Source organism: Paraburkholderia sp. HP33-1, assembly GCF_021390595.1.
Taxonomy (GTDB): Bacteria; Pseudomonadota; Gammaproteobacteria; order Burkholderiales; family Burkholderiaceae; genus Paraburkholderia.
Genome location: NZ_JAJEJR010000003.1, coordinates 633,117 through 690,787, shown reverse-complemented (window position 1 = coordinate 690,787; position 57,671 = coordinate 633,117). Strand labels below are relative to the sequence as shown.

48 protein-coding genes (2 of these 48 cut by a window edge) are annotated in these 57,671 nt (G+C 63.1%); 10 read left to right on the top strand and 38 right to left on the bottom strand.

Features of this window, described 5'->3' with window-relative positions:
* The 4 genes in view from L0U81_RS30095 to L0U81_RS30080 are tightly spaced (at most 33 nt apart) and all read right to left on the bottom strand, a layout consistent with a single transcriptional unit that may run on beyond the window.
* Window positions 1-426 carry the 5' end (the start) of an NAD(P)/FAD-dependent oxidoreductase gene (locus tag L0U81_RS30095; protein WP_233809285.1) on the bottom strand. The gene continues 711 nt to the left of window position 1, outside the view, so the window shows 426 of its 1,137 coding nt (coding positions 1-426); its start codon is at window positions 424-426; its stop codon lies off the left edge, out of view.
* A 33-nt stretch (window positions 427-459) separates the two neighbouring features.
* Window positions 460-1,413: a fumarylacetoacetate hydrolase family protein gene (locus tag L0U81_RS30090; protein WP_233809283.1), complete on the bottom strand. Its 954-nt coding sequence runs from the start codon at window positions 1,411-1,413 to the stop codon at window positions 460-462.
* A 22-nt stretch (window positions 1,414-1,435) separates the two neighbouring features.
* A complete protein-coding gene (locus L0U81_RS30085; protein WP_233809281.1) occupies window positions 1,436-2,518 on the bottom strand; it encodes a VOC family protein in 1,083 nt (360 codons plus the stop codon).
* On the bottom strand, window positions 2,515-3,114 hold the full coding sequence (locus L0U81_RS30080) for a TetR/AcrR family transcriptional regulator (RefSeq protein ID WP_233809279.1): 600 nt from the start codon (window positions 3,112-3,114) through the stop codon (window positions 2,515-2,517). The genes L0U81_RS30085 and L0U81_RS30080 overlap by 4 nt, the downstream gene beginning before the upstream one ends.
* Before the next feature lie 119 nt (window positions 3,115-3,233).
* Here L0U81_RS30080 and L0U81_RS30075 point away from each other — a divergent pair, with 119 nt between their 5' ends.
* The 6 genes from L0U81_RS30075 to L0U81_RS30050 all read left to right on the top strand — a co-directional run bounded on the left by L0U81_RS30075 (window position 3,234) and on the right by L0U81_RS30050 (window position 10,751).
* The gene (locus L0U81_RS30075) at window positions 3,234-4,847 is read left to right on the top strand and encodes a bifunctional 3-(3-hydroxy-phenyl)propionate/3-hydroxycinnamic acid hydroxylase (RefSeq protein WP_233809277.1); all 1,614 of its coding nucleotides are present in this window, start codon (window positions 3,234-3,236) and stop codon (window positions 4,845-4,847) included.
* The gene (locus L0U81_RS30070; RefSeq protein WP_233809275.1) at window positions 4,844-6,490 is read left to right on the top strand and encodes an FAD-dependent monooxygenase; all 1,647 of its coding nucleotides are present in this window, start codon (window positions 4,844-4,846) and stop codon (window positions 6,488-6,490) included. The genes L0U81_RS30075 and L0U81_RS30070 overlap by 4 nt, the downstream gene beginning before the upstream one ends.
* Before the next feature lie 2 nt (window positions 6,491-6,492).
* A complete protein-coding gene (locus L0U81_RS30065; protein WP_233809273.1) occupies window positions 6,493-6,900 on the top strand; it encodes a hypothetical protein in 408 nt (135 codons plus the stop codon).
* Between the two features lie 14 nt (window positions 6,901-6,914).
* On the top strand, window positions 6,915-7,982 hold the full coding sequence (locus L0U81_RS30060; RefSeq protein WP_233809271.1) for an amidohydrolase family protein: 1,068 nt from the start codon (window positions 6,915-6,917) through the stop codon (window positions 7,980-7,982).
* A gap of 92 nt (window positions 7,983-8,074) precedes the next feature.
* Complete coding sequence (locus L0U81_RS30055) at window positions 8,075-8,800, top strand: OmpW/AlkL family protein (RefSeq protein WP_233809269.1); 726 nt, start codon at window positions 8,075-8,077, stop codon at window positions 8,798-8,800.
* A gap of 31 nt (window positions 8,801-8,831) precedes the next feature.
* Entirely contained in the window at window positions 8,832-10,751 is a 1,920-nt protein-coding gene (locus L0U81_RS30050; RefSeq protein WP_233809267.1) for an acyl-CoA synthetase, read from the top strand.
* Between the two features lie 879 nt (window positions 10,752-11,630).
* On the opposite strand, the gene mcrC is transcribed toward L0U81_RS30050, so the two are convergent.
* Both mcrC and L0U81_RS30040 read right to left on the bottom strand, forming a co-directional pair.
* A complete protein-coding gene (gene mcrC / locus L0U81_RS30045; protein WP_233809265.1) occupies window positions 11,631-12,770 on the bottom strand; it encodes a 5-methylcytosine-specific restriction endonuclease system specificity protein McrC in 1,140 nt (379 codons plus the stop codon).
* Window positions 12,771-12,775: 5 nt separating this feature from the next.
* Window positions 12,776-14,971, bottom strand: coding sequence for an AAA family ATPase (locus tag L0U81_RS30040; RefSeq protein ID WP_233809263.1), 2,196 nt, complete (start codon window positions 14,969-14,971; stop codon window positions 12,776-12,778).
* A gap of 641 nt (window positions 14,972-15,612) precedes the next feature.
* On the opposite strand from L0U81_RS30040, the gene L0U81_RS30035 reads away from it, so the two are divergent.
* Both L0U81_RS30035 and L0U81_RS30030 read left to right on the top strand, forming a co-directional pair.
* Window positions 15,613-15,966, top strand: a complete 354-nt coding sequence (locus L0U81_RS30035; protein WP_233805612.1) for a DUF1428 domain-containing protein — start codon at window positions 15,613-15,615, stop codon at window positions 15,964-15,966.
* A gap of 365 nt (window positions 15,967-16,331) precedes the next feature.
* On the top strand, window positions 16,332-17,798 hold the full coding sequence (locus L0U81_RS30030; protein WP_233809261.1) for an MmgE/PrpD family protein: 1,467 nt from the start codon (window positions 16,332-16,334) through the stop codon (window positions 17,796-17,798).
* Window positions 17,799-18,118: 320 nt separating this feature from the next.
* On the opposite strand, the gene L0U81_RS30025 is transcribed toward L0U81_RS30030, so the two are convergent.
* The 6 genes from L0U81_RS30025 to L0U81_RS30000 form a co-directional block, all read right to left on the bottom strand.
* Window positions 18,119-19,021 (bottom strand): SphA family protein, encoded by a 903-nt coding sequence (locus L0U81_RS30025; protein ID WP_233809259.1) that lies wholly within the window; start codon window positions 19,019-19,021, stop codon window positions 18,119-18,121.
* A 181-nt stretch (window positions 19,022-19,202) separates the two neighbouring features.
* The gene (locus L0U81_RS30020) at window positions 19,203-19,979 is read right to left on the bottom strand and encodes a cyclase family protein (RefSeq protein WP_233809257.1); all 777 of its coding nucleotides are present in this window, start codon (window positions 19,977-19,979) and stop codon (window positions 19,203-19,205) included.
* Window positions 19,976-21,151 carry an alpha/beta hydrolase family protein gene (locus L0U81_RS30015; RefSeq protein ID WP_233809255.1) on the bottom strand — a complete coding sequence of 392 codons (1,176 nt, stop codon included), beginning with the start codon at window positions 21,149-21,151 and terminating at the stop codon, window positions 19,976-19,978. Before L0U81_RS30015 ends, L0U81_RS30020 begins: the two co-directional genes overlap by 4 nt.
* 68 nt (window positions 21,152-21,219) lie before the next feature.
* The gene (locus tag L0U81_RS30010) at window positions 21,220-22,146 is read right to left on the bottom strand and encodes a 3-keto-5-aminohexanoate cleavage protein (RefSeq protein WP_233809253.1); all 927 of its coding nucleotides are present in this window, start codon (window positions 22,144-22,146) and stop codon (window positions 21,220-21,222) included.
* 15 nt (window positions 22,147-22,161) lie between these two features.
* A complete protein-coding gene (locus L0U81_RS30005; RefSeq protein ID WP_233809251.1) occupies window positions 22,162-23,301 on the bottom strand; it encodes an FAD-dependent oxidoreductase in 1,140 nt (379 codons plus the stop codon).
* A 54-nt stretch (window positions 23,302-23,355) separates the two neighbouring features.
* On the bottom strand, window positions 23,356-24,345 hold the full coding sequence (locus L0U81_RS30000; RefSeq protein WP_233809249.1) for a VOC family protein: 990 nt from the start codon (window positions 24,343-24,345) through the stop codon (window positions 23,356-23,358).
* Window positions 24,346-24,612: 267 nt separating this feature from the next.
* On the opposite strand from L0U81_RS30000, the gene L0U81_RS29995 reads away from it, so the two are divergent.
* Window positions 24,613-25,539 carry a LysR family transcriptional regulator gene (locus tag L0U81_RS29995; protein ID WP_233809248.1) on the top strand — a complete coding sequence of 309 codons (927 nt, stop codon included), beginning with the start codon at window positions 24,613-24,615 and terminating at the stop codon, window positions 25,537-25,539.
* 401 nt (window positions 25,540-25,940) lie between these two features.
* Here L0U81_RS29995 and L0U81_RS29990 read toward each other — a convergent pair whose 3' ends face one another.
* Both L0U81_RS29990 and L0U81_RS29985 read right to left on the bottom strand, forming a co-directional pair.
* Window positions 25,941-26,411 (bottom strand): ribonuclease, encoded by a 471-nt coding sequence (locus L0U81_RS29990; RefSeq protein WP_233809246.1) that lies wholly within the window; start codon window positions 26,409-26,411, stop codon window positions 25,941-25,943.
* A gap of 75 nt (window positions 26,412-26,486) precedes the next feature.
* On the bottom strand, window positions 26,487-27,395 hold the full coding sequence (locus L0U81_RS29985; RefSeq protein WP_233809244.1) for a LysR family transcriptional regulator: 909 nt from the start codon (window positions 27,393-27,395) through the stop codon (window positions 26,487-26,489).
* Between the two features lie 138 nt (window positions 27,396-27,533).
* Between L0U81_RS29985 and L0U81_RS29980 the strand changes: the two genes are divergently transcribed.
* The gene (locus tag L0U81_RS29980) at window positions 27,534-28,298 is read left to right on the top strand and encodes an SDR family oxidoreductase (RefSeq protein WP_233809242.1); all 765 of its coding nucleotides are present in this window, start codon (window positions 27,534-27,536) and stop codon (window positions 28,296-28,298) included.
* Window positions 28,299-28,308: 10 nt separating this feature from the next.
* Here the strand turns inward: L0U81_RS29980 and L0U81_RS29975 are convergent, their stop codons facing one another.
* The 24 genes from L0U81_RS29975 to L0U81_RS29860 form a co-directional block, all read right to left on the bottom strand.
* Complete coding sequence (locus L0U81_RS29975) at window positions 28,309-29,361, bottom strand: hypothetical protein (RefSeq protein ID WP_233809240.1); 1,053 nt, start codon at window positions 29,359-29,361, stop codon at window positions 28,309-28,311.
* 68 nt (window positions 29,362-29,429) lie between these two features.
* Window positions 29,430-32,477, bottom strand: a complete 3,048-nt coding sequence (locus L0U81_RS29970) for an nSTAND1 domain-containing NTPase (protein ID WP_233809238.1) — start codon at window positions 32,475-32,477, stop codon at window positions 29,430-29,432.
* A gap of 3 nt (window positions 32,478-32,480) precedes the next feature.
* Window positions 32,481-33,614, bottom strand: a complete 1,134-nt coding sequence (locus L0U81_RS29965) for a hypothetical protein (protein WP_233809236.1) — start codon at window positions 33,612-33,614, stop codon at window positions 32,481-32,483.
* A gap of 275 nt (window positions 33,615-33,889) precedes the next feature.
* Window positions 33,890-34,498 carry a hypothetical protein gene (locus tag L0U81_RS29960; protein WP_233809234.1) on the bottom strand — a complete coding sequence of 203 codons (609 nt, stop codon included), beginning with the start codon at window positions 34,496-34,498 and terminating at the stop codon, window positions 33,890-33,892.
* Window positions 34,499-34,603: 105 nt separating this feature from the next.
* Window positions 34,604-36,064 (bottom strand): hypothetical protein, encoded by a 1,461-nt coding sequence (locus tag L0U81_RS29955; RefSeq protein WP_233809232.1) that lies wholly within the window; start codon window positions 36,062-36,064, stop codon window positions 34,604-34,606.
* A gap of 14 nt (window positions 36,065-36,078) precedes the next feature.
* Window positions 36,079-37,521 (bottom strand): DUF6519 domain-containing protein, encoded by a 1,443-nt coding sequence (locus tag L0U81_RS29950; RefSeq protein WP_233809230.1) that lies wholly within the window; start codon window positions 37,519-37,521, stop codon window positions 36,079-36,081.
* 38 nt (window positions 37,522-37,559) lie between these two features.
* Window positions 37,560-39,719: a hypothetical protein gene (locus L0U81_RS29945; RefSeq protein ID WP_233809228.1), complete on the bottom strand. Its 2,160-nt coding sequence runs from the start codon at window positions 39,717-39,719 to the stop codon at window positions 37,560-37,562.
* Window positions 39,716-42,685, bottom strand: a complete 2,970-nt coding sequence (locus L0U81_RS29940; RefSeq protein ID WP_233809226.1) for a putative baseplate assembly protein — start codon at window positions 42,683-42,685, stop codon at window positions 39,716-39,718. The genes L0U81_RS29945 and L0U81_RS29940 overlap by 4 nt, the downstream gene beginning before the upstream one ends.
* Entirely contained in the window at window positions 42,682-45,477 is a 2,796-nt protein-coding gene (locus L0U81_RS29935) for a putative baseplate assembly protein (protein WP_233809224.1), read from the bottom strand. Before L0U81_RS29935 ends, L0U81_RS29940 begins: the two co-directional genes overlap by 4 nt.
* 1 nt (window position 45,478) lies before the next feature.
* Entirely contained in the window at window positions 45,479-45,835 is a 357-nt protein-coding gene (locus L0U81_RS29930) for a GPW/gp25 family protein (RefSeq protein WP_233809222.1), read from the bottom strand.
* A gap of 3 nt (window positions 45,836-45,838) precedes the next feature.
* Entirely contained in the window at window positions 45,839-46,162 is a 324-nt protein-coding gene (locus L0U81_RS29925) for a hypothetical protein (RefSeq protein ID WP_233809220.1), read from the bottom strand.
* A 44-nt stretch (window positions 46,163-46,206) separates the two neighbouring features.
* Entirely contained in the window at window positions 46,207-46,734 is a 528-nt protein-coding gene (locus tag L0U81_RS29920; protein ID WP_233809218.1) for a phage baseplate assembly protein V, read from the bottom strand.
* Entirely contained in the window at window positions 46,731-47,888 is a 1,158-nt protein-coding gene (locus tag L0U81_RS29915; protein ID WP_233809216.1) for a hypothetical protein, read from the bottom strand. Before L0U81_RS29915 ends, L0U81_RS29920 begins: the two co-directional genes overlap by 4 nt.
* Window positions 47,889-47,891: 3 nt before the next feature.
* Window positions 47,892-48,197, bottom strand: a complete 306-nt coding sequence (locus L0U81_RS29910; RefSeq protein ID WP_233809214.1) for a LysM domain-containing protein — start codon at window positions 48,195-48,197, stop codon at window positions 47,892-47,894.
* Window positions 48,198-48,208: 11 nt separating this feature from the next.
* Window positions 48,209-48,871, bottom strand: coding sequence for a hypothetical protein (locus L0U81_RS29905; protein ID WP_233809212.1), 663 nt, complete (start codon window positions 48,869-48,871; stop codon window positions 48,209-48,211).
* Window positions 48,868-49,158, bottom strand: coding sequence for a hypothetical protein (locus tag L0U81_RS29900; RefSeq protein ID WP_233809210.1), 291 nt, complete (start codon window positions 49,156-49,158; stop codon window positions 48,868-48,870). The genes L0U81_RS29905 and L0U81_RS29900 overlap by 4 nt, the downstream gene beginning before the upstream one ends.
* A complete protein-coding gene (locus L0U81_RS29895; protein WP_233809208.1) occupies window positions 49,155-51,218 on the bottom strand; it encodes an AAA family ATPase in 2,064 nt (687 codons plus the stop codon). The genes L0U81_RS29900 and L0U81_RS29895 overlap by 4 nt, the downstream gene beginning before the upstream one ends.
* Entirely contained in the window at window positions 51,215-52,450 is a 1,236-nt protein-coding gene (locus tag L0U81_RS29890; RefSeq protein ID WP_233809206.1) for a DUF4255 domain-containing protein, read from the bottom strand. The genes L0U81_RS29895 and L0U81_RS29890 overlap by 4 nt, the downstream gene beginning before the upstream one ends.
* Complete coding sequence (locus tag L0U81_RS29885) at window positions 52,447-53,526, bottom strand: hypothetical protein (protein ID WP_233809204.1); 1,080 nt, start codon at window positions 53,524-53,526, stop codon at window positions 52,447-52,449. Before L0U81_RS29885 ends, L0U81_RS29890 begins: the two co-directional genes overlap by 4 nt.
* Window positions 53,523-54,263 carry a hypothetical protein gene (locus L0U81_RS29880; protein WP_233809202.1) on the bottom strand — a complete coding sequence of 247 codons (741 nt, stop codon included), beginning with the start codon at window positions 54,261-54,263 and terminating at the stop codon, window positions 53,523-53,525. The genes L0U81_RS29885 and L0U81_RS29880 overlap by 4 nt, the downstream gene beginning before the upstream one ends.
* A gap of 11 nt (window positions 54,264-54,274) precedes the next feature.
* Complete coding sequence (locus L0U81_RS29875) at window positions 54,275-54,802, bottom strand: phage tail protein (RefSeq protein WP_233809200.1); 528 nt, start codon at window positions 54,800-54,802, stop codon at window positions 54,275-54,277.
* Window positions 54,803-54,825: 23 nt separating this feature from the next.
* On the bottom strand, window positions 54,826-56,571 hold the full coding sequence (locus tag L0U81_RS29870) for a phage tail sheath family protein (RefSeq protein ID WP_233809198.1): 1,746 nt from the start codon (window positions 56,569-56,571) through the stop codon (window positions 54,826-54,828).
* A gap of 96 nt (window positions 56,572-56,667) precedes the next feature.
* Window positions 56,668-56,898: a hypothetical protein gene (locus tag L0U81_RS29865; protein ID WP_233809196.1), complete on the bottom strand. Its 231-nt coding sequence runs from the start codon at window positions 56,896-56,898 to the stop codon at window positions 56,668-56,670.
* A 277-nt stretch (window positions 56,899-57,175) separates the two neighbouring features.
* Window positions 57,176-57,671, bottom strand: the 3' portion of a protein-coding gene (locus tag L0U81_RS29860) for a sigma 54-interacting transcriptional regulator (RefSeq protein WP_233809194.1). The gene runs 461 nt beyond the window's last position; the window shows 496 of its 957 coding nt (coding positions 462-957); its start codon lies off the right edge, out of view — the gene reads right to left on this strand; the stop codon is at window positions 57,176-57,178.

Here is a 57,671-nt window from a genome sequence, read left to right as displayed (position 1 = left end):
GTTGCGAGCGGCGTCGATACGCTCGCTGTATCGGGCGTAGAAGGCTTTTCTACCCGCTTCTGCCCCCTCCGTTCCTCGCATCAGGTTGTTGGCAAAGTGGCTGCCGGTTGCTAGCACCGTCACCTCGGCTTTCAACAGGAGTTCCTCGCCGGACACAGTTGCGATTCTCCCGCCGCGAGGCGACAACTCAACGAGTTTGCCGTGGATGTGGCGGACCTTGGGCAGCGCTTCGGCGAAGGGAACGATCGACCGTTCAGCGAAGTCCGGCTTCACGAGATTGCGCGGTGCGGCCATGGGCACTTCGAAATAGTCCAATGGGTCAACCAGGGTGACGTCGGTGATCGACGACAACGACTTGGCGAGGATAGCGCCCGCCATGCCGCCGCCATAGACGACAACGCGTTTCGACAGAATGCTCGGCTTCATATCGGTTCAATTTGAATGGAGAAGAGTTCAGTCTCAAGCCGCGGCTCGCACGCGATTGCGCTGCACGCCGAGATCGATCGTGCCATCACCGCTGACGATGCGCGCTTCGATGGCATCTCCGGGCTTGAGATACTGCTTGCGCTTCTGCTGAATCTCGCTGAACAGCCGCCACTTGCGCGGCTCCGGCAGTAGCGCGGCCAGCCGCTGCTTGAGCGGTGAGGGGACCGATAGGGCGCAGCCAGCGGGCGTGCCCGTCGCGACGAGGTCGCCGGCGAAAACATCGTGCATGCCGAACAGCTCGGTGAGCGTCTCCGCCGGGCCGTACACGAGATTGGCGGTGCTGTCCTGCTGACGGACTTCCCCATTCACCTTCAGTGTCAGGCGCAGATCGTGCAACTTCGCGAAGTCGTCCGGCTCCAGCAGGCACAGTACCGGGCCCACGGGCCCGAACGTCCGGTAGCTCTTGCCCTTATAGAACTGCATCTGCGGAATCTGGACATCGCGGGCGGAGATGTCGTCGACGATCACGATCCCGGCAATGACTTCATGCAGCTCGCGCGTCGTGACTTTGCGCGGCGCCGTGACGTCGCAGCGTAGAACGATGCCCAGCTCGACCTCGTAGTCGAGAAAGCGCACGTGGCTCGGCCGCACGACGTCGCTGTCTGCCGCGACGATGCAGCTCGACGCCTTCGTGAAGAACATATTGAACGACTTGACGTCCGGATCCATGCCGGACTCGATCATGTGCTGCCGATAGTTGGCGCCCTGGCAGAGGAACTGCTGGTTGCGCGTCACTGGAGACAGGAGGTGGACCGAGTCGAGATCGATCGCAGGTCCCTGTAGCACGCGCAGTGAGGATACCGAATTGTCACGGATGAAATCTCCGGTCGATTTCCAGGTTTTTTCGAGCGGCACGATGCTCCGTCCGCGAAGCACGCCCCAGCGCGCGCGATTCTCTTGTTCGAAATGCACTACGTTGACTGACATGGATATGTTCCTGGAGTGCTGGTCAGGCGAAAAGCCTGGCGAGGACGATGAGCTTGCCGAGCGTCAAATCGGGTACGCGCGCAACGTTGGCGATCATGGTTGTAATCGCGCGCGGGCTGAGCGTGGGGCGGGAGAAACTTGCCGGCATCACCGGCCCCCATTGAGACATCGCTTCGCGCGCTGCCGCGTGCACGCCCATTGGGTGATCGGCGGTGAACAGATCGCCGTCCGTGTAGTGCTCGTGTTTGTGTCCCCACGGATCGGACCAGTAGTCGAATATCTGACTCCCGAGAATATGCCGGCCGATGCCCCACGCGTGCCGATGCCCTCGTGTGCGCAACACGCGCTGGCCCATCGCCACGGCGTCCGTGTCGATGACTTCGTAAGCGCTGTGGCTATATTGCGCGACCGGTGCCTGGGCCAGTGCAAGCGTGTGATGGTCGGCCGGCTGGTCGCCGAGATCGACGCGCATGAACACCACGGCCGGCGAGCCGTCGGGCAACACCTGCACGTCGCTGGGAATGAAGCCGAAATGGCGCGTGTACCACTCGCACGTGGCCTGAAAGCGGGCCACTTCGAGTACCACGTGGCCGAGCCGGATGATCTCGGGCGGCTCCGCAGGCGGCCGTTGTGTCGCATTGATGCGCGGCGGCTGCGCATCGCCGCAATTCATGGGTAGCGGTGGACGATGCGCGAGCGGTTCGACGGCGGCCTGACCGAACACCGCGTGCACGGTGAAGCCGGAAGGATCGGTGAGACGCACCACCTGGCCGCCGCCCGGAAACGACGCGTCCAGCGGCTCGACCGCCGACGCACCGTCGAGCAGGCTCAGCTCGTGCAGCGCATCGAGCGATGCGACCTGCAATCCGAATCCGACGAAGCGTGCCCGCTTGCCGCGCGTGGCCATCCAGCAGAACGGCGCGGCGCCGGTGCCACGCATGAAGAGGCGGTCCTTGGTCCGGCTTGCGGTCGCGAGACCGAAGTCTTGCAAAAAAGCCTCGGCCTTCGCCAGGTCCGGGCGCTCGAACATCAGATACAGCAAGCCGGTCGCATGCACGGTCGGCTGTGCGTGACGCGCCGGTTGCGGCGTTGTCAGGGTAGTCATGTCTCCTTCCTTGCTGATATGGGCGGCAACAATTGCGGCAACTCTGCGGTTGCGAGCTCGCGCGCTTCGTCCGGCGCGACACCGAACGCGCGCAATACGAGTTCGGCCGTGTCGGAGCCCGCTTCGCGCCAGGACTTGTGGCCCTCCAGCACGACGAACATGGCGCCGAGCACCGAGCCGGCCAACATTCCGACCGACGACGGCAGTTGTTCCCGCCGCAAGCTATACAGCCCGGCTTCAATGCCGGCGACGAGATCACGCACGGGCGGCCCGCTCCACATGCCTTGCAGCGACTCCTGGCTAAACGCAAAGCGCACGATGAAGCGGCCCCACTGTGGCTCTTCGTGCGCGCGCCGCACGAAAAAGCGAATCCCTTCGGCGAGCCTCAACGTCGGCGCGCTGTCCGCACCGTAGCTAGCCGAAACGCGCTCGTGCATTTCCGCAGCCAGCGCGCTCGCCACACTTTCGAACAGGGACTGCGGCGACGACAGATGCGCGTACACCGTGCCGCGCGCCACACCGGCCGCCGTAGCCAGGTCGCTTACGCTGACTTCGCTCGCGCCGCGCTCGGCGAAAAGCCGCAGCGCGGCATCCATGATCCGGTCGTATGAAGAATTCCTGCCTGCCACTCGTGGCCTCTTTTAGATTCACTTGACCGATATTGAACAGTAGTGTTCAATACAAGTCAAGAATGTTGATAAAGGAGACAGCATAAGTGAAACCGGAGACTTTGAATTGCGACGTGGTCATCGTCGGCCTCGGACCGAGCGGAGCGATGCTGGCCAACCTGCTCGGGCCGCGCGGGTGGTCAGTGGTGGCGATCGAGCGCGATGAGGACATCTACTACGCGCCGCGCGCCGTGCATTTCGACGATGAGGCGATGCGCATCTTCCAGGCTGCCGGCCTTGCCGACGAAATCGGCGGCACCAGTGAAGCGTTTACCGACATGGAGTTCCGCCTGAACATCGGCAGCCGCCCGGTGATGCGCACAAAGATCGGCTCGCAGGACGGTCGCTACGGTCATGCCGGCGCGTGGTGGTTTCATCAGCCGACCCTTGAGAAACATTTGCGCGACGGCGTCGCGCGCTACGCCAGCATCACCACGCTGTACGGCGCGACCGTGCGTTCGCTGAGCGAAGACGCGAGCGGCGTGAGCGTCGAAGTCGCATCGAACGACGGCGGCTCATGCACGGTCCGGGGCCGCTATCTGATCGGTTGCGATGGCGGGCGCAGCTTCGTGCGCAAGGCGGCGGGCCTCACACTCGACAGCGCGAAATTCGACGAGGCATGGGTCGTCGTCGATACGAAAACCCGCTCCGGCCAAAAAGATCCGCGTCTGCCACCCAATCACATTCAGGTATGCGACTGCACGCAGCCGGTCACTTATGTACCGATGGCCGGCCCTTACTATGAATGGCAGTTCATGGTGACGGGCGGCAAAACCGAGCGCGAAGCAACGGATCCGCAACTCGTGCGGCAACAACTCCGCCCGTATGTCGATCTCGACACGGTCGACATCACGCGCATCGCGCACTACCGTTTCCACGCGCTGTGGGCGCGCAAGTGGCGCACACGTCGTGTGATCCTCGCGGGCGATTCAGCGCATCAAATGCCGCCGTTCCTCGGCCAGGGCATGTGTTCCGGCATTCGCGATGCCAACAGTCTCGCGTGGCGGCTCGATCTCGTCCTTTCAGGCGCGCCCGAAACCCTGCTGAACGACTACGAGACGGAACGCGATGCGCACGTGCGCGCGATTATTCATGGCGCGATGTTCCTCGGGCGCCTGATCCAGACGCGGCGGTTTCTGATTGCGCTTCTTCGCAACAACGTCTTGTTCAGGCCTGCGAATCGTATTCCGTTGCTGAACCGTCTCATCTATCAGACGGCCAATCGGAAGCGGCCGTTGAGCGGCGGCTTCATTGGCCGCCATCGACGACGCATTGCCGGCCATCTCGCGCCGCAACCCACTGTGCGGTTGCAGGACGGAAAGGCGGTATTGCTCGACGAAGTGCTCGGCCACGATTTCGCGCTGCTGTTCCGGCGCGACGCGATCAGCAATCTTCATCCCGCCGTCAAACGAGCGCGTGAGCGCTTCAGATTGAAGCTGGTGTCGTTCGACGCGAACGCGTCGTCCGGATCGGTCGGCGATGCGCAAGGCAAGCTCGACGAGTGGTTCACACGCAACCGGATCGACTTCGTGCTGATACGGCCGGACCGTTATGTATTCGACGGTGGCCGCATAGAGCAACTGGAAGCGGTCATGGCTCCGCTGCTGAAAACACTTTCAGGGCCCACTTCAACTCAACTCGAACTCGCGGCGGCCGCATGATTCACACACCTGTTCTGATTGTCGGCGGCGGCCCGGTCGGCTTGACGCTTGCTTTGGCGCTGAGCCGGCAAGGCGTGAAGTCAGTGCTCGTCAACGATCGCAAGGCAACCACCACGCACCCGAAGCTCGACGTGGTCAATTGCCGATCGATGGAAGTGTTCCGTCAACTCGGCCTTGCCGCGAAGATCCGCGCGGCCGGCAATCCGCTCGCGTCAAACCAGTATTCGGCAATGGCGGCCTCCGCGAGTGGTCCTTTTTATGCGGTGATGAAAGACCGTCACCTGATCTATCAACCCGCTCAACGCGCGGCCGAATCGATTCGTGCATGCACGGACGGGTCATTGCCGCTCGAATCGATGCAACGTATCGCGCAGATGAATCTGGAACCGGTACTGCTGAACGAAGCCAGCGCCGACCCGAACATTGAACTGCGTTTTGGCTGGCGCCTGTACGGTTTCGAACAGGACGATGCCGGTGTGACCGCGCTGATTCACGAGGTCGACAGCAACGAGGGACGCCAGGTTCGCAGCCAGTATCTGATTGGCTGTGACGGACCGAATAGCCGCGTGCGCAACTTTCTGAACATCGACTACGACGGCACGCGCGATCTGCTCGGCGAGCTGTTCATCATTCATCTGCGCTCGAACGAGATCAGCCGTCTTTTTCCGAATCACGAGCCCTACTGGCATACGTGGATCACGCGTCCCGGTTTCACTGGCCTGCTGGTATCGCCCGACGCGAGCCGGCCGGACTATGTGTTGCATCGGCCTTTCGCGCCGCGCAAAGGCGAATCGCTCGAATCGATCATCGACGCGGCGCTGGGACAGAAGCTCGCCTACGAGATCGTGCAGAGCGGTCCCTGGCGGCCGCAGTTTCTGGTCGCGCGCTCGTTTGGCCGCAAGCGCGTGTTCATTGCCGGCGACGCCACGCATCAATACATGCCGACCGGCGGGCTGGGGATGAACACCGGCGTGACCGAAGCGCACAACCTCGCGTGGAAGCTCGCCGCGATGGTCAACGGCTGGGGCGGCTCCCATCTGATGCAGAGCTACGAGGACGAACGTTTGCCGGTTGCGAAGCGCAATCGTGACCACGTGAAGAAATGCGCCGCAGCGGTGATCGAGTCGCAATTCGACGCGGCGGACATTCAGCTCGGCGATTCCGCAGCCGCGCGCGCAAGTCGCGCGACGGTCGCGGCACAGTTCGAGAGCAAGGTATCGCGGCTCTATGAATCGTTGGGTATCGAGATCGGCTACCGCTATCGCGACGTCTCCACGATCGTCGCCGACAAGGACGACCGCGAGCCGCCCTATGAAGAGATTCTCTACCAGCCGACCACATGGCCGGGCGCCCGGCTGCCGAACGGCTTCGATCGCGATGGCCGTGCGCTGCTGGATCGCATTCGCTACGAAGGCTTCGTCCTGTTGAGCGGCGACGCTCGTCCCGGCGAAACGGTGCCGCTTACCGAGGCGGCCCGCGCGGCAAACGTGCCTTTGACATCGCTGACGGTCGATGAGCCGCACCTGCGCGCGTTGCTTGAAAAGCGCTTCGTGCTGGTGCGGCCCGATCAGCATGTGTGCTGGCGCGGCGATGTAATCCCGGCCAACTGTACGGCCCTGATCGACCGGATACGAGGAGCATGACCATGCGCAAACAGATCGACAGGATAAAACTCGGCTTCATGCTTTCGATGGTGCCGACCCTCGTGCGCCGCGCGGCGCGGCGCCAGACACCGCAACGCGCGCGACTCTATGAACTGCTCGGCGAAGCGCCGTTCGTTTTCCAGGTCCGCACCCATGACGGCGCGGCTGGCTGGTTCGAACTGCGCGACGGCGCGTTGCAGTTTCATCGCGGCGTTCATGTGCGCCCGGATTTCTCGCAGACGTGGCGCAGCGCATCCGACGCGGTCAAGGTGCTCGCCAGCCGCGACGAAAGCGCCATGCTTCGCTCGCTCGAAGATGGTTCGTGCCGCCTTGGCGGACGGTTCGCCGTCGCGCTGTGGTTCAACGAAGCGATGAAGCTCGCCCGTCCCGGCCAGTTCGATCGCCATTGACAATGGAGCTGCGCTTGAGCTCATCCGCGAGACGTATCGACGTTCATCATCATTTCGTACCCCCGCCCTATCGGGAGGTCATGGCGAGGCACGGCATCCAGAAAGTCGCGGGCGCCGAGTTGCCCACATGGAGCGCAAGCGATTCGCTCAAGGTGATGGACGCCAACGCGATCGAAACCGCCCTGCTTTCGATCTCCGCGCCTGGCGTGTATTTCGGCGACGTCGACGAAGCATGCTCGCTAGCGCGGAGCTGCAATGAATACACCGCGCGACTGGCCGAACAACATCCGGGCCGCTTCGGCTCCTTCGCGGTGCTGCCGATGCCGCTGACCGAACATGCCTGTCACGAAGCGGCCTACGCGCTCGACACCCTGAACGCTGACGGCGTCGTGCTGCTCGGAAGCACGCAAGGCAAGTTTCTCGGCGCGCCCGAATTCGACGAACTGATGGCGGAACTCGACCGCCGTCGCGCGGTGGTGTTCCTGCACCCGAATCTGCACGAGTCGAGTGAACAACTCGGCCTGGGCGCGCCGGGATTTTTGATCGAATTTCTCTGTGACACGACGCGCGCCGCCGTCAGCCTGATTCTGAGCGGCACGCTTGAACGCTACCCGAACATTCGCTGGATTCTGGCGCACGCGGGCGGCTTCTTGCCTTATGTCGCGTGGCGACTGTCGCTTGCAAACCTGCTGCCGCAATACACGACGAGTGCGCCCGCCGGCGTGCTCTCGTATATCCGGCGTTTCTACTTCGATACCGCGCTCTCGCCCGCACCCTTCCCGCAAGCCGCGCTGCGCGAACTCGTGGAGCCGTCGCAGATTCTTTTTGGCAGCGACTTCCCGTTCGCGCCCGCCCCGGTCACAACGATGCAGCGCGTGACACTCGAAACGTCACCGATCTGGGGCGACGACGTGCGTCGCGGCATTGATCGCAGACACGCATTGACCTTGTTCCCGCGCTTTGCAACCGCCGGCGAATCCATCATCAACTCAGCGACACGCGACGAGGGCGTGTTGACCTCGATGAAGTACGCAGCGGCCAACGCAAGCGTGCGGCTGATCGACAGACTAAGAAATCGTTAAGCACCGGCAACGGTCATGACGTGCAGGCCCCGGCGCGCCGCAAAAGCGCGCTATCACGTAGTAAGCAGCACTACATAAATAACGGAGACAACATGAAGCAGACAAGCGCGGCAGTCCTCCTGTCGCTCTCGGCGATCTCGCTCGCCCATGCCCAGTCGGCAGGACAATGGATGGTCAATGCGGGCTGGATGCATATGGCGCCGCAAGACTCGAGTCAGCCGCTCACCGTCAATGCGCTTGGGCATACCAGCACGATGGAGGGCACCGGCGCGAGTGTCGCCGATACCGATACTTTCGCGCTTACTGCCACCTACTTCGTGACCGACCATATCGCGATCGAAACCATTCTGGGTGTTCCTCCCACGCTGCATCTGAACGGCACGGGCACGCTGGCATCGCTCGGCGAGCTAGGCAATGCACGTTCCTACAGTCCGGCTTTGCTCGCCCAATATCATTTTGGTGAACCGTCGGCGCGCTTGCGTCCCTATGTCGGCGCGGGTGTTTCTTATGTCTGGTTCAACAGTGTCCAGTTGAGCGCGCCGCTTTCGAGCGGGCAGTTCCTCTTCTCGCCGGCGACCGGCACACTACTGGAGGGACCGACATCTGCATCGCTCAGCAAATCGTTTGCTCCAATCGTCAATGCGGGGCTGACTTACAACATCGATTCGCACTGGTCGGTCGGCGTGTCGCTTTCCTACGTATGGCTGTCGAGTCGCGCAACGTTGACGACTCACTCGGCTGTCGGCACAGTCACGACCACCGCGAAACTGAAGATCGATCCGGTCACCAGCTTCGTCTCGATCGGATACCGGTTCTGATCTCAACTCATCGCTAACAAGGAGCAACGGCATGGCCGTTCGTAACATACACGATATCGAGGCGATCGAGGCCGTGCCGCTGTCGCAGCACTCCCTGCCTCCTGGCACCTTTCAGGTATTCGAGGCGCAGGCGGCGCGTCGGCCAACCGAACGCGCGCTTTCATTCTTTCTCGACGTCGAGGATATTGCGCGTCCGTTCACGTGGACTTTCAGCGAGCTATACGCGGACATTTGCCGTACTGCCAACGTATTCGGCAGTCTCGGGGTGACTTCGCGCGACGTCGTCGCATTCGTGCTGCCGAACCTGCCGGAGACGCATTTCGTGATCTGGGGCGGCGAAGCTGCCGGGATTGCGATGGCGATCAATCCGCTGCAAGACGGCGCGCAAATCGCGGAGCTGGTCGACGCGGCGCGCGCCAAGGTGCTCGTGTGCCTCGCGCCGACGCCAGGAACCGACATCTGGCCCAAGCTTGCCGCCCAGCTCGACGCGATGCCCTCTGTCGAAACGATTGTCTGGGTCGATCTTCGGCCTTACGTGCCGGCGGCGAAGCGCGCGGCGCTCGCGTTGATCGAATGGCGGGCACGGCGAAACGTTCGCGGCAAACGCGTGGTCAATCTTCACAGGCAGATGGCGAAGCGGCCGCACGACCGCCTGGTTCGCGCGCGCGACATTCTGCCGGACGACCCGTCATCGTATTTCTGCACGGGCGGCACCACGGGCCGCCCCAAGATCGCCGTGCGTACCCACGGTGCTGAAGTTTTCGACGCATGGGCCGCCGGCGAGGTCCAGGCACGCGACTACGCAGGCACAACGATCTTCTGCGGACTGCCGCTGTTTCACGTCAACGGTCAACTGGTAACCGGGCTCATGTCATGGATGCGGGGATTCCACGTGGTGCTCGGCACTCCGCAGGGATATCGCGGCAAGGATGTCATCGCGCGCTTCTGGGACATCGTGGAGGCGTTTGAAGTGAACGTCTTTTCAGGGGTGCCCACATTGTTCGCAGCGCTGCTGCAACAGCCTGTCGGCGCACGCAAGATCACCTCGCTACAGTTTGCGGCGTGCGGCGCCGCGCCCATGCCGGCCGAACTTGCTCGCAGCTTCGAGAAGGTCACCGGCATCAGGATTGTCGAAGGGTACGGCTTGACGGAAGGCGCGTGCGTGTCGTCGTTGAACCCGCTCGACGGCGAGTGCCGTATCGGCTCGATCGGTCTGCGGTTGCCATATCAGCAGATGAGCGCGGTGATACTCGACGATAGCGGCGCTTATCTGCGCCACGCCGCTGTCGATGAAGTCGGCGTGATTGCGATCCACGGGCCGAACGTTTTTCGCGGCTATCTCGACGCGCTTCACAACGTGGGCCTTTGGATCGATATCGAAGGGACGCGCTGGCTCAATACAGGCGATTTGGGACGTTGCGATGCCGACGGATATTTCTGGCTGGTAGGCCGAAAGAAGGAACTGATCATTCGCGGCGGTCACAACATCGATCCGCGCACGATCGAGGACGCGCTGCTTCAGCACCCGGCGGTGGCGCTGGCCGCCGCGGTCGGGCGTCCGGATGCGCATGCCGGGGAGATTCCGGTTGTTTATGTGCAGTTGAAAGATACGGCAAGCGCGAGCGCGGACGACTTGTTGCAGTTCGCCGCGCGGAACATCGGCGAGCGCGCGGCTGTGCCCAGGTACGTGAGGATATTGCGCGCGGTTCCCGTGACTGCGGTCGGCAAGATTTTTAAGCCTGCGTTGCTGGAATGGGAAATCGAAAGCGTCGTGCGCACTTGTGCTGACGAACTCGGCGTAACGCTTGATCGGCTAACGGTGGTACAGGATAAGCGTCGAGGCTACGTCGTGCGGATCGGCGCGAGCGGATCCGCACCAGTGCTCGCGGCAGCACTGGGGAAATATGCTTTCGCGGTCGATTGGGAAGACGAAGCGATATCGCGTCCATGAGACTCAGTGTCGTCTTACCTTGTCTGGTACGCCTTCGTTGAACTCGATAGCGGTCGTTCGCCTCCCGCCGTCAGCGAACGACCGGTGAGCACCAATCAGCGGGCATATCCGCTTTGACGTACGAGCGTCAACTCAGGCCGACGAGAAGGCAACGAAGTCTCTCTCTCTCTGCTGCCGGCACTTCGGCCATAGTTGACGTTCAGGTGCCGCTGCCCGTGGGGCAGCTTCAAGGCACTGTCCCGCCGTTCCCATCTCCGTAGCCACGAATGTCGGATGCCGTTGTCAGCGAACGCGTACGCCCGACCCGTTTCGGCCGGTCGTGCTGTCTGGGGTTCAACGGCGGATAACCGAATGGTCCGGTCATCCACGCCAGCTTTCCGGGGGCAGCGGTTCTTTCGGCCATAGCGGTCATTGGGGCGGGCTGGGTTATAGGTCAACAATGCGGAGGATTGCCGACGGTGGAGACATCGAGCGGCCAAGCCGCAACTTTTCGCATCAGCGAATCACACTCACGACGCCTTCCCGTCCTTCAGCCGAAGTAGGACGCGACGGCGTTTCAGGAGCCTGCATCGGGCATATGCGGGCGTCGTTCACCCTGTACTACGCGATCGCTTGAGTCAGTGTCGTTGTTTGTGCCGCCTTTCGGCCAAAAGGTCTTGCCGCTGATTTGAGTGACGTGTGCTTGACGTCGCAGCCAGTTGAGCATTGCGGCGGGTGAGCCTCTCAACGTCCAGCGTCGCGCCACACTGCGTAAGGCAGCCACGGCCTGGCTAGTGACTTCCACGCTCGTGTCGGTTCTGACGCCGCTGTGGCTCAAGCGACATCGGGCGCGTTATCCGGTGGCCGAGGAAACGGCAATGAAGCGAGTATGGGCGCAATTTAGGACCTGGTTTGCGAAGGGGCGTACTCTTCGAGGGCTGCGAAGCTCAGCAGTTGTGCTTTTATCTCGCGGGACTTCGCCGCTAGATCGACTGTGCCGAAGCGAATCGCGTGATGCTGAATGACTACCGTCTCGTCGACGTGCGCGTGAATGGCTGGATGCAAAAGCAGGCCGGCCGCGCGGTCGGAATATTCGTCACCCTGCCCCGTCTGTGAAAAGATGTACGCGTAGATTTGATAGACGTAGCCGCTCTTCAGCGTTTCGTCGCGGAACCAACCCTTCGCCAGAATCGACGTGAACTTGGTGTCAATAAAGATGCGGCGCCGCGTCGGGACATGGTCCAGCATGATGTCGGTTTGCATCGTCGGCAGGATGTCGTCGATGCCGTCGGTCTTACAGCTCACCTGCCAGTTCAGCAGGCGGCCTGTCTTCACGCGCCACCCATCGCCGGCCAGATTGACCTGGTAGAAACCGCCGATCGCCTTCTCGAACAGGCGGCGCACCCACACGGCTTCGCGGTCGGGAATCGGCATCGTTTGCAATCCGGCTCTCTCGGTCGGCAAGGCGAGGTCGAATGCGAGCTTCGCGGTATCCACCATGAGCCGGTCGTCGCGATCGTTGCGGCCGAAGCGCTCGGCGCTCATCTGCGCACGCGTTGGAGTCGCGCCTGACACGCCCGCGGCCTTGAGGTAGTTTGCCAGCGTTATGCAGCGGCGAGCGCGCCCGGGGTTCACCTTGCCGGCGATATGCTCCAGTGCGCCGCGAACGTAACGGTTCCGCTGTGTGTCGATCGTCAGCGCCTCGAAGTGACACGCCACGCTGCCGCGCGCGAGCAGTTGATGCCGCTCGGTGGTGAGCACGTCTATGCGGCCACGCACGCGATTCAGCACTGCATCGCGCACCCGGTACCCTGCACTGAGTTGACGGCGCTGGCGCCTCTCGACCGCGCGTATCAGCAGCTCCGCGACGAGATCAGGTACGTCGTCCGGGTTGTTCTCGATGTCTCTGAACGCGGCACCGTGCGTGCGATACAAGTCGGACGCGTACAGCATAAGCAGCCAGAGGTTGCGCACGGGGATCCGGCCGATCATGCTGCTGCCGGGCGCATCCGAGGGATCGGTCGCCGTATGCGGTGTCATCGTCGTCACCAGTCACGCAACAGTTGCTCGCATGCCTTGTGGGCTTCGTCCGGAACATCGAACCAGTATTCCTCGAGCAGCGGGCGGATTTCCGTATCAACTACGTCGATGAACCACTGGCGGGTGGAACCGGCCTCCAGCGCTTCCGTCGGCGTCACATAGCTATGTCCGAGGCAGAATTGCTGGCCAAGGCGCGTGTCGTTCGCGATGGTCTGATTCAGGGCCCCGATGCGCGTTTCGACGGCCGCCGCGAGCGACGCATCCATGCCGCATTGCGCTATGACCCATTGGCGCCACGTGTCGCCGAGGCGCGGCTCCAGATCGACGAACGCGAAGCGCCGGCGCAGCGCCATATCGACCAGCGCGAGCGAGCGGTCGGCCACGTTCATGGTGCCGATCACGTAGAGGTTCTCAGGGACGTGCACGGCGCGGCGTTTGCCGTCCGCATCCGGATAGCAGAGTTCAATAGCCTCGCTTGGGGTGCGTTTGCCTGCTTCCAGCAACGTAATCAACTCGCCGAAGATTTGCGCCGGATTGCCACGATTAATCTCCTCGATGACGACCACGAACTTGGCATCCGGCGCGCTCAGCGCCGCATGGATCGCTTCCATAAAGACGCCGTCGACGAGCGCGAGCTTACCGTCGCCTGTCGGACGCCAGCCACGCACGAAGTCCTCATACGACAGGTTCGGATGGAACTGCACTCGGCGGACTTTACTGTCGCTTTGCTCGCGAATCAGCGCGAAGGCGAGGCGCTTGGCAAGCCAGCTCTTGCCGGTGCCGGGCGGTCCTTGCAGCACGAGATTCTTCTTCTTTTCAAGGCGTTCGAGCATTCGCTCTACCTTCGACCGCTCGACGAAGCAGCCATCCTTGAAGATGTCGTCGATGGAATAGGGGACGATGGTTCGTTCAGGGACGATGGCTTCCGGGAGGGCGTCGGCGTCGTCGTCCACGACTTGCATGCTGGCGCCGTGTGGTTGATAAACCCAAGCCTCTTGCGAGAGCTCAGGGAACGAATGCACCGAATAATTGGGCTCCAGGAAGCGCTGCTCCAGCATGTCGATCAGCACGAGATACTCAGCGCCGTTGCAGCGGCGGTTGGGGCCGCTCGTGCCGATGTCGGCACGCAGTTTCTCCCTGATGAGGCGGCGCGAATTGCCATCCAGCGTTGCGAACGACCAAGGGCGGATCCAGAAGAGGCCCATCGTGAGGTTCCAGGCGACGTTCAGTTGGCCGTTGATTTCGTCGAACGCCTTGATAAAACGTGTGCGCTCGGAGTCGTCGCCGGACTCGGCATAGTCGATCGCGGCAGCAAAAACGGTCCAGAGCTTGTCGATATGATCGTTCGACCGTTTGTTCTCGAACGGGAAGAACCACGAACTGAGGTTGTTAAGCAGCGGAACGCCTTCGAAGATTGCAGGAACCGGCTCAGAGACGTTCAGCAACCGGGCAAGCTCACCCGCCAATTGCTTTCGATTGATGTCCGTGATGCCGCGGTTGAAGCTGCCCATCACTGTGAACGGACAAATATCGCGCACGAATCCCTGTCCGCCGTCCGCGTACTGATCTTTATTCAGGTATTCGAGCACATCAATGCGCGTCGCAATGTCTTGCAAGCCGGCGACCAAGGCAGTGCGATTCGATCGATAGGCAAGCAACGCATCGGCAATGGCTTGAAAGAATGTCGTCCAGGCGAAGCGCTGCTTCTCGCCCGAAGCGGCGCCGTAACGCTCTTGCCAATAAGGCCAACGCAGAAAGCGCTCGATATCTTGCGGTTCGTTCTGAAATGTGAAGCGGATCAGTGCCTCGGCCTTCCAATTGTCCGGCAGCACGCGCCAGATCATGGATCGATACGTATAGAAGAGCCACTCGCGCGCAGGTTCGACTGCGGTCCAGTCCACATCAACCCGATACCCATTCAGTTCATTGCTGGTCACCGTCCCGATAGCCTTGATCGCCATGACCGACACCGGTTGCCCTTTGGCGTCGAACGGCAGATCGTGCTTGCGCAGGTACGGCGCCTTGATCGCGATCCGCTCGCCCACGCGCATCGCGTTGACGAGCGCCGATTCCTTGTTCGTCGGGTCGTGAACTTCCCAGATACCTTCTCCGAGGAAACGTGGCGTCTGATCGTTCCTTGCGCCGTAACTCGCGCCTACGAACCAGAACGCCGACGTTGCTTCCGTATTCTCAGTAAGCATACGACTCCCGTGCCTTTGTGATGACACCCGACCCACACGGCTTCACTGGATGCGAACCGACGACAAATTATCAGACGGGGAATCGCACGGCGCAATCGTGAAAGGATGATCGCTACTTAAAGACGAGAGCTCGGACCCATACGCCGGCGCCACTACCGCAATCTTCACCGACAAAGGCGCGGCTAGATGCGGCCCCAACGTCGTCCGCACCGGCGTGCAACTTCATCCGCACCTGATTACAAGCGATCTGCCCTGCGACGCGCGAAGTTTGCTGCTATCGACCCGTCGCTGACCCACTCCAGGGCCCACCAGGCGTGGCGCGTCCTTGAGCACTTGAGCCTCGGTTCGGAACCATGTTCGTGATTGTGGACCACGTGGTACCGAATGTCGTTCAACGTGATTCAAAGGAAGGTTCGGTTCCGAGATAGCGAGGGCAACCTCCTCGGCATTGGGCAAACGCTTAAGTGAGCAGGCCGACGCCATGCCTCAAAGCGCCGCTTAGGGTCAAAGCAGGCTATCGGTGCAAGGGAATCGACTATTGTCGATTTCTTGACTCCCCGCTCGTCGTGCGTATGGGCGGTCGTGTTGCGATGCGCTGCCGATCGGCACCTATAGTCCGTATGGGAAAAAGGAGATTGCGAATGACTTACGTCGATGGATTTGTTGTCCCCGTGCCTACAGCCAACCGCGAAGTTTACAGACAGTTCGCAGAAAGAGCGGCGGCCGTCTTCAAGGAGCACGGCGCGTTGAAGGTGGTCGAATGCTGGGGAGATGACGTGCCGGAGGGCAAGGTGACGTCGTTTCCAATGGCGATCAAGCGCAAGGATGATGAGACGGTGGTGTTCTCCTGGGTTGTCTGGCCGTCGCGCCAGTCGCGAGACGAAGGAATGAAAGCGGTAATGGCCGACCCGCGGCTGCAACCAGATAAAGATCCGATGCCTTTTGACGGCCAGCGGCTAATCTATGGCGGTTTCGAAGTGATTGTCGACGCGTGATGGCAGAAAAACATGGCGCCGGTTCGCGTTGAGACGCTAGCCGACGCCGCAGCCTTGGCATTGAACATCCGCGATGCAACGCGTGAATCTCCTGTCGGACTTACGCTGCTCAGGGCAAGCTGTGAAGTCAGGTATCTGGTTAGCAGCGGACGGTCGCGCGTGACGTATAAGTGACTCTAACGGGTCGAACTGAGCTGATCGCATCGGGCAAAGGTCGGACCCGAAGCAGACACCGGCTGCTCTGGCCGCGCGAACTCCCATACGTTAATCTCTAGTTGCAAGTGATCGTAAATGGGATGCGCAAGCCGCGGAGAGCCCTAATGCGGGCGCCGATGCTGCCGTCAAAATCATTGCGGAGTGGTCAGATGGCGGCCGATAGCAATTTCTCGATCGGGAGACGGATGCTTGTGGCGCAAGCAGGGATTGCCCTCGCCGCCGCCGCTATCCGGAAGGGTGTCCGAGCCGCCAACGCGCCTTCTTCCGTTATGCTCCAACTCAGCGCTTATCTGGCAGAAGCGGGGAATCGCCCCCTTCCCGACGATGTGGTCGAAAAAGCGAAACACCACATTCTCGACACATTCGCAGCGATGGTTTCCGGTTCGCTGTTGGCTCCGGGAAGCGCCGCGTTGCAATACGCGCGCGCCGGTGGAGGAAGAGGAGCGGCGACCATCGTTGCTTCGACACTTACCGCCAGCCCGGTCGAGGCGGCATTCGTGAACGCCATGCTCGCTCAGTCGGATGAAACCGACGATTCCAATGAGTTTTCGCAATCCCATCCAGGCTGCGCCATCGTACCGGCGGCATTTGCCATGGCCGAGCAGTTCGGTAGCGATGGCAATCGCTTCCTGCGGGCTGTGACGCTGGGCTACGACATCGGTCCGCGCGTGACGATAAGTTTCGGCGCACTCGATTTTCGCAACAAAAGCCACAAGAGCACGCATGCCATTGCCGAAATATTCGGCTCGGCCGCCGCAGCGGGTTGCATTGCTGGACTTGGCGCGCAGCAGATGCGATGGCTGCTCGATTACACGGCTCAGCAATCCGCCGGCATCGGGGCCTGGACGCGCGACACCCAACACATGGAAAAAGCATTCGTCTTCGCCGGAATGCCGGCGAAGAACGGAGTGCTGTCGGCGCTTCTCGTCCATTCCGGCTTTACCGGAATCGATGACATCTTTTCCGGCACCGACAATTACTTCCTTGCCTATGCGCCGAACGCCAACCAGGACGAACTGATCAAAGATCTCGGCAATCGCTACGAAATTACCAGAACCAACATAAAGAAGTGGTCGGTCGGCTCCCCTATCCAGGCGCCGCTGGATGCAATGGATAACATCTTCAGGAAGCGTGACGTCGACCCGGCGAGCGTCAGATCTATCGTCGTACGCGTTGCGCACACCGAGGCTCGCATCGTGGACAACCGCGAAATCCCCGATATCTGCTTACAGCACATCGTAGCGATCATGCTGCTCGATAAGACCGTCTCCTTCCAGGCCACGCACGATAAGGCCCGGATGAGCGATCCCGACGTCTTGCGGGTCCGCATCAAGGTCGAGCTTATTCCTAGCGATGAGTTGGAGGCTCTTGAACCGGCCAGGCACGCGATCGTCGAAATTGCACTGAACGATGGAACGGTGCTAACGGACCACGTAGCACATGTCCGCGGCACGGCCGACAACCCCATGGACCGCGGCGAGGTGGCGCGGAAGGCGACTGACCTCATTGAACCCGTTCTGGGCAAAGCAAATAGCACTGCCTTGATCGACAAGCTAATGAGGCTTGAAAAACTCAACGATCTGCGAGGGCTACGTCCACTTCTTCAGAAGACCTAGCCCGGCATTCCAGCCGCGCACCAATGACCGGAAATAGCTGGCTGCACGCATTCAGCATCCAACCGATGATCGGATCACGTTGCTCGGGCCAGTGGCCGCTTTGTGGCCTCGTAGCCCACCGAGTGCAACCGGCCACCAAAGGACGTTCGTGCCTTCCCTTTACGAGGGGGCCGGGCGGCCGCTACGCGATGGCGGATCAGACATTCGTCAACCGGGTGGCAAGCCATCGGATCACCCCGAGCAACCAACGCCGCCCATCAATTCTGCTGCATTCGATCAATGTTTTTGACCGACCGCCCATGCAGATCGGCTCTCCCGACTTACAGCGGGAACGTGAACTCTAGCCAGATCTTCTCGCCCTGCGGCCGGTTTTGAGCGCCAAATTCGTGTTGCCATTTGAAGACGACTCCCGAGTATTTCGTAATGTCGTACCGAATCTGCGGCCCTATCGCATAAACGCGGCCACGGAACCCGCCGTCGAAGACAGAACCGCTGAGCTTATCGTCGGTTGTCTGCTTAAGCGCGTACCCCTGAACCCCGACCTGCAGCTTCGAAGTCACCCCATATCCAGCTACCCAGTCCAGAAACGCTAGATTTCCCGAGTGATATCCCGTGGCGCTGTTCGGCGAGTTGATTTCATATCCAGCTGTCGCCGACACTTCAACTCGCTCGAGGGGAAAGACCGTCAAGCTGACGTTGGGCATGAAGGCATAAGAATGCAGACCGGTATTAGCGAGGCGAGACGCTGAGAAGTTTCCCGTCGGGAGCGCGAAATCAAGGGCGAGATTCGAAAAGAAGTAGTGCGTCGGGGCGGCGTATCCGAAGGTCATTGCGTGAACGACTACGTCGCCGAGTCCCCATCTCGCGTCACTGACCCCGCCGGCGCTGATGTTCGCGTGAATCACTGGAACGACAAGCCCTGAAGTCATCGTGACCGGACCGAGCGTTGCGCCCCACGTGTGCAAAACCCGAGGACTGTCGACAAAGACCTGAGACTTGAATCCCGGGACGACACTACCGCCGTTAGGTCCTGCAAATCGGTCTGCAGTGTAGAAGGTGGTGTAGTTGTAGAACTGTGTTGTCCCCGGGTAGGGCAGTATGCCATTCAGAACGGTGTTTACGCCAAGCGGATAGCTTTGTAACCCGTTTTCCGTCGCCGCGGCGGTTGTGGATGCAGCCGCCAACGTCAGCGCGAGCGCTGCTTTAATCTGCTTGCAATGCATTTGAAGTCTCCAATATTTTTCATGTCCGCCCGGGGAAGAACGGATGTGGTGCGTCTGCTGCCTGGTGCGTTATCCGGAGTCGGGCTCGCCCGGAGGATAAAACGCGCTACAAACTGTCTGATGTTAAATAGGTATCCATATCAATTTCATTCGGCGAATGCACTGCGATGTACTAAGGCGATCACTCTTCGATGATCGCTACTGCTCGAGTCCAGCCGGCAGACGCGCCGCGAATTTTGAAGGGGAAACAAGCAACCTTGAAGCCGTGCGCCGGCAATGCTTCGAGGTTGTGAAGCTTCTCAAGATGGCAATAGCCCTTGAGTCGGCTCGCCTTATGGCCTTCCCATATGAGTGAGGCGTCACCGGTCGACGAATACTTTTCCTTTGTGTGCACGAACGGCGCATCCCAACTCCATCCATCCGTGCCCGTCACCTTGACGCCTTGCTCCAGAAGGAAAAGCGTTGCGTCAGCTCCCATGCCGCAGCCAGCGCTGACATAGTCGTCAGCGCCGTAGCGCCCGCCGGCCGCCGTGTTGACGAGCACAATTTCAAGAGGACTCAGCGTGTGTCCAATGCGTTCCAGTTCGTTCCTGACGTCCTCAGCCTGGACAACATACCCGTCTTCAAAGTGCCTGAAATCCAGCTTGACCCCCGGCTGGAAGCACCACTCCAGCGGCACTTCATCGATCGTGATTGCCCGCTCGCCACAGTCCATGGTTGAAGCGAAATGGTAGGGCGAATCGAGATGCGTGCCGTTATGGGTGATCAGCTCAATCCGTTCGATTGCCCAGGCTTCCCCATCGGGCAAGTCTTCCTCTTTCAACCCCGGGAAGAAGCCAGTGAGATCGGGAACTGACATCTTGTGGTCGATGTAGTGGATCTTCGGCCGGTAAATCGGCGGATCCGAAACGACGTCGTTTTCGAGATAGATTGAAAGATCAACGATGCGCTGGCTCATTTGCATACTCCCTTTGCACCCAGTTCGGCGAACGTCTCGCTGATCCAGTCGGCAATGTAATCCCGCGCGTTTTCGACGTTGTCCGCGCTCACGTGCTCGATTCCGCCTTCCCTCGGAGTAAAGAACTTCAATTCCCGCTTGGGACTGTTGACTGCGCCTTCGAACTGGGCGTGCGCGTACTCGCGCGGGATTTGACGATCATTCGAGCCGTGCGTTACTAGGAAGGGCACCGTTATCTTGTCGATGACGTGCTCCAACGTGACCTTGGGCGCGAACTCCATAAATTCTTCGAGCGAGTCCTTGCCCCACACCCACTGGACGTGTTCCCAATAGTGAGGAACCGGACGGTCACCTTCGCGGGCAAGGCGCCGGCGCTGCAATTCACCCCAGTTGAAGTTGGCTCCCCATGCGACGCAGAGCCTGAAGCGCTTCTCAAACGCTGCCGCTCGTGGCGCATAGTAGCCACCCAGTGACCAGGCGCAGACGCCGATCATGTTCGAGTCAATCTCGGACCGGGTTTCGAGGTAATCGACGACCGACCCTGCCCAGTTTTCGCTCTCCACAATGGCGTTGAGTTCATGGAGGCGCAGTGCTTCCCCGACGCCGGGCTGATCAACCATCAGTGTGGAGATGCCGCGGCGAGCGAGAGCCTGAGCGATGCCCGCGCCGTAAATCATCTCCTTTGTGCTGTCAAGGCCATTGAAGTGCGCGATGCAGGGCGCAGGGCTTCCATCGGTCCGTTCGGCTTTGACGAGGAGTCCTGCGAGCACTTTCCCCTCGTACGGAATTTCAACCCGCTCACAGTTTTCCTGGTTGAATTTGACAAACTTGTTGAACGAATCGAGCATTTTTGAATATGCAACCTGACGCGGCCGGTAATCCCGGTTCTGGGTACGCTCGGCAGTCAGGTAGTAAGTCGACGCGCGACCGTACTTCTTGCCAGCGCTCAGCAGTCGACCCTTTTCGACGTCCTCCTGTGCCAACTCTACGAGCGTATCTGCCTGCTCGCACCATGCGGCGAAGAAGGCTTCAGTGCCCTCATCGTCGCCGCGTTTGGACGCATCGACCACATCGCGGCAGATGACGTCAATCTCGCCGACGTTGCCGCCCATCATCAATGCGAGGTTCGTGGCAAGGTTCCATACATAGTTGGTCGGAAAATACTCAAGCATGTCAGTCTCTGTCGATTTGTGGGATACGCTGTAGCCGATACCGTGGACTTGTATCGGTGAAGTAAGAATCAGAACGATGTCTGGGCGGCCCCTTTGAGCGCGAGCATTTCTCTCGCTTCGTCAGGTGTCGCCACCTCAAGCGATAGTTCCTCAAGGATCCTGCGGATCTTTCGGACCTGTTCCGCGTTAGATGTCGCGAGCTTTCCCCGCTCCAGGAACAGACTGTCCTCAAGACCGACTCGCACGTTGCCGCCGAACACTGCACCCGCCGTCAGAAGCGACATCTGGTGCCGGCCTGCACCAAGGACGGAAAAGCGGTAGTTCTCGCGGCCGAACAGGCGGTCTGCGGTCGTCCGCATCAGGGCCAGGTTCTCAGGGTCCGGGCCAATGCCGCCCAGAATGCCGAAGATCGACTGGATGAAGAATGGTGGCTTGACCACGCCCTCGTTGATGAAATGCGCGAGGTTGTAGAGATGGCCGATGTCGTAGCATTCGAATTCGAACCGTGTGCCGGACTCACCAAGCTGTTCGACAATTTTCCGGATGTCGCGAAACGTGTTCCGGAAAATGATGTCCTCAGTGCCCTCGACATACGGCTTTTCCCAATCGAAGCGCCATTCCTTGATCTTTCTCGCGGCTGGATGAATCGAGAAATTCATCGAGCCCATGTTCAGGGAGCACATTTCGGGCTTCGCGATAAGCGGGTATGCGAGCCGTTCAGCGAGCGTCATGCTTGTGCTGCCGCCCGTCGTGATATTCACGATGGCGTCGGTTGACCTGGCGATCTGCGGGACGAACTGCTGAAACACCGCAGGGTCGGCCGTGGGTCTGCCATCTTTGGGATCGCGAGCATGCAGATGCAGAATCGCGGCACCGGCCTCGGCAGCCTCGATTGCCTGCTCCGCGATTTCTGCGGGCGAAAGCGGAAGGTATTCGGACATTGAAGGCGTGTGAATCGCGCCCGTCACTGCACAGCTTATGATGACTTTGTTCATCGTTATCTCTCAGGTTTAAATCGATTCGCTGAGAACCGTGTATGCATTTGCGAAAGCATCGTTGTACGCGGCGTCGGGATCGGGCTGCCCCTTCCACTCTGATTGCTCCCACCGGCCGAGCTGAAGCCCTGTCTCGTAGACAAGTTGCGCGCGGGGTGCGCGCCTCCTCCAGAACCCGTTCAGTGTCGCCTCGACGTCAGTCGCGCCCTCAAGCATTTCAGCCAAAACCACTGAATCCTCGATCGCCATCGCTGCGCCTTCGGCAAGATGGGGCGTGCCCGAGTGCGCGGCATCGCCAATCAACAAAACCCGGCCGTGGTGCCACGGTTGCGGCAGCATGACGACTTCCATCGGCCTGTAGACAACAGCAGCTGGATCATTGACAAGCTCGCGCAACTCGGCAAGCAGGCCGCCATATTCCAGCATGCGTTCGCGAAGAAGGGAGCTCAGTTGGTCTGCAGGCATGCGTGGATTGCCTTCTTCTGCGGTAACCAGAAAGAGGTACATCGACGATTCCGACAAAGGAACGAGACCGCCCTTGCTTTTCTTGCCGAAATACATGCATCCCCAATCGAAGTCTTTGGGACGCGGAAAGTTGTAGCGCCAGACACCTTGCCCGGTGTATTGCGGCTGAATCGCGTCACCAAAAAGCATTGAACGCAGTTTCGAATAGGCTCCGTCTGCCCCAATCACAAGATCGAAGCTTTCGGATTTGCCGTCCGTAAAGACAACTTCGACGCTATCGCCGTTGTCCTCAAGCGTCCTGATCGTTACCCCGAGCCGGACGTCGGTCCCCTGTTCAAGTACGGCCTCGGTAAATATTTTGTGCAGAGCAGGTCGCGTGATGCCGTTCGCCGCCGGATAGCCGGGTCCAGCGATGTTATAGCTCGCTGCTTCCCCCAAAACCGCACCGTTCGCGTCGCAAAAGCGCCATCCATTGAAGCCGCGACCGACGGAAAGACATTTCTCTCCGAGCCCCAGGCCATGCAGCGCCCGAAGCATGTTCGATGGCTGGATGATTCCCACGCCATACACTGACCAATCGGGATTCTTCTCGACTACTACGGCGTCAATATTCCTGCGTTTGAGTGCGATGGCCGCTGTAAGGCCGGCGATGCCGCCACCAACGATTAGGACTTTTCTGATGTTTCTCACGACATGTCTCCTGATTGGGGATAAACCGCTATCACCCTCCTATTGATCTATGAATCAACGCTCCTCGTGGGGCAGATCACCGGTTCCACTCAGGAATTTGAACTCCCAGTCAGGTGCTTCGCGAAGCCACTCTGGAAGGTTGTGGACGAAGTGGGCGTATCCGAAAAGCGGGACGTTCCATTCGCGAGGCACCCAGGCGTCGTCGATAAAATCTCCATCCGCTCCATATTCGGCTTCGCCACCCGTGGGACAAGGCAGATAGAAGAACAGCGCCGAATCGATGCGATGCCGACCCAGTCCGAGATGAGACTTCGGCCACCCCTTGCGCTCCATGTAGTTCGCGCCGGTCATGATCTCGTCGATGTCTTCCACGCCATAGTTCGCGTGGTGAAACCGTGGTTGCCCGTCCAGATCCGGGAACGGCAAGTCTGCGTTCAACAGGAAAAGATTGTGGTGACTGTTGCTGCCGGAAGCGCGGCAGTAGATGCCGAATCCGCGTTGATAGTCAGTCAGCCGGAAGTTCAGACGGTCCCGGAAAAACGCGAATGATTTTTTAAAATCCTTTACTGCAAAGACAACGTGCTGGATGGTCTTCGGGTGTGCTCGTCGCCGCCATTTGCGGTGCGTATTCAGGCGGTTCACAACGCCAGGTGCGTTCAGCAGGTCCGGGGCATTGATTACGGGACGCTTCTGGTACAGGGAAAGCGCCATTGGCAGACCGCAGTCGGACAGGAAGTGCGCATCGCCGGCCTCGTCGACCGTTACCTCGCGGTCGGTGGACAGATTTGCAATAAGCGCCTGGAGGCTCTTGCTGGACTCGACTCCCCAGACAACTTCGCGCACCCCTGGGCCGACCAGCGAGCAGGACGGCAAAGATTTGTCCTCCAACGCCCGCACAACGACGCTGGAGCCTTCGGCGAGGACGAATACAGAGCCTTCCGCGTCGCTTTCGACGAGCGGAAGCCCGAAATCTTCAAAGAACCGCGTGCAAACAGCTACGTCCTCGACGCCGTAGACCAACGATTTAATGCCCAGAATAGTCATGCCTATGACCTCTAATTGAGAAGACGAACGCACCCCCGACACGTGGGAAACCACATGAATTCATCGAGAGCAATAGGTATGGAGGCGTGGCGACGCCAGATTCAGGAGGGGGATTTACGGATCATGGGGTGTTGTCTCCGATGTCTGCTGGCGGCTGCCAGATCTATGTCTTGTTGGCATTCATGATCGGTCCGACGCCGCTTAATCTCAACTTGATTGTTTCAATGTGATACATTCAGCGCATGAATGTATCGGTAGAGAGAGACCATGCGATTCAACAAGCTTGACCTCAACCAGCTCGTCTTGCTTGATGCTTTGCTCGCTGAACGGAGCGTCGGACGCGCAGCGGAGCGCGTATTCTTGAGCCAGCCAGCGGCAAGCAACGGACTTGCGCGTCTTCGTGATTTCTTCGCTGACGAACTACTCGTGCATGTGGGTAGGACGATGGTGCTAACGCCACTCGCGGAGACGTTGCTGGAGCCGGTAAGAGATGTGCTCCTTCGAATACAAGCGATCACAACGGTCAGGCCGACCTTCGATCCGTCCACCTCGACCCGAAAAATCAGAATTGAAGCGTCCGATTACGTGATTGAGATTTTGTTGGCTGACGTGCTACGGACCGTCTGGGAAACTGCACCGCATATGCAGTTTGAACTTTCAGTCTTGACTGAAAATTCGCGCGATAGGCTTGATAACGGGGACGTTGAGATACTGGTTGTGCCTGATTTTTTCAATGCCGAGGGGCACCCTTCAGAGGCTCTTTTTGAAGATACGTTCTCCTGCCTCATCTGGGCTGGGAATCGGGAAGTGAAGCGACGGCTGTCCAAGGAGCAATATCTGTCGATGGGCCATGTCGGTGTCCAGTGGGGGCTAAACAGGGTTCATACGATTGACGAGACGGTGCTACTCGAACGTGGTATGCATCGACGCCGTGAAGTAGTGGCTCCGAGCTTCACACTTCTGCCGCGGATGCTGGTCGGAACAGGCAGGGTCGCGACACTACATGCGCGGCTTGCGCATGCCATCGCACCGTCGTATGAGCTGCGGGTGTTGCCATGCCCAATTCCGCTTCCTCATTTGAGGGAGACCATTCAATGGCACAAGTATCAGGCCCATGACCCTGCAATATCGTGGTTCAAAGAGCAGGTGCGCGCTGTGGCGGGTTCGCTTCCGCCCGTTAGGCGCTCCGCATAGGTGAGATCCAGGCTCGTTGTCGCAGCTCGGACGGCGTGAGCGAGCAGGAATTGCAAGCGCCCGCGAGCGGGCGGCTGTACCTTCGAAAGCAGTCGTTTCGGTTCAACCAGGCTGAAGGGCCGGTGAGGGTCGAGAGGGTGAGTTCGCTGATGCAGGAAGCTGCCGTCCCGCTACTCGATGCCGCCACCGTCGGCAATCCGCCACATTACTGATGTAGAACCCTGTCCGTTCCAATGTCAGCAATGGCCGAACTGCGCTCATCGTTCGTCCGGCAGATTGCGAAGTAAACGAGTCGTTCGCATGACGGCTCCGCGCGGTAAACGAGCTTCATTTCATGGCCGCGTCCAGTCCGATCACCCACCCAAGAGTCCGCCGTTGCCTGAGACCGACCCGCTCCTGACTTATCCTGCAATGCGTTTGAAACTGGCGTAGTAATCCTCGGTGTAGTAACAGTCGCTCGCCTGCCTGCGCGGTCCGCCACACACAATCCGGCGCTGCCCGCGATCCGTCGAACCTGGCGTGCGAACTGTGTATGCGTGGTAGTAGCCGCGCGGATGCTGCGGCAGCAATCCCGCGCTGTTGCGGAACAGGACACCGTCCTCGGAAAAAGGAAAAGGGCCGCCCGCTTTGATCAGACGCAGTGTTTCGGTTGCTTCCCCCGGCAACTGCGCCTTGGTGACAGTGCCCAGCGCACCCCGCTCCTGCGCGCCCGATGCGGCGGATGCTTCGCTCGCGGCTTGCCCCGGCTGAACCTGCGCCTGACTCGCAGATGCGCCTGGTTCCTGGGCAGCGTTTTGCGATCCGCCTTTGCCACATCCGCCGAGGATCGCGCACAAGGCGAGGATGCAGGAGAAACCCCAAGCTCGTTTCATGAAACGGTTGCCTCCGGTTTGACCAGCATTGGACGACCATGAACGATTTGAGGGTATCGCTAAAGGCAGAGTGGATCAATGTTTGTCCCACGGTGGGATGCCCGAAAACGCGTTGACCAGAAAATCGATTGCCGCACGAACTTTTGCGCTCACGTGGCGACGGCTCGGGTACAAGGCGAGCACATCGATATCCGGCAAGCGATACTCAGGCAATAGCTGAACCAGTCTGCCGGCGCGGAGATCTTCGCCAATCAGAAACGTGGGCTGCCAGATCACGCCGTGTCCCGCGAGCGCCGCCCCGCGTGCTGTGTCGCCGTTGTTGGTGTGCATATGACAGTTGACCTCGACAGCATGAGTTTTGCCGTCGCGGTCCATCAGTCGCCACTCGTCCGCCGTTGCAGCATACGTATAGCCGATGCATCGGTGTCTGAGCAGGTCCGCCGGCCTCTCCGGATGTCCCCAACGCTCCACGTAATCGGGAGAAGCACACAGGATGTTTCTCGATGTCGCCAGTTTGCGGGCCGCATGATCGACCGTGCCGGCGCGCGAGATACGAATGGCGAGATCAAAGCCCTCTTCGACGATATCAACGATGCGGTCGATCAGCGTGATGTCGAGTTCGACGTCCGGATATTGCTGCATGAACTGTGGCCACAGCGGCGCGAGATGCCGGATACCGAAGCTGACAGGTGCATTGATACGCAACCGTCCGCGCGGTTCGATCGACGTTGTCGACACGAGTCCTTCCGTTTCAGCCACGTCCTCCAAGATTACCTTGCAGCGCGAATAGAGCGTTTCACCGGCTTCAGTCAGCGACAACCTTCGCGAGGTGCGATTGAGAAGTCGTGCACCGAGATGCGCCTCCAGTTCATTCACATAGCGAGTCACGTTCGCCGGGGAGGTTTCGAGCGCATCGGCCGCGCGCGCAAAGCTGCCCCGGTTGACTACGGTCACGAAGACTTCAAACGCGCGCAGCCGGTCCATATTGCGCTCCACTCATTCACAAAAAATGAATGATACCGCCACATTTTTGGTCTTTCTCTCGCAAGAACGGAACCCTATAGTTTGTTTGAACGAGCCGACGCATGGGGCGTCGGCTCACGATGAAACCGGAGAGTGAACATGCAACGCTTGACAGGAAAAGTCGCTATCGTCACCGGCTCCAGCGCAGGCATTGGCCGTGCTGCCGCAAAGTTGTTCGCCGCGGAAGGCGCAAAGGTCGTCGTCGCGGCACGCCGCGAGGCCGAACTCGAGGCGCTCGTGGCGGAGATCGCCCGCGACGGAGGTACGGCTATCTCGCTGGCAGGCGATGTGCAATCCGAAGAATTTGCGAAAGCGCTGGTCGCACTCGCCGTCAGCCGCTTCGGCCGTCTCGACATCGCCTACAACAATGCGGGAACGCTCGGTGAAATGGGACCGTCCACAGGCGTCTCGGAAGCAGGCTTTTCAGCCGCGCTGGCCACCAACCTGACGAGCGCGTTTCTCGGCGCCAAGCATCAGATTCCTGAAATGATCAAGCAAGGCGGCGGGTCGATCATCTTCACCTCGACGTTCGTCGGCTACTCGTTCGCGTTCCCTGGGACTGCCGCCTATGCCGCGAGCAAGGCCGGGCTGATCGGACTGACGCAAGCGCTCGCGGCTGAATACGGCCCGCAAGGCGTGCGCGTCAACGCGATCCTCCCGGGCGCGGTGGACACGGATATGTATCGCGGGATGAACGATACGGCCGAATCGCAGGCGTTCGTGACAGGCCTGCACGCGCTCAAGCGAGTTGCCAGGCCGGAAGAGATTGCACGCTCGGCGCTCTACCTCGCCTCAGACGATTCGTCCTTCGTGACGGGCACGGCTTCGTTGGTCGACGGTGGAGTCTCGATTACGCGCACTTGAGCGAGCTCATTCATTCGCTTGCGTCGCTCACGCGAGCCTTTTCCTCGATCCGCCTGAGCGCGTTGGCCATATCGGTGGCCAGCTCGGGCGGCGTGCCTCGTGTGCGCCGATCGGACATCGAGCGCACCTTGCTGGCGCGCTTGCGCTCCGCTTCGAACTCCTCCAGCCAGTGGTCGAACAGCACGCTGGCTTCGCGTTGCGTGACGTCCGGATTCTTCCGCATCTGCTGGTACGCGGCGATCAGGTTCGCCTTCGCAATCTCGACTCCGTCCGCGCCATCCCACAGCGCCCTCATCGCGTCCATCTTCAGATCATTGAACGGCAACAGGCTGTCGTCTCCGCGTACCTCCGAGCCGCTGATGCCGAGCAGCACGAAGTCCGATTCCCGATACGGCGTTTGATCGCTTGCGCCGGCCGCGCTGGAAACATACAAACGTCGGTCGCATACGCGAAGCGTGTCCGGGTTCTGCGGCACGGGTGGCGTGATCATGGCGTAGAAGCCCGTCCTGAGAGGATCAAGCGGCGAGGTGGTCAGCGAAATCCGCTGGCCGGCGAGCATCACGGTGCCATCGAGCCCAAGCAGACCCTCCACCCCTTCAAGCAGCGCCGCTCCCGTTTTCGCGATCATCGCCAACTGGCTGGCCGCCCCGAGCGCTCCCGACAGCCGTTCGATCACACTGAGCAGCTTCTGTGCATAGTTGCGCCGGACGATCTGATAGAAGCTGACCGACACGTCGATATCCCCGCCCCTGTATGGGCACGGGCCCGTCACACACATGTCGAGCAACAGCGAGCCATGCTTCGGAGTCTGCCCCTCGGCCTGCTTGCCGATCAGATTGGGACCGACCACGCTTGGCACCGTCACACGCTGGTTGCCGTAGTTGAACTCCGTCAATACCAGCACGAGCGGATCGTAGACCACATACCACTCGCGATTCGCACTCAAATGCATTTCGTTCACGCGCAGCGTGAAGTACGCCTCATCGCGACCGATCCAGACACCCGCTGCGCCGTCCGGCGAACATCTGTCGGGCGCGATCGCGGCAACCATGGGCAGTGGCACCTGACCACGCCTTATCGTGTCCCACATGCGTTCAATCTGAGCGAAGAAGTCAGCCATGGATCGGCCTCTCACGATGGACAAAGCGGCGTGGCGGTTCGAATCTGATAGATCACGGCTTCGGGTTCCGAGAAGAATGGAGTGTCCGCGCCGCTTCTCTTGATCAATTCGCACGCGGTATGTTTCAGCCACGGCAGCGAGGCTTGTTGAAGCCATTCAGCACGGCCCGGACGAAGATCCCAGATACGTACCGACATCGGGTTTCTGAAATCGCGTTGCTGAAGCAGCAGCAACAGGTTGCCATCGCGCGTGAATTGCAACTTGGTGCCGCCGGCGTCGCCGGTCATCAGCGGGCCGGTCATTGAGGGCAGTGCGTTCGCGGAGTTGGGCCGCGCAAGGCTATTTTCGACGACCCACAGTCCGCGCGGCGCCGCCCAGGCCACTCGCAACCGGTCATCAAGCCACACGCCGGCGAGCGGCGGGGCAGCCCACGGGGTCGGCCCAGTCACCAGACGCAAGTCTTCAGGTCCCGGTTGCGTGGTTTGCAGCGGGTCCTGCGGCGGAACGAAGCCGATTCGCAACGGCGCGACCTTTCCAGAGGTACTCCGCAGGATGGCCAGCACGTCAAATAGATACAGCCAAGGCTCCACGCCCTTGAAGAGAATCGCGTCCCGGCCCAGCACGAAGCTCGTCCCCACGGTTTGATGCTGGCCCGCTGCGCTGGTCGCGGTCAGTCTCGCCACGGCAATGTATTTGGGTGGCTCGAACCCATCCACACGTCCCATGTACAGATCGAGCCCGGCCGACGGCGACGGACCGGATCCCGACACGAGACGTTGATAACGACGCGAGACGAGATCGCTGAAGTCCGCGCTGGCTCGCTCTCCACCTTCGTAGAGATAGGCAAACGTGTCGGGCAACTTGATCGAAGGAGAAAACACCGGGCCGAACGACAGGCGGGTCAGGCTCTGTATGACGCGTCGCGTCGGCAGCGCCGTTTCCGACCTGAGCGCGGCGGCGTCGACATAGACGACGCTCAGGTCGTAGGTGCCGCCGGAGGAAAAGCTACTCGCAGTGATCAGCAACTTGCCGCCGATAAAATCGTAGCGTGGAAACACGGCGCCCCTGATCACCTCGGGCAAGATGTTGCGCAAGTTGCGCATGACCGGGCTACCTTGCTCGTCCCAGTAGTACGCGTAACCGGCAACCAGCGCGACCGGCCCGATCTGGTCGATGAACCCCACCGACGGCAGGAAGTTGCCGTTCGGGTTGTTGGCGGGTGGCGCGGGCAGTTCGAGGTGTTTGACCACCGGCAGTTGCGCGTAGTCGTAACCCGACGGGAGAGCCACGATGGCGAGCGATTTTCCGCCTCGCTCCAGTAGCGCCACCTGGCCGCCCGCCGCGTCCAGACCCGCGGCAAGGTATTGCCCGGTGAGTGCAGGCATGCGCACGAGCGTCTGTCTCAACGCGCTGATCGAGGCGTCGTGCGACGGCTGGTTGCCGCGTATCAGCCACTCGTAAAAGCTGTCGACACGGTCCGTGGCATCGAGATTGGCGAGCAGCAGCGCGAGGCTCTGCCTGAAATTGCCGCGCGGCGCGAAACTGGCGAGGCTGTTGCGCGCCGCGACGAGCGTCTCTTTCTCTTGCAGCAGGTCGTGGCTTCGCCAGGTGATTACCGCGAACGCCATCGCGAGGACGGCGACCAACCCCCCCATGCTCCAGAGCACTTTCTGCCGGCTTCGGCGTTCCGCCTTCTGTAGCTGGAGCCGCTCGGTATAGGACAGTTTCCACCGCACCAGCGCGGTTGACAGAACATCGTGCTGCAGGCTGAAATAGCGCGGCTTTTCCGGCGGCTCGCCGCGCAGCAAGGGTCGCCGCCCGTGGCTGAGCTCGAAGAACACGGCGCGCACGTCGCCCTCGATCTTTTCGTCGCGCGCGCGCTTTTCCAGCTCCTCCACGGACTCGGTCAAGGACACGAGCGTGCCGCCACCCTGCCGGCTGACGAGGCTGTACAACAGCGCATACCATTGATCCGGGTGCGAGCGGGTCCGGCGCGCAGCCTCGCTGACGACATCATGAACATAGGTCTTCATGATGCCGTCCACTCCCCCGAGCGAATGGAAATCCGCATGCGTGATGACCCGTTTGTGCGCGGTCAGACAGCTGAACAGCGCCGAGCAGATCACCTGCAACACCGGAGTAACCGAGCCGACCGGATAGGACTTCAGCAGGTCGTCGACGATTTCCTCACGCACGCCCGGGTTGTACGAGAAGTTGTAAACGGAACTGCCGTCGGCGTGCGTCGCGGTGGTCGGCAGGCTCAGGACGCGCAGTAGCGCCTCCTTGTCTCGTATCGAGCGCAACAGGTAAGGTTCGACGCCGCCGTGTTTCGGCCGATCGCTAAGACGGGTATCGCTGATGCGCAGCTCATCGCGAAAGCGGCCGTAGTATTCCGTTCTCAGCGAGATGATGATGCGCACGTCGATATTGAGCAGATAGACCTTCTCGAGAAAAAGGAAGAACGCCGCCGATGCAGCGCGAACCTCGGGATCGCCGGTATCGCGCGTGAGGACTTCTTCGGCCTGATCCAGCACGAGCACCAGCCTGCCGGGCAGTTGGCCGCAGATATCGAGCAGCACCTCGGCAAGCCCGATCGCGAGCTGCCGTCGCGGACTTTTCGCCAGCCCGCGCAGGCGGTGGCACACGTCGTCGCGCACGTCGCGATCGACCAGCGTACAGACGTCGTTCGCGGCTTCGCCGGCGGCCTCACCCACGATGATCGCCCCACTGTCGAGCGCGTTCGTGAGCGCGTGGCTGATCTGCGGTAAAGGGTCTGCGGTACAGCGGATCGTATGATCGTCACCACCGAGAAACAGACTGCGTCGCTCGGGGTCCTGGCGCAGATAATGGATGAGCCCGGCACGCAGGAACGACGACTTTCCCGCGCCGCTCGAACCCTGTAGCAGCAGTATCTTCACGCCAAAGCGCAGCAGCGATTCCGCACACTGGCGAATGTTTTCGTCGCGCTCGGAGAAAAGAACCGCATCGGTTTCGCGATAAAACCGCAGGCCCGGATACGGATGCTTCGGCCATTTCCCATCGTGTCGATGAGTGTCCACGATTTACGCCGCCTTCAGATGGGTGAACGGCGTCGCCAACCTGAAGCGGCGATCCGCGTAGCACGTATAAAACAGGTTCAGCGGGAACAGGTCGTTGTCGTTCTGCATGTGATCGAACGCGTCCCCGAGCGAGAGGCCCTCCGCACACAAGCCCCACATGATCCGGGTGCCGCACCGGATGGCATGCGTATTGAGGATTTCGGCCTCGGTGCCGATCAGCCCGCAGAACCCTCGCTCGGCAACCGCACCGAGCAGGGAGCAGTTCTCGCCACCCGTCGCGGACAGGCAGCAATTGAGCACGATCAGCGCGGTATGTGCATCGTCGCGATTGCGGTGCAGCATCTCCGCGAACTGCAGCGAGTCGATCCTCGTACCGTCGAGTTCGAGCATGTCGCCATTGGAATGCGCGAAAACGAACACGACGCCGTCCCATCCCGCCGCTTCACCGCAGGCGCGCTGGGCGTCGGGCCAGTCGTAGTAGCCTTTGCGAAAGTCGATCGTCGTGAGCAGCAGATCGAGGTGGGCCCGGTCGTCGCCGAGGTAAGCGGCGGCATTCGCCAGCTCGCTCCTGTGCAGCGCATACAGCGACTTGAACGAAGCCGGATCAATGACGAGCGCGCCGCACGGCCCGCCGTCGATCGCCATCGTGATCTTGAACCGATTGAGCCAGAATCCTGCAAAGTCTTCACGTGACGGCCGTTTTGCATCCGTCGCCGGCGCGTCCGTGGTCTCGGGAGCGGGCGCGTCGTTCGCATAGACGAAGCCGAGCGGCAGCGTCACCTGATCGTCGGAGCAGAAGATTTTCACTTCGGTGCCGGGTGGCAGCGCATCCAGCGCTTCGAGCAATTCCTGCGCATGCTCGTCCCTGAAGTTGAAGATGGCCTTCGAAAGCCATCGCCCACATTCCGTAAGCCGGTTGAGAATTTCCCTGTAGCGAACCCAGCCCGGGTCTTTGCTTTCGTCGAGCTGAGTCGTCTGGACGTAATCGTTGAGGTCGTTCAGCTCGTCGCGTATCTTCCGCCCGCGATCGAGCAGGAACGTTTTCGGCAGCAAAATGGGCCTGGATCGACGACCGCCCTCGTCCGAGCGCCAGACCAACTTGATGCTGTCGCCGTTGGGATCAAGAAAGAGTTGCATGTTGCCCCCTCGCCCCGCCCATCAAGCTCTCTAGACAAACGGTGCTTATGTCCGATTTTTAAATCAAGCTTCGCAATAGTCAGATTGAAGGCGTATGGAGACGATTGTTTGGCCGGTAAATGCTTGCGAATGCGGAATGTGCGCATCCGTTGCAGCGCAGCGGCGCATCTGGACGGCTCAGCGCCGCGAGCGTGCGCTGCAGATCATTGGCAGCCGGCTCGAACGCGGCGTCGCATTGCAGCAGGATCGGGAGGCCGTCGATCAAACGCGCCTGCCTAGACCACCTGCAGCTGTAACGAACGGCTATCCACTGGCTGCTGGTTCACGAAATACACGGTCTCGACCCGATACCGGCCCTGCGGCATCCCATTGGGCAACTCCACATTGAACTGCGCTTCGTAGGCTCCGCTGCCCGTATCACGCGATACGTCCTGCCGATGCACGATCAGCGGCTCCGTCTTGCCGTATCCGTACAAGCGGAGTTCAGCGCTCAGGTCGTTGATCTGCGTGCTCTGGCCTCTGACGGCCTCGATGTTGGAGACCACCAGGAATCGGCTGCCATGCTCGACCACCTGCGACGGCTGCGTGCTGAGATCGGCCCTGTAGATGATCGGCTGCGCCGGTAGCTGTCCGCCGTGCGCACGCAGATAGTCCGCCTCGACCTGGGGCGCGTCCCGGGTCTTGCGCATCGCGAAGTGAATCGCGACGCACGCCGCGGCGCCTGCCCCTGCGCCGATCGCCGCGCCTTTGCCGTTGCCCGCGGCCGCGCCGATCAAAGCCCCCGCAGCCAGCGCGCCCGCGCACGCCAGCATCTCCGAGGTGTTCATGTTCTCGCATGCGGACAGCGCGACGCAGGCCAGCGCAACGCACGCGCGCATGCGCATCGGCGCTCGATGCCGCAGTGGCGACTGTGGCGGCCGTGGCGGCTCTGGCCGATCAACGATCGAAGCGTTCATCTGCAACTTGCTCCTTGGCATGGGCTGGCCGGCTCATCGCTTGTAATCCTCGACGCGCACGCCGGTCTGCCCCTGCCGAATCAGCCCTTGCGCCTGGCTGATGATGCGGTCCGCAGCGGCGGCATTGTTCTCGTCGTACCGCTTCGCGTTCGACGCCAGCTCCACCGCGCAATCGAGTCCGCCGCGCTCGAGCTGCGTGCCCGCGGCGCTCATCAGCATCGCGCCGAACTGCTTGCGCTGCTGGAGGATCGCGGCGCGCACCGCGTCGTTCGACGCGGCGGGTGGTGGCGGCGTCGCCGTCGGACAGACCGGCTCCGGCCGCGGCGGTGCTGGCGTACGTTGCGCGCGCGCCGCCGCCGCGAGACGCGCCGCTTCGGCGCCGAGCGTGCGCTCCTTGCCGGCTTGCGCCAGCGCGACCTGAACCTCGCGCTGGGCCACTAATGCAACGGCGTTGTCGCGATCGAGCACGAGCACACCCGCTGCTGCGTTGTTCGCGCACTCCCAATCGCCACTCTGCAGACAGCTACCGATCTGCATGACCAGCGCGTCGGTCTTGTGCCGCACGGCCACCGGCGGACGATGCGCGAGCCATCCGCCGGCGGCGCCCATCATCATTCCGGCGGCCGCGCCGACGCCGATCATCAGCATTCGCCGCCTGCGCAGCGCGGCGACCACGCGCTGCTCAACGTTGCGAGTGGCGCTCTCGATCTCGGTCCTGGCCTGTGCGATCTGAGACAGCAGCGAGTCGTTTTCCTTGCGCAGCGTCGCCTGCTTCGCTTGCAGCTCGCTGTTCTGTTGCCGGGTCGTCTGGAACACACTTTCGAGGCCGCGCATGTTGTCCTCGAGCGCCGCATGCTTCGTCGCGGCGTCGCGGGTTTCGCGGCGTGCCTCGTCGGTGGACTTGAGCTGGTCTTCGAACGCCTGCTTGTGTTTCGCGATCTCCGCATGCAGGTTCTTGACGATCCGCTCGCGCTCGGCTTCGACGCTTTTCAGCTGCTCGGCCAGCTTCTCGTACAGCCTCGCTGCGACATGCGGCTCCGCTGGTTCGGCTGGCTCGGTCGGTCCGGCAGGCCCAGCTTGAGGCGATGTGCCTGTCGGCGTCGGAACAATGATGGTGGCGTCGGAGGGAGTCGGTTCGCTTTCAACGGCCCGCTTCGCGAGTTCGGATGGCGTGGACGGTTCTGCGTGTTTGTGTGAGCGCCCGTGTCCCGGCGGTTCTTCTGTCTTCGGTTGCTCCTTGACCTCCGCGTGATCCTCGCGTTTCCCCGTTTCTCCGATCCGCTCCGGCGCGCCCCCCGCCTTCCCCGACTCCGACGATTCGTCGCGCGCCCCGGGCTCGACCGATGTCTGCTGCGACAGGAGCGCCTGCTGCTTGCGCCACGCGCAGCGCAACACGTTCGCGTTCTGCGGCTGGTTGCACTCGTCGATGGCTCCCTCGACCTGAACGACCCGGGGCCACCGCCCGCACCCTCTGCATCGCTTTTCGTCGTTCACGATATCCGCTCCGCTCAGCCGTGCTCGCTGAACACGAACACTTCGTCAGGGACGTTGTCGACCGCATGCCGGCCGAAACAACGCGTCAGCGGCAAAATCATCTTCACGCCGTCGCCTTCCGAACCCACCTCGACGAGAGCAAGCGGGGCGTAATGGTGCTCGACGCCCTGCGGCGGCAATGCGGCGGGTTCTCCTCCGTGTTGCGGCCAGATCACGTCGCCCGTCGCCACGCGCGCCGCGACCAGCCAGTAGTCACCGCTGCGGTAGACATGCGTGGGCGAGCGCTCGAACATGACTTCGATGCCATCCTCGAGCGCGAGCCACTCGTCCTCGACGATCTGCGCGGCGCCGTCCACCAGTTCGAGCCCGCCCTTGCGCGGCTCACCGGGCTGTTGATCCCAGCGGCGCAGGATCAGCGCTTCGCCCTCGCGCGAAGCGTGCTTTCGCAAGGCCGTATCGACCTTGATCTGGCGGCTCGCCGGGTCGACCCACACCACCTTCGGCAACGCGCCCGCGCCGCCGTGCAACAGCCGCTCCTCGTCAACCAGCTCGACGATCTGGCCCACTGCGATGCCCATCGTCTCGTCGCGGGCCCATTCGCGCAACGTCACCGTCAGGCAGTCCTCGGCGAGGCTTTCCACGCGAAAGGCCACCACGCCGTTGTCGCGGGAAAACTTGAAGCTCGGCCGCGGCCGCTCGCCACTCTTGCCGCCCTGATGAATCTCGATGCGGTATAGCTGGTTCTCGGGACCGCGATAAGTCGCGCGCGCTTCACCCATGCCCGCCGCGGACTGCGAGTCGACTTCCCGCGCACGCACGCGCAATGCACCGCGATGGCGGTTTTGCCAGCCGGCCAGCAGCTCCGGCCACGGCGGATTCATGTTCATGAACCCGCGGGCCCGCTCACGCAGCGTCGCCGTGCGCACCTGCCAGACCACCCGCATGCGCGCGGCCGTATCCGCGCCGCCCAGCGCGACTTCGCTCATTGCTTCGTCATCGAGCGCGGTGACCTCGCGCTCCCACACATCCAGATAGACGAGATAGCAGCCCGCCGCTTCAATGCCGCGTCCGCGATGTTCGGCGCCGGCGTGCTGCGAGTAGTGAAGGAACCTGTCGTTCTCGCACAGGATGCCGTCCACGTAGTAGCGGCCCTTGGAGATGATCAGATCGGTCCGCTCGAGCTGGCGCAACATCACGACGACTTCGTCGCGATCCTGGGCGACCACTTCCTCCACCAGATCCTCCTCCGTGAGCAGCACGCGAAAACCGCACGCCGCAAACGGACCACCGTAGCGGCCGGTGAGGTCGATCATCATCGTGCGCAGCGTGCGCAGCATGATCGACGCCTGCTCGTTCAGGTCCGCATCCAGCTGCACGCGCCCCTGTTGCCAGATGACACGGCTGAAGCCGTTGGCGGGGTCGAAGCTGTCGCGTGATATGTCGACGTTTTTCATCATGGCCTCCGTTCGTGTGTGGCGCGTCCGGCACGCTTCGGCTAGATCGCAAGGATGACACCGGCGTCCGCGCCGGCCGGCACGAATTCGTCGAGCCGCGCGAGCAGATTCGACATGCGCTGCGGCTGGTACAGGTCGTGAAACACGCCCATCTCCGATTCGTCGTCGGCGCCCTGCGCAATTTCCGGCGCGCAATCCTGTGCAAGCTGGCAATAGGTGGGGGACCCATAGCGCGTGCTGTTGAACATCGGAATCAGCCGGCGTTGCGCGCTCTCGCGTGCGTCGCCGCGCACTTTCGCCATTGCGGTGTCCGGCTGGCATTCGTAGCGGCGCGGCGTGCGAGCCCGCGCGGACACATAGCAGAACCGTACGCAGCCCTGATGAATTCGCTCGACTTCGATGCCGTCGTTGAAGATGCAGTTTTCCGCCAGACTGACCCCGTTGACCCGCACGATGCCGAACACCGTGCAGCGCGCGATCGTCAGCACCGCGCTCGCAAAACCGTCATCCGATCCGCCGAGTGCGGCATGGCGCGCGACCCTTGCATCGACGATGCTGTCGGCAATCGACACCTGCAGCGGCTCCTGCTCCGGATCGTCGGCGGTGACGACGAGCGGCCCGAGAATGGAATGCTCGATGCTGACCCGCGCCCGCGTCTTGACGAGCGACAGACTCGGCGAGTTCGGTGCATCGCCGGAACCGGCCTGGCGTTCAATGTCCCAGCCGGGCACCAGCGTGCAATGCCGGATCGTCAGCTGCGAGAGTTCACCCTTGACCTGCAGTCCACGCCCCGTTACTAGCAAACCGTCCAGCACGAGACGGCATTTCGCCTCGCCTGAAATCGCCATATAGTCCGGACGGTTCGCCTGTAGATCAAGCAGGCGGATCACCGGACGAACCCGCGCCGCCGCGCGGATCTCGAGACTTTGCGCGTTTTCCAGCACGATCCTCACGGCATCGGTGTAGACCTCGTCGGCAGTCAGTTCGATGATCGCGTACGCGGGCTTGTCTTTGTGCCACGCATGCAACGCTTCCTGCAACGAGCGGAAGTCCCCTTCGCTGCCCACGCTGTAACGAGCGACGGCCACGGGTGCGCTCGCCGCCGCCTGGAGCGGCGGTACCCACGAGGGCATCGGGCGCGTGTAAGCGCCACCGCCGATGTCCGCCGCAAACCCGTAGTGGTAGGAGACCACGAGGCCATGCTCGGGCGCCTCGCCGCGCGCAAAGGCAACGCGTCCGGTCTGCGGATCGATCGCGATGGTGCCGCTGCGTGGTTCGACGCCCCACTCCGACAGGTCGGCGACGATGAGCTTCTCCACTGCAATCGGCGCGTTAGCGTCGCTGTCCGTCCATAGCGCAAAGCTGCGCCCGGCCCCGTAGTAGCGAGGGTCGACGTGCCCGTCGGCGAGCGCAACGTCCGAGCGCCGCAACATCACGGGCCGGGCGCGAGCGGCATCCGCGTGCGCGGAACCCGCTTCGGCCGAGGCGTCGAACAGCGGGCAGTTGTTGCCGAGCACGCTGAACGTAAAGCATTCGGGGGCGACCTCTTCGACGCAATACGCCTTGCTGCGCGTGATCGGATACGAGCGCAGCCGCCAGACGAACAGCCCCACCGCGGCGATGCTGTAGCGCCCTGTGCGGTAGCGCGATTGCGGGCGGCGCAGGTCGGTCAGATGCGCGGTGATGTCGGAGACCGAATCGACCCGTTCCATCGTGTGCGCGTGCCGCACATCGGCCGTGCCGCCGCACCCCGGCCGCAGATGCTTGAGTGACTGGGTCGACGCGATGAGTCGGGCGAATTCGACCGCGTGAGCGGGCCAGCCCGATACGGTCGTCGCGAGATCGTCGAGCAGCGACAGCGTGCCTTTGCGGCGCCGATAACGCAGCGTATTGGCGACGTCGCGCCGCGGGAACAATATCCGCGTGCGAGCGGCAGCGCGCGCGGCCGACTGCGCGAGCGGCGCGCCGGCATCGTGCAGCGTGCGGTAGCCGATCAGCTCGCCGATATACGGCACGACCCAATCGGCACAGGTCTCGATGAACCAGTTGTCGTACAGATCCGTGATGTCCTGCTCGAATGCGTTCACCTGCTCCGCGATCACGGCGAGCAGCGCGCGCAGCGGCTCACCCACTTCGCTGTCGCGCTGCCGGTAGATGCTCGGCAGCAGGTTGTACAGGCGGTCGTCGAAAGCGGCGCTCATGCGGCAATCTCCGTCAAGGTCAGCGTACCCGGCACGTCCGCGCTCAGATAGGCGATTTGCGCGGCCCGCACGGAACTCGAGCCGTCGCTGCCGCGGCGGCGTTGCGCGAGGCGCGCCTCGATCAGTTGCCGCGGCACCGCGGACGGCGCGCCGGCGATGCGTTCGAGGTCGGCGAACAGCGTGTCCGGCGAGACACGGTCGAATACGCCGACGTCCGCATAGTCGACGCCCGCGACGCTCTGGATCGCCGCCAGTACTTCGCTCAACGCGGCGGACTGGCCAAGCTCGCGCCGCTCGAAGCTGAAGGTATCGAGCAACGCGGCCCGGACCAGCGGTTCGACGTCGGTCCACTGGCTGCCTTGCGTAACCCGCACGCGCGCGCTGATCACGAGCAGCAGGACATCGCGCGCCGCCACTCGCACCGGCAGGTGCGGATCGCCGAACTGCGCGAGCGCGCTACGCAGATTCACCAGCAGCCCCTCGCCGGCAACCAGCGGCGCATCGCCAGCGGCCGCGACCGTCACATGCACGAGCCACGACCCGCCCACCGCCAGACGACAGGCGCTCGCCTTCGCGACGCCGGCAAAGTTGCGGCTGAAGTCCGCGAAATCGGCGACTGATACCAAGCGGTCGAGCGACGCCAGGCCGAGCGCCATGTTGTGCCGGATATCGTCGGCGCTATCCGGGTCGGCGCCGCCGCTCGCAGCGATCGGATTGACCACGCTCATCACGCCGAGCGGCCGGGTGACGAGCTGGCTGAGCTGCCCCGCATCCGCGTTGGCGTCCGCGCCGATGCCGGTCCGGTAGGTAGCCCGCACGTTCTCGATGCCCGACGGCAGATTCGCGCCCTGGGTGCCATTGCCGAAGGTCACCCGGGTGGTGCCGTCGGCGAGTGTGTCGGTCACGAACACATGATCGTTCGGACCGGCGCTGCGGAAGCTCTTGACCTCTTGCCAGCCCACGCCGTTCACGCTGACCTGCAAGGTGCTCGCGATGCCGGATGGCGTTGGCGCGGCCACGTGCGTGAGCGGCGAGCGCCGCAACACGAAGCTGCGCTGCGCCGCGCGGCCGTCGCCACTGCCGAGTATTTCGGTGTGCGTTTCGCCGTGGGTCGCGGTGGTCACGTTGCCCGATACGCTCAGACTGTCGCGCCGATACGTGTACGCGAGCGGTGCCGCGAGGGTCAGCGTGGTGCGCATGCGTCCGCCCGGCAGCAAGGCGGGCGACGCATCGCTGGCGGCTTGCGTGGCGCCGCCCTGGCTGGTGCCGTTGGCATCGCCGACGGTCTCCACCGAGTGCTTCGCACTCCCGAGCATGACGAGTTCCGTGCCGGTCACGCCGGTGGTTTCGGGAACGTCGGTCCGCTCACCCGACACCACGAGCCATTGGCCCGGTGTCATGTCCTCGTGCAGATCGGCCAGTTCGATGCTCGAACCGGAGACCGGTGTCGTCACCGGCTCGTCGGCCAGGTCGAGCGCCTCGCTCTGCGCGTAAACCACGCTGCCACGAATCACCGTCTTGAACGACGGATCCTTCACGTCGAACCACGGCGGGCTGGCGAGCCGGATGCGCGACGTCTTCGCCGAAATGCCGTAGTCGGCCCGGGACTCGCTGTGCACTTCCTTGACCTGACTGATCACCGGCGCCTTCGGTTCGCTGTTGTCGTCCACGCCGCAGACCACCATCCAACTGCCCGGGACGATCTTGTCGTAGGCGGCGTCCAGATAAATCACGTCGGGCGATTCCCAGGCCGGCTGCTGGTCACTCGCATTGTCTGGCGACGATTGATCGGTGATGACGGCCGGCAAGACCTGGAACTCCCATTCGATCTGCGTGACGGTATCCGTGCGGGCGTTGTCCCCGCGCCTGATCACGGCGTGCTTCGGCGCGCTGCTGCCGAACGGCGCAGCTTGCACATTGAACGCGTAGACCTGCACGTCGGGCGCGGGTGCGATCGTGGTGTTGCGCAGCGCCGTGTCGAGCGAGCCCTGCAGCGCCGGCGAAAACTTCACGAGCATTTGCCGGGTCGTGTCCGTGTCCGGCTGCATCGTCTGGGACAGACTTTGCGGCAGCGCCGCCGCGCTGACCGGATGCAGCGCCGGCGGGCGCGTCAGCGCCTTCGAAAACGACTGCGTGAGCACCGCGGCGAGCGTGCTGGCAGTGACGGGCGCGGTGGCCGGGGGAGTGGACGAAGCGGCACTCGAAGACTGCGCCGCGGCGACGGGTTGCAACGCAAGCGTGATCCGCTTGTTGGGCACGTCGACATCGATCGAGCCGATGCGCCTGAACGTCTGCGACGAACCGCTCACGATCAGCAGCGGGTCGTTCGCCTTGAGCCGCGTCGAAGTGCCGTTGATATAAACGGCCGGGGCGTCCTGCGTCACCTGCTGGGCCCGCGTCGTGCGCAGCGCAAGCGAGGTCCGGCTGGCGCGCGTGACCAGCGGCGTGCTGGTTTCGAACACGCGCGGCACTTCGCCCGCCGTCGGCATCGACATCAGGCTGCTGCCGGCCGGCACTGAGACATCGCCGTCGGAGCCGAGATCCTGGACCGAATACGCGACCGTCACCGACGCCGCCACGCCCGGCCGTGGCGCATAGCCGACCAGCCGCGCCAGCTCCTGCAGCGAACGCTGTTCGGTAGCGGTGCGCAGGTAGCCTTCGTTGGCGATGCGCTCCTGGTAGAACGTCAGGACATCGGCCACCATCGCCCATGCGTCGAGCAATGCGATGGCCGGATCACTGGGCTCGCGCGTCATCGGCGGCGCGGACGGAACGCCGACCGGACCGTCCGGCAGCGTCGGCAGCTGGCTGTAGTAATAGCCGAGCCGCCCTTTCATCACCTCCATGAAGGTCGACCAGGTGCCGATCCGATACGAGATCGCGCTCAGTCCCGGGCGATTCGTAATCGTGACAAGCGTGTCGGCGGTATCGAACGGATACGCGGAGCAACCGCAGGAAGAGTTCATCGACCGCCTCTCATCCGGAACCGGATCCGGCCATGCTCGGGATAGTTCGGGTCATTGTCGAGCCGCGCGATCTCCTGCACGGCGAGCGGCAGCACGCCGTTCGTGAGCGCATCGTGCGACGGCACGAACATCCGCTCGAAGCGCGTGACGACCGCCCGCACGACGCCCTCGACTGCCTGCGCGGCGGCGACGATCCGGCTCAGATAGATGTCCTCGCCGAAGTTGAGGTTATCCGGCGCGAACAGCCCTTCGGCGGCGCGGCGCGCGGGGCCGGTGCCGAACGCGTCGAGCAGCGCCGCTTCGACATGGCCGCGCAGATAGTCCCGCGCGATATGCACGTCCAGTTCGATGTCGAGCGAGACATACGTCGCGGCGCATACCTCAAGCACGTGTCCGATCCGCCGGTAGCGTTCGAGAAAACGGCCGACCTCATCGAGCAAGGCCGGCGCGACCTGCTCGCTGCCGTAGGGCGCGATCGCCACCCGCGCGGCGTAGCCGCTCCCCGTCCAGAGCAGGGTCGCCGCGGCGCGCCGCACCGCGGCAACGCGTGTCGCGAGGCTTGCGTAGTCGTCGGCGGTGACGGCGCGCTCGAGCGTGTCGAGAAACGCCGTCGGCGCGTTGACGCGGACATCGTCGAGTGTCTGCGGCGCGGTCCCGCCCACCGCGGCGAACGGATTCCACACGCGCCGGATCGTCGGCAGGGAAGCGGGCGAGCGGCACTGCAGATGGATGATCGTGCCGGCGCCGACGTTGCCTTGAACACCTGAGCCGACCCGGTACGCAATCCGGAACGCGGTGCCGGCCGCGGGCTGCATGCCGTTCAGGCCATCGCCAAACCGCAGGCTCGCGCCGCCGTCGTCGTCGATATCGACCACGTAGTCGCAATCGTCCGGTCCGCTCGAAAGCAGGTCGGGCTGCGCCGACCACGGCATGACGAGCACGGCGAGCTGGGTCTGCAACATCTGCACGAGCGCGGCCGGCGGCGGCGTGGCGCCGTCGTATTTGCGGATCGCCGCGCGCGTCGCGTGGGACAGGCGGTCGAATAGCGCGCTCGTCGCCGGATCGCGATTTTTCAGGCGCAACAACAGCGCTTGCGGCGCCGCGAGGTCGTCGAACGAAAACAAGGGACTGGAGCCGTCGGGCTGTCCCGGTATCGACGTCACGACGACTTGCGGCGCCGCGGCGCGCGGGTCCTGCTGCAACTGTGCCGACGCTGGCCCCGATGCGCGCGGCGACGCACGAAACGTCAGTCCTGCGCGCTGCAGCGCGGGGCCGAACTGGCCCGGCACGACGTCCGCCTGGGCGGGCTCGCCGACGTCTTCACAGCCCTGCAGGACGATCGTGGCCGGCACCTGATCTTCGATGTCTTCCTCGACATAGGCGCCGTGGTCGATCAACCACACGTTCGCGCGGGCCACCATGATGTCTCGCGGCGCCTCGTAGCGGCGCCGCGGTCCCAGGTATCGGCACTCGGGGGCGGGCCCGATCGCCGCGATCACGAGCGCGAACGTCAGCGCGTCGGCCGCTTCCCATTCGACGTTCACAATCGGCTGCTCGTAGACCGGATCGATCGCCGGGTTCACATGCGTCAGACGTACCACCTGGCGATGCGCTGGATCGGCGTCCTCCTCGAGCCCGGTGATCGGACTGCAGACCTCCTCGATGAACAGGAAGGCGCCCGGCTTCAGATGCGCGAGCTTGCGCAAGCGTTGCGGCGGTTTGCCGCTCGCATCGGACGCCGCTGTGCCCTCAAGCTCGCCCGGCTTGCTGGCCGGATCGGCGGCCCGTGGTTTCGCCGCGTCACCGTCCTGCCATCCATCGACCAGCGTCGCTGCCGTCGCACCGGGGGGCAACACATATTGACTCGCGCCCCACGCATAAAAGCTGATCTGGCTATGCGCCGCGTACACCGCGAGCGGCGCGCCGTCGATTGGTGCGAACGCCTGATAGATATCGTCGGGCACGTTCGCGAGCGCCGTCGGACTCAGAACCGGCGACGGGTCCGGCAACAGCGAGTGACAGTCGGTCACGAAGCGGCAATCCGCGGCGGCCAACGGCGGCAGATCCGCGCTGCTGTCGATGCAGATCCACGTGCGCGCGTTGCAGCCTTCGTGCATCACATAGTCGAGCAGGCGCGCATGGCGGCGCACCGACAGGCGCCGGCGTGCGGTGCCGAGATACGCCTCGGTCGCGACCGCATCCTGGTAGTAGCTCAGATAGTCGCCGACGTACGCGAGTATTTCGACCAGCGCGATGCCCTCGTCCGGTTCGTGGGTCTCGGTCCACTCCGGCATGATCAACGCCAGCCGGTTGAGGATCAGTTGCCGGAAGCTCGCATAGTCTTTCGACAGATAGTCGATCTCCGGCTCCGCGCGCGCCGCGATCAGGCTGACGGGCGCGCTCACGCAGTCGAGTTCCTTCGGCGTGCCGACCCAGAAACTGAACGCGCAGCGAAGGTAGTGCGGGTCGAAGCCGGGTACGCCCTTGATCACGAGCGTGTAGACCGAATAGTCGCCGGGCCGGTCCAGCGTCAGGATCGCGCATTGCGGGCCCGGTGCGTGATCGCCGTCGGACTCGCGCACGCTCAGCACACGAATGCCGCGCACTCGCGCACCGCCCTCTATCGTGCAGTGCGAAGCCTCGAGCGCGTCTGGGGCGTCGAGAAAGAACATCACCCGCAGTTTGCGCGGATTGTCACCGACCTCGATGTAGTCGATCCCGTTCAACCCCCGGTGGCGCGCATCCACGCGTCGCTGATGATCGTCCTCGACGACAGGCTTGATCATTGCCATGTCAGATCGCCCTCACGAACTGCGCGTTGGTGGTCTGCGTCGTACCGCGCATCAGGTACTGCACGTTCACGGTCAGCGTGGCGTCGCTGGCGGTCACGGCAAGCGAGCGAATGTCGATCAGATCGCCCAGCCAACGCTGCAGCGACGCCTGCACCGTGAACTGCAGCGCCGCCGCGAGTTCGGCGCTGTTCGGCGCGAACACCATCTGCTGCAGGCCCGAGCCGAGATCCGGCAGATTGACCCGCTCGCCGGGATTGGTGAACAGCATCTGTTCGATGAGGTCGCGCACATGGTCCGCGTCCGGCGCCTGCGCGGTGCGCCCGAGCGGGTCATAGCGAAACGGATACGCGATGTTCATCGCCTAACTCCCCTTAACGAAGAGTTGCGTGACGCCAAGGATCAACGGCGTCTGGTTCGGCTGGCAGCTCGACTGGCTATCGGTCAACACCACCGGCGCGCCGTCCGCAAAAACCTGGCGCGCGGCGGCAATCCAGCTCCCCGTCACGCAGGGTGGCGCGCCTGTCGTGACGATCGGCAGTTGGCAGCCAGTCACGCCATAGGTCGAGATTTGCGTGATCACGGCCTGGCCGCTGACCATGACTCTGGCGCTCGCCTGGGTGGGCGTTGCCGGACCGAGATGCGCACAGGTCACGATCACGCCTTCGTGCATCAGGTAGCCGGGCATCGCAGGTCTCCTTTCGCTTCGCGGGGCAGTGAGGCCGCCTCGCCTCATACCGGCACCGGCGAAACCGTCAACGCCTCGCCGCAAATCTTCACGCCCGAGACCGACAGTTCGATCGACACCGCAGGCCCGAACGACAAGGTGATACCGTCGGCCGCCAGCACGATCCGCGGGCCCAGGTCGGCGAGCGCGGTTTCGAGCGTGATCAACTTGTCGCCGAGCGTATTGATGACGAGCCGGTTGCCGGCCGCCGACTGCATCGCGAGCGGCAATTGGGTCAGGTCGATCTGCTTGCCGAGCGACAGCGCGAGTTGTCCGTCCATCCACCAGCACCCGGTCCAGATCGGCTTGTTGAGATTGCCCTCTTCGAATTCGATCCATACACCGGCACCGGGAGGAGGCATGCCGAAAAAACCCATGTTCGTCCCGGCGAACGGCGTGCACACCTCGGCAACCACCATCACCGGCGTGCCGCCGACGGTGATTGTCGCGGTGAGGCGTCCATTGGTTTCGGGTGTCGTCGAATTGATGACGACGCCTCGATACTTGCCGTAATAGCGGTTCTCATCGTTCATGTCGGCACCACCGGTGTCAAAGAACCGAGCCCCTCGCGGGTCAGCGTGAAGCTCTGCCTGTATTCGCCCTTGCCGATGCTGTGCGTGACGCTCTTCACGTAGTAGAAGCCGTCGTGCATGTACCCCGCGCCGCGCACGCTGACGAGACGCCGCGGCCGCAGGATCGTTCCATAACGCAGCATGTCGAGTTCGCCTGTCGCCAGCACGGCGTGGCTCGCGTTATTGGTCTGCGCCTGCGCACGCAAGAGCGCTTGCGGGAAAGAGAGGCCACCGACGTCCTCGGCCGCCACCATGCGCAGGGTCTGCGGCTGCAATGCGAGCGGCGGGAGCGCGGCGAGCGGCGGCAGCGTCGGAGCGAGCGTCGCGAGCGGAATCGGCACCCCGGTTGTTTCGTCGATCACCGCGCCGACGACGAGCGCCGGTTTGCGCGAGTCGTAGCGAAAGTTGATCTTCGCGTTGGTCTCGGGCCCCATGTTCACCGACAGCACCGTCTGCGGCGGGGGCGTCAGATTCAGCGGCCCCCAGTACGCCAGGTTCACCATCGGCGCCGCGGTCGGCTCCACGTAGAACACGCAGCCATAGTCGTGCGCAAGCTGCAGCAGATAGCTCAGGTCGGTGTCGCTCTTGGTCGGGATCTGTTCGGTCGGCGGGGCAATGCTCGGGTCAACGGGGATGATGATCGGCTGCGTGCCGAGATACATCGAGTAGGTCAGCAGCGTCTGCTCGACGATCGAGGCCACGCTTTCGCCGGGGTAGTTCAGCGCCGTCTGCCGTATGTCCATCATCACGCGCACGTCCTCGCCGATCACGGTGAGCGTGGACGCGCCTGGCTGCTCGCTTGGTTCGAGATGCGTGTCCATGATGAAGCCGTCGATCAGCACCTGCGGAAACACGCCAAGCCACACCTGCACGACGACCCGGGTCGACGGCCTGAGCAACGGGTTGCTGAGTAGTGCGTAGTCGAGCGCCAGCACGCCCGTACGGCCGACCGTGAAGACCAGCTGGAAACCGTCGCGCGGGCCATCGCTCAACGTGACCTCCACATGCGAGAGCGCCTCCACGATCAGCGCGGGCGCCGGCACCGCGATCGTCGGACCGAGCCACAGCGTGAGCCGCGTGCCCAGCAGACTTGCCGCGCTCGACATGACGTCCATCGCTCACCCCTGCGGCGTTTGCGGCATCGGCACGCGCACCAGCGTGCCGACGGCGGCATCGCCGGTCAGATCGAACGGATTCATCGCGCTATTGGCATCGCAGATCTGCCAGTACTGCGTCGGCACGCCAAGCGTGCGCGCGGCGATCAGATCGAGGCGGTCGCCCTGCGTAACGCCAACCTGGGCCAGCAGCGTGAGGCCGTCCGGCTGCGGCAGGAAACGCCGCCTCACATAGGGGATCTGGCGCCCGCCGGTCGTCGTATAGACCGCCGTATCGAGCGAATAGTAGCGACTGGTGTAGTCGAACACGGTGCGCTCCGTCAGGTGAGAGAGATGCTCGTATTGCCGCCGAGCACCGCGCCGATATTGTTCACACTGGCAATCGTCGCCATCGTCTCCTTGACGATCTGATGCGCGAGAAACAGGTGATAGCCGGGATTGACGATCGACAGATCGTTGTAGCTCAGCACGCGCAGACCGAGCGACGCCTTGGCTCGCAGCGGATTCAGATGTTCGTCGTGGGCTTCCTCGCTGATGCTGAAATCGGTCAGGCGCACCGGCAGCACGCGTTTGATGCCCCAGATGAACAGCGTGAACGGCGCCATCGGCGGAATGATTTCGATCGTGCCCGCCGCGAGCAGAATGGTGTTGGCGATCACCTGCGCGCTTTTCGGATAGATCAGCATTTCGAGCTGCGAGAGCTGCGGATAGATGCCCATTGCGAGCGCGTTGCTGTCGCCGTTCTCCAGCTGATCGGTCGCGTCGATCTCGATGTCCACCTTGATCGTCTCGATCGGCGCGCCCTTCAGACGCATCGCTTCATCGCGGTCGCCCTGCTCGCCGCCCATCCCCTGCGCCTGCAGCGTGCGCGTCAAGGTCTCGGGGTTGTACTGGAACATGATGACGCTCGCGAGCGGATTGAACAGATCGATGCCGACGATCGCGCCTCTTAGCAGCCGCGGGCCGATGGGATACGTGGTCATCGCGCGCCTCCTCCAATGCAGCCATGCACCGACGCCGCGATCCGCGCGCCCAATGCATGCGCGTCGTACACCCCGCGCCCGCCGGCTTCGGGAGGCGGCAACGTCAGCGCCGCGCCGCGCAGATACGGCAGCGCGCGGCCGCCACGCCAGTGCGCCGCGAGCCCCTCGGCCGCGAGCAGCCGCCCGAGTTCCGCCTGCAACGCAGCCGCGATCACCGCGTTGCCGCGCGCACTGAGACCTAGGTCTTCGAGCACCAGACGTTCGATATGCAAGACGATCCGCATCATGTGGCTCCCAGGCTGCCGGCTACGCGCAATTCGCTTTCGTTGACGGGCCGGCCGAGTTTCGTCAACTCGGCCCGCACCGCGGCCATGATTGCTTTCATCGTCACAGGCTCGTTAGCCTGCGCCGCGAGAAACGCCGCGCTCAGCGCCGCGCTGTGGATGTTGCCGCCCGACAGCGTGAGCCATGCGAGCCGTTCGAAATCCAGCAGCCGGCACGGTGTTTCGGCGGGAAACGCTTTTTGCCAGATCGCTTTGCGCTCCGCGATGCCGGGAAACGGAAAATGAACCACGAAGCGCAAGCGCCGCATGAAGGCGGTATCGAGCGCCGCGCGCATGTTGGTCGCGAGAATCGCGAGGCCGCGATAGCTCTCGAGCCGCTGCAGCAGATAGTTGATTTCGATGTTCGCGTAGCGGTCGTGGCTATCCTTCACCTCGCTGCGTTTGCCGAACAGCGCGTCGCACTCGTCGAACAGCAGGATCGCGCCGCCGTCTTCCGCGGCGTCGAACAGACGCCGCAGATTCGCCTCGGTCTCGCCGATGTACTTGCTGACCACCGACGAGAGATCGATTCGATAGAGGCTCAGGCGCAGATCGTTGGCAATCACCTCGGCGGCCATGGTTTTGCCCGTGCCGCTATCGCCGCTGAACAATGCGCTGATGCCCAACCCGCGATTCATTTTGCGGGCAAAGCCCCAGTCCTCGTACACGACGGTTCGCTGCCGCACCTGGGCGCTGATCTGCCGCAGCAGGTCGAGTTGCTCGCACGGCAGCACGAGGTCGTCCCACTGCGCGCGCGCATCGAGACGCAGCGCGAGACGGTTCAACGCGGGCCGCGCACTTTCGCCGCAGGCCTGCCAGAGTTGCTCGCCCAGTTGCTGGTCGTCGGCGTGCGCAGCACGCGCCAGGGTTTGTGCCGCGATGCGGCCGATCTGCTCGGCTTTCAGATCGAACTGCGCGGCGAGCGTGCCGCCCAGTTGCGCGGCACGGCCAGGTAACGCCGCGCACCAGAGGTTGCGCTGCTCGGCGGGCGTCGGCTTCGCTACCTCGATGTCGAAAGAAGGCCGGCCCACCGACGCCAGCCGCTCGCGCGTGTCGATGAAGCATGGCCCGTCGCAACGGGACAGGAAGCGTCGCAGGATGGCGTGAATCTTCGCGTCGTCGTCGCCCCCGCGATCCGGCAATTCCATGTACAGCGCCACGGGCCACAACATGGCCTCGCGATACCACAGCCGCGCCAGCAACTCGAGTTCCGCAGCCTGCTCGGGCAGCGTCTCCGCCGCCAGCCGGTACAAGCGGCAATCGAACTGCTCCGCGACCCGGCGCGCCAGCGCGAGCTTGTCCGCGCCCGGCGCGCCGAGCAGCTGGACGACCGGCAGCGCGCCGTCGTGAACCGCGTACTCCAACGCATCGATGACCCGCGCGAGCGCGGCGTCCTGCGACGGCTGCACATCGGTCCAGTCGACCGCGGGCGGCACCGGCGCGACGAACCTGGCCAGTCTTTCGTCGAGAAAGTTGAGCCCCTTGATGAAGGACACGATGCGCTCATCGACCGACAGTGCCCGCATGGTGAACGGCTCGCTCGAGTCCGCCGCGACGACCAGTTGCCAATAGCGCAACGGGCGCTCCGGCGACATCAGATCCCACGTGGCATCGTCGAACAGCGACATCGCGAGCGCAAAGGTCGGATAGGGGCGCCGCGCCGAACCCTGGGCCAACGCGCACAGCTCAGCGATGCGGGTGTCCAGTTCCATCGCGGCACACAGCAGCAGCACGTTCTGTTCGAACGGCGAGAGCCCGACATGCCGGCTCAGCGTCAGCAGTGAAGGCACGCGCGTGACGTCGTCGACTTCGCACGCGGCGAGCCGCGCTTCGGCCTCGCGTAGCGCGGCGTTGGCGTTGGCGTCACGTCCCGGCACCGGGACGCCGCCAGCGCCGCCACCATTGCAGGCGGACTGCGGTTCGCTCACGGCCTGCGCAAGCACGCTCAACCGCACGCGCAGCCATGCCAACGCGGCGGACAACCACTCCGCATTGGCTTCATGCCAGTTCGCGGGCGCGTTCATTTGAACACCACCTTCTGATTGCGAAACACCGGCGGCTTCACCGAGCGGTCCACCAGCAGACTGTCCACGCCGTCCACGCGCAAGCGGACCAGATACGTGCCGGCAACCGCCTGCGGGACCGGGAACGACAGGCTCCCTGTCGCGTTCGCGGACCGCGCGCCCGCAATTTCCTGATCGCCCAGCAACAGCGCGACGCGTTGCACGGGCTGCACATCCGGCGAGCATTTCAGCTTGACGGTCGCCGCGCCGTTGGCGATCGTCGCTTTGAGCGGCATGGGGCTGGTAATCGTCGGGGCGAGCGCCATCGGCAGCGCGTTGGTCGAGTGCACTGGCGGATTCGGTTGATCCGGCGTGCTCGTGATCTCTACCGTCACCGCATACCAACCCGCGACCCACGCAAACTGCGCCGTATCGAGCTGCACGTCGATGCGTGTGGCCGTCGCGCCCTGGCCCGCCGGCACGCGAATCGGATTTTGCAGCGCTGGATGGGCGAACACGACCTCGACCTTGTCGCCGGCCAGCAGCGTCCCCGCAATCGTCACGACGTCGCCGATCTGCGCGCCCGACTGCTGGTTCGGCGGCGTGATCGACTGAAGCGTCGGCAGCCCCGGATCGAGCCGCGCCAGCGCGACGGGCCCGGTATCGCCGGTGCCGCGCATGAGCACCGGCAACGGCGTGCGCGCCGAGCGCGCGCTCTCGATCAGCACGACGGACGCCTCGTAGGATGCCGACAGCCGATACTGCGTCTGAAACCCGGACCACAGCTTGAAGATGTCTTCGACGGAAAGCGGCTGTAGCGAAAAGCGGATCCGCTCCATCTGGAGGTAGGCATCGTTGCCCGGCAGCGCGAGCCGGATCTCGTCGCTGCCGAGTAGCGGATGGTCGTGCATCACGCTCATCGCGCGGCCCAGCAGGAAATGGCTGAATGGACTTTGCGCGTCATTGTCGCGGCCCCACGCGGTGATCAGGTAGTACAGGTTGAGCGCGAGCGGCGGAAAGCCGCTCTCGAGCGATTGCACCTGACCCGGCATCGACAGGTTGCGCCACGCGGCATTGGGGGTCGTCTGATACAGGAACACGTTCAGCTGGTTACCGCTGCCGCTCGCATCGCGCGCACGATCCATCGGCAACGTGGTGACGATGGTGTCTTCCAGGCCGGCCTCCACCTTGACGCCGTCCGACAGCAGATTGCGCAACGCGGCGGTGACAGCGGCAATCGCATTCGCGCTCACGATCCGCTCCCCTCGGCGCGCGCTTTCAGATACCGGTCGAGCGGCGACGGCTCGCGCGTGTTGCGCGCCGGCTTCGTCCTGCTGTTCGACGGCGCTGGGCTCGCGCGAACTTCGACGCGGCCGATGGTGACGTGCACTGTTGGCGCTGCATCGTTCTGTGGCCGCCCGGCGCTGTCCGGCCGCGCGCGCGAAACCGCCGCGACGTGCGCGGGCGGCTCGGTATCGGCCGAGCGTCGGGCGAGAGGAACGGGCGGCTTGTGCTGCGAAGCCGCGCGATGGGTCGCGTGCGGTAGTGCGCGCTCGGGTTCGGCATCGACCTGACCGGTGACGGGCACGGCCTCGTCGTCGCGCGCGCGGTCAGCAGGCGATAGCGTGCGGCCGGGTGACATCTGAGCGTGGCGAGCAGGTTCGTCCGTCGCTCGCGCGACCAGCGGCAGGCGGGTCGATTTTGACGCGGCCTTCTCGTGCACCGCCGAGCGATGCGCGTCGCCGTCGCGGGTCGGATCGAGCGGCGGCTGCGCTGATGAGGCGGTGATCGTGGGCTGTGCCAGTGGCAACACCGGCTGCGACGCGTTCGGTTGCTGCGAGTGCTGACTGATTGGCGGCATCGGATGCGCAAGCGTAGCGCCGTCACGTAGTGCGTCCATGCGATACGCCACGCCGTCCTCAGCATCGGGCTCGACACCTGTCGGCATCGCGCTGGAGCGCGCGTACGTCGGCACAGTGACGCTACGCGCCTGCACGGCGACAGATTCGTCACGCACTTCTGAACCGGTCTGCTTGCGCAACTCAGGCGAAGCGATGCGCTCGCTACGGGTATCGCGGTTCAGTTCCGTTGCAGGGGCCACCTCGGCTTCACGCGTCCGAGCTTCCGCGTGAAGCGCGGGCGGCTCGGAGTGGGGCGGCACGCGCTCGTCCGGCACGCGGTGTGCGGGCACGGCGTCAAACGTGTCGAACACATCAAACATATCGAACGATTCTGCGCGCGGCGGACCGAACCTCGACGCGAGCCGCGGCTTCACGATGTCGGCCGTGCCGAGCGCGCGTGCCGCAAGGTTGTGCAGGAATGCGCTCATGTCGTCAGCATCCCGAGGTAGTACTGGCGACGGCTCGGGCTGAGCGCCAGGATCTCGGCTTCGCTCCACCCGTAAGCCGACGCGAGTTCATGCACGTCGCCGAGCGTGCGGCGCGCCCAGTCGGCCACTTCTTTCCAGAGATACGACACGATGTCGAACCCCGCCTGCCATTCGTGCGCGCACGCGGGACACTGAATGTGAAGGCGTACGTCGGCCTGCGGATCCGCGCGTTCGAGGTGCTCGTTCACCGCGACGCGTACGGCGGGCGGCACGCTGCTCGCGGACAGCGTCGCGCCGTCGTGCCCGGTGACCACCACGCAGCGGTCGAACAACGCGTTGGCCACGCTGTCGACGTCGGCAGTGGCGTCGATCGCGAGCAGGTCGTCGGTGTTCACCGGCCGGCATTCGACGCGCAGACCGTCGATCTCTAACTGCGCGATGCCCGGCGTCGACGGCGCGGCGAGCAGCGCGTCGGCCGTCAGCTCGAACTCCGCGCTGGCGCCGCACAGCGGACAGCCGGCGAGGCCTTCGAGGCGCGCGCCGAACTGCGCCGCGCGCAGCCGCAACAATTCACGATCGCGCACGCCGACCGGCCAGAAGCGCACGTCCTCCGCCGGCACGCCCGCCTGCGTCTGCGCCAGCGCCGCGCCGAGCAGCCAGAGCGCCCACGCGTCGGCCGGCAACGTATGGCCACGGTCCCATGCGTCGAGCAGCATGAACGTATCGAGACGCCGCATGATCGCTCCGCTCACGGCGACGGCACGGTGAAGGTCGGCTCCTTGGGCTCGGTGACGCTCAGGTCGCGTTCCCACCCTTCGTTTTCCAGCTTGATGTGCTGGATCGCGACCGCGTTCGCATTCGCATCGAAGTCGGGCAGCGCCTGATACTCGGAGACCCAGCAGCGATAAAGCTTGTAGGAGATCACCAGCTGCCCCGCCTCGTTATAGACCTCGATGATCAGGTCCTTGCGGAAGTCCTGCAGCGACACCTCCATGCCGAGCCCCGCGCCGTACTGCCAGATCTTGTTGGCCCATTTCTCGAACTCGGTGTCGTGCGTCACGCCACGCTCCAACGTGACGGCTTCGTATTCGCTCTTGCCGGGCGACTTGCGGCTGGTGCTCGGGTCGCCCCCTTCGCGATGCTTGACCACCTCGGTCGTGCGCTTGAGGGCGCTCATCTTGCTGATACCCGCCACGTACTTCGCGTCCCACTTGATCCGGAATTTGAAGTTCTTGTACGGATCGAAGCGCTGGGCATTCACGGTGAACTCGGCCATCATTGTCTCCGTCGAGGGTTGGATTAGACCTGGATCTGCCCAGCGATCTGCTGCAACTGGATGACCACGAACTCCGCCGGCTTGAGCGGTGCAAAGCCCACGATCACGTTCACGACGCCCAGGTTGATGTCGTTCTGCGTCGTCGATTCGCTGTCGCACTTCACGAAGTACGCGTCGGTTGGCGTTTGTCCCTGGAACGCGCCCTGCCGGAACAGCGTCTGCATGAAGGCCCCGACGTTCAGCCGGATCTGCGACCACAGCGGTTCGTCGTTCGGTTCGAACACCACCCACTGGGTGCCGCGATACAGGCTCTCTTCGATATAGAGCGCGAGACGGCGCACCGGGATGTACTTGTAGTCGTCCGCAATGACATCGGCGCCCATGGTCGTGCGCGCGCCCCAGACGACCCGGCCGATCACCGGGAACGTACGCAGACAGTTCACCCCGAGCGGGTTCAGGCTGCCGTTTTCGCCGTCGTGAAGCGGCACGGTGAGCTGCGGCACGCCAACCAGCGTCGCATCGACGCCGGCGGGCGCTTTCCACACGCCACGCTGGCCATCGGTGCGCGCAAACACGCCGGCGATCGCGCCGCACGGCACGAACTCCTGCATCTGGTTGTTCATGAGCGGGTTCGGCTGTTTGAAGCGCGGAAAGAAGATCGCCGCGTTGCGGCTGTACGCGCCGACGTTCTTGCCGAGGTCGCTGGCCTCGGCCAACGCCCCCTGTGCCGTACCCCATCTGGCCGGCGGATCGACGATCATCATCGCGCGGCGGGTCTGGCAATAGCTGACCGCATCCGTGACCACCGAGGTGGACAGCGTGCCCCCTTGCACGAAAGGAGGAATGCAAAGCAGATTGAAGATGTCTGTGTTGTCGAGCGCGTAGATGCCATGCTTGTTCTGGATGAAGTTGTCTGCGCCCTCTCCCGTCACGTCGAAATCCTTCAGCGGGCCGCCGTCCTGGCCGTTGCCGTCGGCCAGCGCCGGGGTCTTGCCGGTTTCGGCCGGCACCGGCAGCGGATCGCTCATCGAGTCCGCCACGCGCACCAGCGACGACTGGTCGACGAGCACGTTCCTGATGTAGTTGGGGCTGGCCGGATCGATCGACAGATTCAGAAATTTTTCCATCGCGATGGCCGTCGACGCGCTCGATGAACCGGGCGACGAAGACGATGACGGCGACGGCACCGTGCTGTTCTGCACGATCGTCAAATTGAAGTTCTTGCGCTTCGTCGGGTCGGTGACCGGCAGCATCGTGTAGTCGACCGACGCGCTCAGCGTGTTGCCCCAGGTGCCGACGCTCGCTGCATTGAGCAGCAGATCGCCGGTCGAGCCCTTGATCGCGATCTGCGCCGCCGCGGCGGGTGCGGGCGGTTGGGAGGGCGCGGGGGCCGGGGCAGGTCCGGGTGCAGGGGCCGGCGCGGGAGCCGGTGCAGGCCCAGGCGCCGGTGCGGGTCCAGGCGCGGGAGCGGGTCCAAGCGCTGGGGCGGGCGGGGCCACGGTGCCGGCGACGAGCCGGACGATGATCGCCTCGCTGCCGCCGTTCAGGAAGAAGTCGCGCACGGCGAACCCAAGCATCATATTGACGTTCAGGCCGCCGAAGGTCGCTTCGAAATCGCCGTAGCTGTAGACATTGGTGGCGACTTCGACAGGCCCCTTCGGTGTCTGACCGACGAAGGCAGCGATCGATGTCGCGACGCCCGTGATGGTGTGCACCCCGCTCGATACCTCTTCGACGTAGACACCTGGATAAGTCAACGTAACAGGCATGGATCACTCCCAGCAAAATGCGGTTGTCTGTCTCCCACCGCGAGTCCATCGAACAGGCGACGCCTGCATTACCCGCGCGCCGCACGGACCTGGTCTTCAGCGCGCTTTGTCATCCTGTGCCGTCACCTGGTGCGCGTACAGCGCGGTGCCATCGATCAGCAAGTACTTCGTCACCTGCCCCGCCTCGACCAGACGATCGAGCGCACGCTCGATCATTCGTTCGCTCACGTCGCGCTGTGAGACGGGCAGCCACCAGTTCGCTATGCCGCAAGCGGTGTCCGCTGCGTCCGGGTGTCGAGCCAGATAGCGCAGAATCGCGTCACACAAGCATCGAAGAATTGCTTCGTCTGGTTCCACTCGTCTACCGGTATCGAATGTCTTTTGCGCGGTGGAGCAATCAAAGCAAGAGGTGGGCCGTCGCTGCGATCGCGTGGGTCGCATTGCGCTGAAATGCGTCGCAATGCCGGCCCGATGTGCGCGGGCATGTGCCGCGACGAAACATGGAGCGTCTGTCCGTTACGCGCCGCAGCGCTGCGGGTGGGGCAAAAAGAACGCACTTACGCTCACGACCCGGGTCGCCGCTGCCCCACCGACGACGCACGCGCTACAAGCGTTCGATGCCGTGCTTTTTCAGCAGCTTGCCGAATGCGCGCCGCTCCTTTCCGACGAGGCGCGCGGCGCGCGTCACGTTGCCTCCGGCGGCGTTGAGCGCGCACGCCAGATAGCGTGATTCGAACTCCGCGATCGCGCGGATCTTGGCAGTGCGAAAGTCTTCGAGATGCATCGACGGTGCGAGCCCGGCCTGACCGTCCGGCACTTTGCCGTCGATCCCCGCAGGCGGATCAATGTGAATGGTGGTCGCGTCCGAGAGCAGATACTCGCGATAGATGAGGTTTTCGAGTTCGCGCACGTTGCCGGGCCAGCGGTAGCGATTCATCCACGCGAGCGTGGCGGGATGGACCTGTTTGTCGCCGAGTCCGAAACGTTCATTGCATTCGCACAGGAATGCTTGAACCAGCAAAGGGATATCGCCATGCCTCTCGCGCAGCGGCGGCAGCGTCACGAACATGATGCGCAGGCGATACAGCAGATCCGGCCGA

Coding starts and splice junctions, on each gene's coding strand:
- L0U81_RS30090 (WP_233809283.1), bottom strand. CDS start 1,413: ATGTCAGTCAACGTAGTGCATTTCGAACAAGAGAATCGCGCGCGCTGG.
- L0U81_RS30085 (WP_233809281.1), bottom strand. CDS start 2,518: ATGACTACCCTGACAACGCCGCAACCGGCGCGTCACGCACAGCCGACC.
- L0U81_RS30080 (WP_233809279.1), bottom strand. CDS start 3,114: ATGGATGCCGCGCTGCGGCTTTTCGCCGAGCGCGGCGCGAGCGAAGTC.
- L0U81_RS30070 (WP_233809275.1), top strand. CDS start 4,844: ATGATTCACACACCTGTTCTGATTGTCGGCGGCGGCCCGGTCGGCTTG.
- L0U81_RS30065 (WP_233809273.1), top strand. CDS start 6,493: ATGCGCAAACAGATCGACAGGATAAAACTCGGCTTCATGCTTTCGATG.
- L0U81_RS30055 (WP_233809269.1), top strand. CDS start 8,075: ATGAAGCAGACAAGCGCGGCAGTCCTCCTGTCGCTCTCGGCGATCTCG.
- L0U81_RS30050 (WP_233809267.1), top strand. CDS start 8,832: ATGGCCGTTCGTAACATACACGATATCGAGGCGATCGAGGCCGTGCCG.
- mcrC (WP_233809265.1), bottom strand. CDS start 12,770: ATGACACCGCATACGGCGACCGATCCCTCGGATGCGCCCGGCAGCAGC.
- L0U81_RS30040 (WP_233809263.1), bottom strand. CDS start 14,971: ATGCTTACTGAGAATACGGAAGCAACGTCGGCGTTCTGGTTCGTAGGC.
- L0U81_RS30035 (WP_233805612.1), top strand. CDS start 15,613: ATGACTTACGTCGATGGATTTGTTGTCCCCGTGCCTACAGCCAACCGC.
- L0U81_RS30030 (WP_233809261.1), top strand. CDS start 16,332: ATGGCGGCCGATAGCAATTTCTCGATCGGGAGACGGATGCTTGTGGCG.
- L0U81_RS30025 (WP_233809259.1), bottom strand. CDS start 19,021: ATGCATTGCAAGCAGATTAAAGCAGCGCTCGCGCTGACGTTGGCGGCT.
- L0U81_RS30020 (WP_233809257.1), bottom strand. CDS start 19,979: ATGAGCCAGCGCATCGTTGATCTTTCAATCTATCTCGAAAACGACGTC.
- L0U81_RS30015 (WP_233809255.1), bottom strand. CDS start 21,151: ATGCTTGAGTATTTTCCGACCAACTATGTATGGAACCTTGCCACGAAC.
- L0U81_RS30010 (WP_233809253.1), bottom strand. CDS start 22,146: ATGAACAAAGTCATCATAAGCTGTGCAGTGACGGGCGCGATTCACACG.
- L0U81_RS30000 (WP_233809249.1), bottom strand. CDS start 24,345: ATGACTATTCTGGGCATTAAATCGTTGGTCTACGGCGTCGAGGACGTA.
- L0U81_RS29995 (WP_233809248.1), top strand. CDS start 24,613: ATGCGATTCAACAAGCTTGACCTCAACCAGCTCGTCTTGCTTGATGCT.
- L0U81_RS29990 (WP_233809246.1), bottom strand. CDS start 26,411: ATGAAACGAGCTTGGGGTTTCTCCTGCATCCTCGCCTTGTGCGCGATC.
- L0U81_RS29985 (WP_233809244.1), bottom strand. CDS start 27,395: ATGGACCGGCTGCGCGCGTTTGAAGTCTTCGTGACCGTAGTCAACCGG.
- L0U81_RS29980 (WP_233809242.1), top strand. CDS start 27,534: ATGCAACGCTTGACAGGAAAAGTCGCTATCGTCACCGGCTCCAGCGCA.
- L0U81_RS29965 (WP_233809236.1), bottom strand. CDS start 33,614: ATGCAACTCTTTCTTGATCCCAACGGCGACAGCATCAAGTTGGTCTGG.
- L0U81_RS29960 (WP_233809234.1), bottom strand. CDS start 34,498: ATGCGCATGCGCGCGTGCGTTGCGCTGGCCTGCGTCGCGCTGTCCGCA.
- L0U81_RS29950 (WP_233809230.1), bottom strand. CDS start 37,521: ATGATGAAAAACGTCGACATATCACGCGACAGCTTCGACCCCGCCAAC.
- L0U81_RS29945 (WP_233809228.1), bottom strand. CDS start 39,719: ATGAGCGCCGCTTTCGACGACCGCCTGTACAACCTGCTGCCGAGCATC.
- L0U81_RS29940 (WP_233809226.1), bottom strand. CDS start 42,685: ATGAACTCTTCCTGCGGTTGCTCCGCGTATCCGTTCGATACCGCCGAC.
- L0U81_RS29935 (WP_233809224.1), bottom strand. CDS start 45,477: ATGGCAATGATCAAGCCTGTCGTCGAGGACGATCATCAGCGACGCGTG.
- L0U81_RS29930 (WP_233809222.1), bottom strand. CDS start 45,835: ATGAACATCGCGTATCCGTTTCGCTATGACCCGCTCGGGCGCACCGCG.
- L0U81_RS29925 (WP_233809220.1), bottom strand. CDS start 46,162: ATGCCCGGCTACCTGATGCACGAAGGCGTGATCGTGACCTGTGCGCAT.
- L0U81_RS29920 (WP_233809218.1), bottom strand. CDS start 46,734: ATGAACGATGAGAACCGCTATTACGGCAAGTATCGAGGCGTCGTCATC.
- L0U81_RS29915 (WP_233809216.1), bottom strand. CDS start 47,888: ATGGACGTCATGTCGAGCGCGGCAAGTCTGCTGGGCACGCGGCTCACG.
- L0U81_RS29905 (WP_233809212.1), bottom strand. CDS start 48,871: ATGACCACGTATCCCATCGGCCCGCGGCTGCTAAGAGGCGCGATCGTC.
- L0U81_RS29900 (WP_233809210.1), bottom strand. CDS start 49,158: ATGATGCGGATCGTCTTGCATATCGAACGTCTGGTGCTCGAAGACCTA.
- L0U81_RS29895 (WP_233809208.1), bottom strand. CDS start 51,218: ATGAACGCGCCCGCGAACTGGCATGAAGCCAATGCGGAGTGGTTGTCC.
- L0U81_RS29885 (WP_233809204.1), bottom strand. CDS start 53,526: ATGAGCGCATTCCTGCACAACCTTGCGGCACGCGCGCTCGGCACGGCC.
- L0U81_RS29880 (WP_233809202.1), bottom strand. CDS start 54,263: ATGCGGCGTCTCGATACGTTCATGCTGCTCGACGCATGGGACCGTGGC.
- L0U81_RS29875 (WP_233809200.1), bottom strand. CDS start 54,802: ATGGCCGAGTTCACCGTGAATGCCCAGCGCTTCGATCCGTACAAGAAC.
- L0U81_RS29870 (WP_233809198.1), bottom strand. CDS start 56,571: ATGCCTGTTACGTTGACTTATCCAGGTGTCTACGTCGAAGAGGTATCG.